The sequence below is a fragment of the Streptomyces sp. NPDC053048 genome (assembly GCF_044547045.1).
Classification (GTDB): Bacteria; Actinomycetota; Actinomycetes; order Streptomycetales; family Streptomycetaceae; genus Streptomyces.
Window position 1 is genome coordinate 278304 of record NZ_JBITZS010000001.1, and the last position, 57671, is coordinate 335974.

General features: G+C 71.6%; 43 protein-coding genes and 3 pseudogenes (2 of these 46 cut by a window edge). 29 read left to right on the forward strand and 17 right to left on the reverse strand.

The features are described 5' to 3' along the window. Both ACIG36_RS01465 and ACIG36_RS01470 read right to left on the reverse strand, forming a co-directional pair. Positions 1 to 609, reverse strand: the start of a protein-coding gene (locus tag ACIG36_RS01465) for an ABC transporter substrate-binding protein (RefSeq protein ID WP_399920062.1). The gene continues 774 nt to the left of window position 1, outside the view; the window shows 609 of its 1383 coding nt (coding positions 1–609); its start codon is at positions 607 to 609; its stop codon lies beyond the left edge, outside the window. A 91-nt stretch (positions 610 to 700) separates the two neighbouring features. Then, a complete protein-coding gene (locus ACIG36_RS01470; RefSeq protein ID WP_399920065.1) occupies positions 701 to 1903 on the reverse strand; it encodes an ROK family transcriptional regulator in 1203 nt (400 codons plus the stop codon). Positions 1904 to 2107: 204 nt separating this feature from the next. On the opposite strand from ACIG36_RS01470, the gene ACIG36_RS01475 reads away from it, so the two are divergent. Beyond that, positions 2108 to 2626 carry an FBP domain-containing protein gene (locus ACIG36_RS01475; RefSeq protein ID WP_399920068.1) on the forward strand — a complete coding sequence of 173 codons (519 nt, stop codon included), beginning with the start codon at positions 2108 to 2110 and terminating at the stop codon, positions 2624 to 2626. A 79-nt stretch (positions 2627 to 2705) separates the two neighbouring features. On the opposite strand, the gene ACIG36_RS01480 is transcribed toward ACIG36_RS01475, so the two are convergent. Beyond that, positions 2706 to 3779: a mechanosensitive ion channel family protein gene (locus tag ACIG36_RS01480; protein WP_399920071.1), complete on the reverse strand. Its 1074-nt coding sequence runs from the start codon at positions 3777 to 3779 to the stop codon at positions 2706 to 2708. Between the two features lie 281 nt (positions 3780 to 4060). Here ACIG36_RS01480 and ACIG36_RS01485 point away from each other — a divergent pair, with 281 nt between their 5' ends. Next, the gene (locus ACIG36_RS01485) at positions 4061 to 4597 is read left to right on the forward strand and encodes an HNH endonuclease (RefSeq protein ID WP_399920074.1); all 537 of its coding nucleotides are present in this window, start codon (positions 4061 to 4063) and stop codon (positions 4595 to 4597) included. Between the two features lie 78 nt (positions 4598 to 4675). Here the strand turns inward: ACIG36_RS01485 and ACIG36_RS01490 are convergent, their stop codons facing one another. Further along, on the reverse strand, positions 4676 to 7813 hold the full coding sequence (locus ACIG36_RS01490) for a beta-N-acetylglucosaminidase domain-containing protein (protein ID WP_399920077.1): 3138 nt from the start codon (positions 7811 to 7813) through the stop codon (positions 4676 to 4678). A gap of 249 nt (positions 7814 to 8062) precedes the next feature. Between ACIG36_RS01490 and malQ the strand changes: the two genes are divergently transcribed. The 3 genes from malQ to ACIG36_RS01505 all read left to right on the forward strand — a co-directional run bounded on the left by malQ (position 8063) and on the right by ACIG36_RS01505 (position 11616). Next, on the forward strand, positions 8063 to 10144 hold the full coding sequence (gene malQ / locus ACIG36_RS01495) for a 4-alpha-glucanotransferase (protein WP_399920080.1): 2082 nt from the start codon (positions 8063 to 8065) through the stop codon (positions 10142 to 10144). Between the two features lie 47 nt (positions 10145 to 10191). Beyond that, positions 10192 to 10470, forward strand: coding sequence for a hypothetical protein (locus ACIG36_RS01500; protein WP_399920083.1), 279 nt, complete (start codon positions 10192 to 10194; stop codon positions 10468 to 10470). Positions 10471 to 10653: 183 nt separating this feature from the next. Beyond that, complete coding sequence (locus tag ACIG36_RS01505; RefSeq protein WP_399920086.1) at positions 10654 to 11616, forward strand: acyl-ACP desaturase; 963 nt, start codon at positions 10654 to 10656, stop codon at positions 11614 to 11616. Positions 11617 to 11646: 30 nt separating this feature from the next. Here ACIG36_RS01505 and pepN (ACIG36_RS01510) read toward each other — a convergent pair whose 3' ends face one another. The 3 genes and pseudogenes from pepN (ACIG36_RS01510) to ACIG36_RS01520 form a co-directional block, all read right to left on the reverse strand. After that, positions 11647 to 14217, reverse strand: a complete 2571-nt coding sequence (pepN, locus tag ACIG36_RS01510) for an aminopeptidase N (RefSeq protein WP_399920089.1) — start codon at positions 14215 to 14217, stop codon at positions 11647 to 11649. A 146-nt stretch (positions 14218 to 14363) separates the two neighbouring features. Then, entirely contained in the window at positions 14364 to 15392 is a 1029-nt protein-coding gene (locus ACIG36_RS01515) for an aspartate-semialdehyde dehydrogenase (protein WP_399920093.1), read from the reverse strand. Between the two features lie 227 nt (positions 15393 to 15619). Beyond that, positions 15620 to 18289, reverse strand: a pseudogene (locus tag ACIG36_RS01520) (S8 family serine peptidase); the annotation flags it as partial. A gap of 514 nt (positions 18290 to 18803) precedes the next feature. Here ACIG36_RS01520 and ACIG36_RS01525 point away from each other — a divergent pair. Further along, positions 18804 to 20552 (forward strand): TIGR03767 family metallophosphoesterase, encoded by a 1749-nt coding sequence (locus ACIG36_RS01525; protein ID WP_399920096.1) that lies wholly within the window; start codon positions 18804 to 18806, stop codon positions 20550 to 20552. An 18-nt stretch (positions 20553 to 20570) separates the two neighbouring features. Here ACIG36_RS01525 and ACIG36_RS01530 read toward each other — a convergent pair whose 3' ends face one another. Further along, positions 20571 to 21620, reverse strand: coding sequence for a hypothetical protein (locus tag ACIG36_RS01530; protein WP_399920099.1), 1050 nt, complete (start codon positions 21618 to 21620; stop codon positions 20571 to 20573). A 132-nt stretch (positions 21621 to 21752) separates the two neighbouring features. Continuing rightward, complete coding sequence (pepN, locus tag ACIG36_RS01535) at positions 21753 to 24350, reverse strand: aminopeptidase N (RefSeq protein WP_399920102.1); 2598 nt, start codon at positions 24348 to 24350, stop codon at positions 21753 to 21755. A gap of 128 nt (positions 24351 to 24478) precedes the next feature. Here pepN (ACIG36_RS01535) and ACIG36_RS01540 point away from each other — a divergent pair, with 128 nt between their 5' ends. Both ACIG36_RS01540 and ACIG36_RS01545 read left to right on the forward strand, forming a co-directional pair. Further along, positions 24479 to 25114, forward strand: a complete 636-nt coding sequence (locus ACIG36_RS01540) for a DsbA family protein (protein ID WP_399920105.1) — start codon at positions 24479 to 24481, stop codon at positions 25112 to 25114. Positions 25115 to 25215: 101 nt separating this feature from the next. After that, a complete protein-coding gene (locus ACIG36_RS01545; RefSeq protein ID WP_399920108.1) occupies positions 25216 to 25842 on the forward strand; it encodes a hypothetical protein in 627 nt (208 codons plus the stop codon). Between the two features lie 169 nt (positions 25843 to 26011). Here ACIG36_RS01545 and ACIG36_RS01550 read toward each other — a convergent pair whose 3' ends face one another. The 3 genes from ACIG36_RS01550 to ACIG36_RS01560 all read right to left on the reverse strand — a co-directional run bounded on the left by ACIG36_RS01550 (position 26012) and on the right by ACIG36_RS01560 (position 30012). After that, positions 26012 to 26653: a superoxide dismutase gene (locus ACIG36_RS01550; RefSeq protein ID WP_225663787.1), complete on the reverse strand. Its 642-nt coding sequence runs from the start codon at positions 26651 to 26653 to the stop codon at positions 26012 to 26014. A 177-nt stretch (positions 26654 to 26830) separates the two neighbouring features. Further along, positions 26831 to 28246 (reverse strand): amino acid permease, encoded by a 1416-nt coding sequence (locus ACIG36_RS01555; protein ID WP_399920111.1) that lies wholly within the window; start codon positions 28244 to 28246, stop codon positions 26831 to 26833. Positions 28247 to 28575: 329 nt separating this feature from the next. Further along, positions 28576 to 30012, reverse strand: a complete 1437-nt coding sequence (locus ACIG36_RS01560) for an amino acid permease (protein WP_399920113.1) — start codon at positions 30010 to 30012, stop codon at positions 28576 to 28578. Positions 30013 to 30321: 309 nt separating this feature from the next. Between ACIG36_RS01560 and ACIG36_RS01565 the strand changes: the two genes are divergently transcribed. After that, the gene (locus tag ACIG36_RS01565; RefSeq protein WP_399920117.1) at positions 30322 to 30930 is read left to right on the forward strand and encodes a biotin transporter BioY; all 609 of its coding nucleotides are present in this window, start codon (positions 30322 to 30324) and stop codon (positions 30928 to 30930) included. Between the two features lie 96 nt (positions 30931 to 31026). On the opposite strand, the gene ACIG36_RS01570 is transcribed toward ACIG36_RS01565, so the two are convergent. Then, complete coding sequence (locus tag ACIG36_RS01570) at positions 31027 to 31956, reverse strand: hypothetical protein (protein WP_399920120.1); 930 nt, start codon at positions 31954 to 31956, stop codon at positions 31027 to 31029. Positions 31957 to 32063: 107 nt separating this feature from the next. Between ACIG36_RS01570 and ACIG36_RS01575 the strand changes: the two genes are divergently transcribed. Then, positions 32064 to 33653: a serine/threonine-protein kinase gene (locus ACIG36_RS01575; RefSeq protein WP_399920123.1), complete on the forward strand. Its 1590-nt coding sequence runs from the start codon at positions 32064 to 32066 to the stop codon at positions 33651 to 33653. A 50-nt stretch (positions 33654 to 33703) separates the two neighbouring features. Here the strand turns inward: ACIG36_RS01575 and ACIG36_RS01580 are convergent, their stop codons facing one another. Continuing rightward, on the reverse strand, positions 33704 to 35131 hold the full coding sequence (locus tag ACIG36_RS01580) for an amino acid permease (RefSeq protein WP_399922116.1): 1428 nt from the start codon (positions 35129 to 35131) through the stop codon (positions 33704 to 33706). Between the two features lie 201 nt (positions 35132 to 35332). Between ACIG36_RS01580 and ACIG36_RS01585 the strand changes: the two genes are divergently transcribed. The 4 genes from ACIG36_RS01585 (at position 35333) to ACIG36_RS01600 (ending at position 38848) form a co-directional block, all read left to right on the forward strand. Then, positions 35333 to 35821, forward strand: coding sequence for a ribose-5-phosphate isomerase (locus tag ACIG36_RS01585; protein ID WP_399920126.1), 489 nt, complete (start codon positions 35333 to 35335; stop codon positions 35819 to 35821). A 96-nt stretch (positions 35822 to 35917) separates the two neighbouring features. Continuing rightward, positions 35918 to 36727 carry an Fpg/Nei family DNA glycosylase gene (locus ACIG36_RS01590; protein ID WP_399920129.1) on the forward strand — a complete coding sequence of 270 codons (810 nt, stop codon included), beginning with the start codon at positions 35918 to 35920 and terminating at the stop codon, positions 36725 to 36727. A 350-nt stretch (positions 36728 to 37077) separates the two neighbouring features. Beyond that, the gene (locus tag ACIG36_RS01595; protein WP_399920132.1) at positions 37078 to 38214 is read left to right on the forward strand and encodes a PP2C family protein-serine/threonine phosphatase; all 1137 of its coding nucleotides are present in this window, start codon (positions 37078 to 37080) and stop codon (positions 38212 to 38214) included. A 67-nt stretch (positions 38215 to 38281) separates the two neighbouring features. Beyond that, a complete protein-coding gene (locus ACIG36_RS01600) occupies positions 38282 to 38848 on the forward strand; it encodes an NADPH-dependent FMN reductase (RefSeq protein WP_399920135.1) in 567 nt (188 codons plus the stop codon). Positions 38849 to 38868: 20 nt separating this feature from the next. Here ACIG36_RS01600 and ACIG36_RS01605 read toward each other — a convergent pair whose 3' ends face one another. Beyond that, positions 38869 to 39480 carry a hypothetical protein gene (locus ACIG36_RS01605; RefSeq protein WP_399920138.1) on the reverse strand — a complete coding sequence of 204 codons (612 nt, stop codon included), beginning with the start codon at positions 39478 to 39480 and terminating at the stop codon, positions 38869 to 38871. Positions 39481 to 39873: 393 nt separating this feature from the next. Between ACIG36_RS01605 and ACIG36_RS01610 the strand changes: the two genes are divergently transcribed. Then, complete coding sequence (locus ACIG36_RS01610; protein ID WP_399920141.1) at positions 39874 to 40818, forward strand: alpha/beta hydrolase; 945 nt, start codon at positions 39874 to 39876, stop codon at positions 40816 to 40818. On the opposite strand, the gene ACIG36_RS01615 is transcribed toward ACIG36_RS01610, so the two are convergent. Further along, positions 40819 to 41058: a GntR family transcriptional regulator gene (locus ACIG36_RS01615; RefSeq protein WP_399920144.1), complete on the reverse strand. Its 240-nt coding sequence runs from the start codon at positions 41056 to 41058 to the stop codon at positions 40819 to 40821. It abuts the gene before it with no gap. A gap of 333 nt (positions 41059 to 41391) precedes the next feature. Here ACIG36_RS01615 and ACIG36_RS01620 point away from each other — a divergent pair, with 333 nt between their 5' ends. The 11 genes and pseudogenes from ACIG36_RS01620 to ACIG36_RS01670 all read left to right on the forward strand — a co-directional run. Next, positions 41392 to 41808 carry an ATP-binding protein gene (locus ACIG36_RS01620; protein ID WP_399920146.1) on the forward strand — a complete coding sequence of 139 codons (417 nt, stop codon included), beginning with the start codon at positions 41392 to 41394 and terminating at the stop codon, positions 41806 to 41808. Positions 41809 to 42052: 244 nt separating this feature from the next. Continuing rightward, positions 42053 to 42385: a hypothetical protein gene (locus tag ACIG36_RS01625; protein ID WP_399920148.1), complete on the forward strand. Its 333-nt coding sequence runs from the start codon at positions 42053 to 42055 to the stop codon at positions 42383 to 42385. A gap of 18 nt (positions 42386 to 42403) precedes the next feature. Then, positions 42404 to 42724 carry a pore-forming ESAT-6 family protein gene (locus tag ACIG36_RS01630; protein ID WP_399920151.1) on the forward strand — a complete coding sequence of 107 codons (321 nt, stop codon included), beginning with the start codon at positions 42404 to 42406 and terminating at the stop codon, positions 42722 to 42724. 47 nt (positions 42725 to 42771) lie between these two features. Continuing rightward, complete coding sequence (locus ACIG36_RS01635; protein ID WP_399920154.1) at positions 42772 to 43206, forward strand: DUF6507 family protein; 435 nt, start codon at positions 42772 to 42774, stop codon at positions 43204 to 43206. After that, complete coding sequence (locus ACIG36_RS01640) at positions 43206 to 46646, forward strand: hypothetical protein (protein WP_399920157.1); 3441 nt, start codon at positions 43206 to 43208, stop codon at positions 46644 to 46646. Before ACIG36_RS01635 ends, ACIG36_RS01640 begins: the two co-directional genes overlap by 1 nt. Positions 46647 to 46659: 13 nt before the next feature. Further along, positions 46660 to 47517, forward strand: a complete 858-nt coding sequence (locus tag ACIG36_RS01645) for an immunity 49 family protein (protein ID WP_399920159.1) — start codon at positions 46660 to 46662, stop codon at positions 47515 to 47517. Between the two features lie 112 nt (positions 47518 to 47629). Next, positions 47630 to 48763 (forward strand): ADP-ribosylglycohydrolase family protein, encoded by a 1134-nt coding sequence (locus ACIG36_RS01650; protein ID WP_399920162.1) that lies wholly within the window; start codon positions 47630 to 47632, stop codon positions 48761 to 48763. A gap of 115 nt (positions 48764 to 48878) precedes the next feature. Continuing rightward, complete coding sequence (locus tag ACIG36_RS01655; protein ID WP_399920165.1) at positions 48879 to 49481, forward strand: hypothetical protein; 603 nt, start codon at positions 48879 to 48881, stop codon at positions 49479 to 49481. A 67-nt stretch (positions 49482 to 49548) separates the two neighbouring features. Beyond that, a complete protein-coding gene (locus ACIG36_RS01660) occupies positions 49549 to 50340 on the forward strand; it encodes a hypothetical protein (RefSeq protein ID WP_399920168.1) in 792 nt (263 codons plus the stop codon). After that, positions 50337 to 50780, forward strand: a pseudogene (locus ACIG36_RS01665) (HD domain-containing protein); the annotation flags it as partial. The gene ACIG36_RS01660 and the pseudogene ACIG36_RS01665, both read left to right, overlap by 4 nt. Positions 50781 to 50843: 63 nt before the next feature. Beyond that, positions 50844 to 51218, forward strand: a pseudogene (locus ACIG36_RS01670) (DUF6508 domain-containing protein); the annotation flags it as partial. A 232-nt stretch (positions 51219 to 51450) separates the two neighbouring features. Here ACIG36_RS01670 and ACIG36_RS01675 read toward each other — a convergent pair. Next, positions 51451 to 51645 carry a hypothetical protein gene (locus tag ACIG36_RS01675; RefSeq protein WP_399920171.1) on the reverse strand — a complete coding sequence of 65 codons (195 nt, stop codon included), beginning with the start codon at positions 51643 to 51645 and terminating at the stop codon, positions 51451 to 51453. A gap of 62 nt (positions 51646 to 51707) precedes the next feature. Between ACIG36_RS01675 and eccD the strand changes: the two genes are divergently transcribed. The 3 genes in view from eccD to eccCa are tightly spaced (at most 16 nt apart) and all read left to right on the forward strand, a layout consistent with a single transcriptional unit that may run on beyond the window. Further along, entirely contained in the window at positions 51708 to 53060 is a 1353-nt protein-coding gene (eccD, locus tag ACIG36_RS01680) for a type VII secretion integral membrane protein EccD (protein ID WP_399920174.1), read from the forward strand. Positions 53061 to 53076: 16 nt separating this feature from the next. Beyond that, a complete protein-coding gene (locus tag ACIG36_RS01685) occupies positions 53077 to 54189 on the forward strand; it encodes a type VII secretion protein (protein ID WP_399920177.1) in 1113 nt (370 codons plus the stop codon). After that, positions 54186 to 57671, forward strand: the 5' portion of a protein-coding gene (gene eccCa / locus ACIG36_RS01690; protein WP_399920180.1) for a type VII secretion protein EccCa. It continues 513 nt past the right edge of the window; the window shows 3486 of its 3999 coding nt (coding positions 1–3486); it begins with the start codon at positions 54186 to 54188; its stop codon lies beyond the right edge, outside the window. Before ACIG36_RS01685 ends, eccCa begins: the two co-directional genes overlap by 4 nt.

Consider the following 57671-nt stretch of genomic DNA (forward strand, 5'->3'; position numbering starts at 1 on the left):
GAGCCGGACGGCGGCGTCCTTGAATTCCGAGATCGTGCGGGGCGGCCGGGTGATGCCGGCCCTGTCGAAGGCGTCCCGGTTGTAGTACATCCCGTACGCGTCGGCGAGGAGCGGCAGGGCGCACTGGACGCCTCGGTAGGAGGTGTAGCCGAGGAGCGTCCGGGGGAAGATCCGCTCCTTGTCCAGGCCCGATTTCCTGAGGAAGGGGTCGAGGTCGGCCCACATGCCCGAGGAGCAGTACTGGCCGACGTTGTTGGTGGTGAAGGACGACACCACGTCGGGCGTATGGCCGCCGCCCGCCCGCAGGGCCTGGTTCACGGTGGCGTCGGTGACGTTCCCGGTCGCCTTCACCCGGATGCCGGGGTGCCCCCTCTCGAACCGGGCGATCGCCGCGTCGACCGCCTTCACCTCGTTCTTCTCCGACCAGCCGTGCCAGAACCGAAGGGTGACGGGCCCGGCGGGGTCGCCCCCGTCGCTGCCGGTGGAGGGGTTGGCGCAGCCGGCGAGGAGTAACGCGGCGGTCAGGAGCAGGGGGACGAGCGGTCGGCGCAGGCCGTGGTGTGACCCGGATCCCCGGGGTAACCGGGGGCGGATGCGAATGCGTGGCATGGCGGTACTTCCTTGGGCGGGGAGGGCGGGAAGCGACGCGATGTGCTCGTAGCGCTCGGAGTGTTACGGAAGGAACGGGCGGCCGGGCGTCTCAGGCGGTGTCGAAGACCGTGTTGCGGGCGGCAGCCAGCGCACTGTGCAGCGCGCCGATCAGGATCGGACAGCCCTCGACGGTGCTCAGCCGCAACCGCGGCCGGGGCAGGGCCAGTCCGGTCAGCTCGATCTCGACCAGTTCGCGCAGGCGCTCGCCGCCGGCCCCGCAGACCTCGCCGCAGAGCACCACGAGCCCCGGGTCGACGACGGCGATGATGGCGGCGAGTCCGGTCGCGATGCGGGCCCCGAGCTCCGTGAAGAGCGCGTCGCCCGCGCCCGGCACGGCCGCCGCCCGCGCCAGGGCCTCGGGGGCCGTGGCGCCGTCGATGCCGTGCTCACGGGCGAGACGGACCACCGTGGGCGAGCCCACCAGCATCTGGAAGCCGCCCCCGCCGTCCGGGCCGACGGTGGCCTCGGGCCCGCCGCGCGCGAGCGGGGCACCGGGCAGCGGCATGTAGCCGACCTCGCCCGCGCCGCCCGTCGCGCCGCGCAGCAGCCGTCCGCCGAGGACGATCGCGGCGCCCACGCCCTCGTCGATCCACAGCAGCACATAGTCGTCGGCCTCCCGCGCGGCGCCGACGTACCGTTCGGCGAGGGCGGCGAGGTTGACGTCGTTCTCGATCACGACCGGGGTGCCGATGAGCTCGGCGAGCTCGGCGCGCAGCGTGCGCGAGTGCCAGCCGGGCAGGTGCGGGGCGTACCGCAGTGTCCCGGTGCCGGGGTCCAGCGCGCCCGGCGTGCCGATGACCGTGTGGTGCAGGGCGTCGTGGGCGAGCCCGGCGGCGGCGAGCGCGCCCCCCACGGCCTCGACCACCAGCTCGGCGGTCCGTACCCGTACCGCCTCGGCCATGGCAGGGGCGTCGATCCGGTGTCGGCCGACGACGGTGCCGGTGATGTCCGCGACGGCGGCGGTGATGCCCTCCTCGTCGACGGAGAGCCCGGCCACGTGTGCGATGCCCGGATCGATCTCGTACAGCTGCGCGTTGGGCCCGGGACGGCCGGTGAGGCTGCCGGTGGTGCGGACCAGCCCGGCGGCCGCCAGTCGGCCGAGCAGCTGGGAGGCGGTCGGCTTGGACAGGCCGGTCAGCTCGCCGAGGCGGGTGCGGGTGAGGGGGCCGTGGGCCAGGAGCAGATCGAGCGCGGCGCGGTCGTTCATGGCCCGCAGCACCCGTGGCGTCCCGGGGACTCCGGTTCCGGCCATGCTGTGCTCCCGCCCGTCTGTAAGGAAACTTTCCTGTCGGTGCAGGGACGGTATGACGCGTTCCGCTACGGCGTCAATAGCCCGGTGACGGTCGTTCAACCGCTCGGCGCGCAGCGTTCAACGGCCCGCCGCCGGCCTGTGCTTGACCCCGCTCGCGAAAAATCATGCGACGCCGGCCGTGTTCCGCTGTTAGTTTCACGCCACATGGAACAACTCGGCGAAAATGCCATACGTGCCTCCTTCGTCAACTGCTCGAAGGGCGAGGCCCGCAGGATCAGCCTTCCCCGGGGGCTTGCCGAACTTCCCTGGGAGGACCTGGACTTCCTGGGCTGGCGCGACCCGGGCGCGCCCGACCGGGGCTACCTCGTCGCGGTGCGGGAGGGCAGGGCGATCGGCATCACCCTGCGTGTACCGCAGGGCGGCCCCCGCAGCAAGGCGAAGACCACCCTGTGCTCCCTGTGCCTGACCGGCCACCCCGGCTCGGGCGTCTCGCTGCTCGCGGCCCGCAGGGTCGGCGCCTCGGGCCGGGAGGGCAACACCGTCGGCGCCTACATCTGCGCCGACCTGGCGTGCCCCCTCTATGTGCGCGGCAGGAAGGTGCCGGAGATGTCGATGCGGTACAAGGAGTCGCTCTCGCTGGAGGAGCGCCTGGCCCGCATGAATGGCAACCTCGACGCGTTCCTGGACAAGGTCCTGGCGGAACACGCCGTCACCACCGGCTGAACCGTCACCACCGCCTGAACCCGTCACCACCGGCTGACGTGAAAGGCCCCCTCACCGTCCGGCGAGGGGGCCTTTCAGATCACTTGCCCAGCGTCACGCCCGGCGGCGCCGGCGGTATCGGCGCCGTCGCCTGGGCCTGCGGCGAGGCGGGGTTGGCCATGACGGACGGGGGCGCGACGCTCGCCGCCGGATCCACCGGGACGGTCTCCAGCTCCGGCTCGAGCGGACGGCCGACGATGCGGATGCCCTCCGCGTCCAGCGCCCGCTTGATCCGCCAGCGCAGCTCGCGCTCCACGCCGAGGGCCTTGCCCGGCATGGTCTTGGCCGACACCCGGATGATCACCGAGTCGAGGTAGATCGCGTTCAGGCCCAGCACCTCGACGGGCTCCCACAGCCGCTCGTTCCACGGCTCGGCCTTGTGCATCTCCTCGCCCGCCCGGGTGATGACCTCGCGCACCCGGTCCAGGTCCTCGTCGGAGCGCACCTGGACGTCCACGCCCGCCGTCGCCCAGCCCTGGCTGAGGTTGCCGATCCGCTTGACCTCGCCGTTGCGCACGTACCAGATCTCGCCGTCGACCCCGCGCAGCTTGGTCACCCGCAGGCCGACCTCGATCACCTCGCCGGAGGCCACCCCGGCGTCGATCGTGTCACCGACCCCGTACTGGTCCTCAAGGATCATGAAGACGCCCGAGAGGAAGTCGGTGACCAGGTTGCGGGCGCCGAAACCGATGGCGACGCCGGCGACACCGGCGCTGGCCAGCAGCGGAGCCAGGTTGATCTTGAGGACGGACAGGACCGTCAGCGCCGCCGTTCCCATGATCAGGAACGAGGCGACGCTGCGCAGCACCGACCCGATGGCCTCCGAGCGCTGCCGGCGGCGCTCGGCGTTGACCAGCAGGCTGCCCAGAGCCGTGCCGTCGACGGCCTGGGCGGTGCGGTTCATCCGCGCTATGAGCCTGGTGATCGCGCGGCGGATCAGCGAGCGCATGGCCACCGCGATCACGACGATCAGCACGATGCGCAGGCCGTTGCTGAGCCAGATGGACCAGTTCTCCTCGACCCATCCCGCGGCGTCGTTCGCCGTGCGTTGGGCCTCGTCCAGCGATGTGGGACGGGGCGTCGAGTCTGCGGCCAGGGCAGCGGACCAGAACACAGCAGGAACCCTCCGGTGTGGGACTGCGCCCGCGACGAGGAGCGATGCGGGCGGACCCACCACACTAACGGGGCAGACAGGGTGCTCCGTTGTTGTGTTCGAGATGGGACGGGTCTTGCGCGGGGATGACTGTGGTGGGTCGCGCCGAGCTCCCCGGTGTGCTCCAAAACACCTGAGACCCGTTACCCGGTGATGGTGGCGCTTGTGCCAGGGGCCAGGGGACACTTGCAGGAGATCGTCCCGGCGCGAGCCACGCGCCGCCGGCGTACAAGGAGGCACCCGTGCCGCATGTCCTGGTCCTCAACGCGTCGTACGAGCCGCTCGGCGTCGTACCGCTCCGCCGCGCGCTCATACTCGTCCTCAATGAGAAGGCCATCAGCCTCGAGGACTCCGGCGCCTATCTGCACAGCGCGACCTGCACCATCCCCGCACCCAGCGTCGTCAGGCTCAAGCGCTTCGTGCGGGTGCCCTTTCGGGGCCCCGTCCCGCTCACCCGCCGTGCCCTCTTCGCCAGGGACGGCGGGCGCTGCGCGTACTGCGGTGGCGTCGCAACCAGCGTCGACCACGTCGTGCCGCGCAGTCGCGGCGGGCAGCACGCCTGGGAGAACGTGGTGGCGGCCTGCCGCCGCTGCAACCACGTCAAGGCCGACCGGCACGTCTCCGAGCTCGGCTGGCGGCTGCGGCATCAGCCCGCGCCGCCGTCCGGCCTGGCCTGGCGGATCATCGGCACGGGCCATAGGGATCCGCGCTGGCTGCCGTACCTGGAGGCCTACGGCGCGGAGGACGCGATGGCCCGGATCGACGGCATTTCCGCCTGAGACGACCGGGCCATCGTCGTACGGGGAGCGGTGTGACGCGTTCCGCACGACGATGGCCCGGCCCGGGGCCGCCGGCCGCTAGCGGCCCGCGTCGCCCTTGCCCGGCTCCTGCACGGCGTACGCCTCCACCGACCACAGCGAGTAGCCGAACCGGGTGGCCCGCTTCTCGCCCTGGACGCGCACGAAGCGCGTGTCCGGCGCGTCCATGCGCACCGACTCCATGCCCCCCTTGCCGTCACCGACCGCCGCCGCGTCCCGCCAGGTGCGCCCGTCCGGGGACACCTGGATCCGGTAGCGGCGCGGGTGCGCCTCCTGCCAGTGCAGCACCAGGCGGCCCAGCCGGACCGGGCGGGCCAGCTCCAGCTGCCACCAGGCGTCGTCGGCGTGCGGCGAGGACCAGCGGGTGCGCGGGTCGCCGTCGAGCGCCGCGGAGGCCGGGAAACGGGCCGTCTCCTGGCCCGAGGCCGTCGCCCGCCCGCTCCGCGCCAGGTCCGGCCCGCCGGTGGGCGGGTACGCCCGGACGGTCACGGTCCGCTCCTGGCCGGCCAGGCTGACCGGCACCGTGAAGACCCGCGCGGGCCCGGCCGGCACCGTGAGCTCGATCCGGGCCGTGGTCACGCCGCCGCGCACGGCGGTGACCGTCTCCGGCGCCTTGACGGTGACGCCCTGGGGGGCCTTGACGGTGAGCTTCTCGTGGACCGTCTCCGGGCGCTGGTTGATCACGCGGGCCTCGACGACGGCCGGGCGGCCGCCGATCTCCGCGTCCGCCTCGCCCCGCGCGACCTCGAAGACGGCCGTACGGGTGTCGGCGAACCACGGGGTGAACTCGTGCACCGCCGGCGGGGCCGCCGCCGCGTCCCCGCTCCACACCACGCGCAGCGCGTCCGCCCGCAGCCCCTTGCCCGGCAGCTGCGTCCAGCCGTCGGCGGCCACGGCCCCCAGCGGCTGCCAGCCCTTGTCCGGGTCGTGCGCCTCGACGGTGCCCGCCGAGCCGCTGCCGGGCTCGGTCAGCAGGGTGACCACGGTCAGCGGATGCGGCTCGGGCAGTCGTACGGACAGCGGGACGCCCGGCTTCGGGCGCTCGGCGGTGGCCGGGTCGCCGTCGGTGGCCCGGCCCGCCGTGCGCAGCGGCCGGTCGACACCGGTCCAGCCGTTGGCCCTGGCCAGCGCCTGGTCGAGGAACGGGGTCAGGACGCCCTTGCCCACGGTCACCCGGCCGGCGCCGATCCGGCCGCGCAGCCGCTGCACGTCCAGCTGGGCCCGCCAGGCGGCGGCGCCGTCACCGCGCGCGTGGGCGGTGAGCATGTCCACCGCCCGCATGCCCGCCTCGCCGTGCCGGGCCAGCTGCTCCAGCCACGGCCGCACCTCGCCGCCGAGGGCCGGGGCGAGCGTGGCCTGGGCCCCGGCCATCGTCCGGAAGGCGGCCCGCAGCTTGCCGGCGGCCGCCTCCAGCCTGCCCCGGTCGGAGGCGGACAGCGCGGCCCAGAACTCGTCCAGCAGCGGCCGCAGGTACGCCGACTCCTCGCCGCCGAGCACCGACGAGGCGTCGTTGCCGGCCAGCGCCCGCAGCGCCTCGCGGGTCGCCGGCTGCGCCGAGGCACCGCCCGCCAGGTCGTCGACGGCGGCCCTCCACGACTCCTCCGGACGGTAGGCGCGCGGGTTCCAGGCGTAGTCGGCGGTGGTGAACAGCGGGATGCGGGAGGCCGTCGGCTGGGCGGAGGCGTTGGCCAGCAGCGCGGCCGAACCGGCGGCCACGGCGGGCTCCCGGCCGGTGTAGGGGCCCAGGAAGATACGGTCCTGCGCGAAGTCGTTGACCGGGTAGTTGTCCATGGTCACCAGCGGGTGGCCGAAGGCCGCGCGGGCGTCGGCCAATTCGCCGCCGGTGATGGTCTTGGGCACCACCCCCACGCCCGTCCAGGCCACCTCCACGCGCGGGTCCAGCGCCTTGGCCAGCGCCCGCCGGAACGCGGTGCGGCCGTCCTGGTAGTACTCGGTGGGCAGCAGCGACAGCGGCGCCGCCGCGTCGCCCTTGGCCGCCAGGTGCCGGGCCAGCTCGCCTGCCACCCTGGCCTGCGCCTCGGCCGCAGCCTTCGGGCCGGAACCGAACTTCTCGGCGTCCGCGTCGCAGTGCCACTCGCTGTAGCTGACGTCCTGGAACTGCAGCTGGAAGGCGCGCACCCCCAGCGCCCACATCGCGTCGACCTTGCGCTTGAGCGCCCGTACGTCCCCGGCGGAGGAGAAGCACATCGCCTGACCGGGGGAGACGGCCCACCCGAGCGTCACATGGTTGCGGCGGGCCCGCTCGGCCAGCTCCCGGAACTCCGCGCGCCGCGCGGCGGGGTAGGCGTCGCGCCAGCGGGCCTGGCGGAAGGGGTCGTCGCCGGGCGCGTAGAGGTAACGGTTGAGCTTGTTGCGGCCCATGAAGTCCAGCTGGGACAGCCGCTGCGGATGCGACCAGGGCTTGCCGTAGAAGCCCTCGGTCAGCCCGCGCACCGCCGTGCCCGGCCAGTCGCGGATCACCGCCCCGGCGAACGAACGCCCGCCCTCGCGCTCCACGGCCAGCTGCCGCAGCGTCTGCGCGGCGTGGAAGAGCCCGTCGGTGCCCATGCCCGCCAGCGCCACCGCCGGCCGGCCGCCGACCTGCCCGGTGGCCAGCCGGTAGCCGCCCCGCGGCAGGTCGGCGACGGGGGGCGCGCCCAGCGCCCGCAGCGCGTCGTCGGCGGCCTGCCCGTCCGCGTAGACGATCAGCCCTCCGGGCGGCGGGGTGCCGCCGGGCTGGGCGTCGACGACCGTACGGGCGCCCATCGAGCGCAGCACCTCGCGCAGCGCCTCGAGGGCGTACGGGTCGGTGCCCTGCTCGGCCATCAGGGTGACCTCGTCACCCACTCGGACGTACGAGCCCTGGGCGCGTGCCGTCTGCGGCCGCGGCCACACCGGCGGCAGGCCGTTCGCGCTCTCGCGCTCCGGGGCGTCGGCGCCGGCCGCGCCCGCGGCCGCACCGGGGCGGGGGTCGGCCAGGGCGTCACCGGCGTTGCCCAGCAGCCCGCCGAGGAGTGCGGCCGCCAGCACCGTGACCCCGGCCCGCCGGGAGCGTCCCCCGGCGGGGGCGGGCCGGCCGAGCCGGCCCGTGCCGACGGCACGGCCGGGCCGCGCGCACGACTCGTCCGCGTGCGAGGGGTCGTCCGCGTACGAGGGGTCGTCGCCCGGGAACCGCACGGCTTTCTCCTTGCCCCTGGTGTCACGCCCGATGAGCGACGAGCCCATCACCAGGTGCGGGACGTGTCAACGCAGCTGCCCGAACTGCCGGTAATGCCCCGCGCGTCGTGGAACCGAGCCGAAACGGAACCGAAACCGAAGCCACCCGAAGGGGCGTCAAACCGACATCGGGGAACGGAAGGTGTCGGCAGCGGCGGCACATGGGTAGGGCACAGGGAGCCGGCACGGGGGCCACCACGGAGGTGTTCGATGGGACGAGCGCGCCTTGCCGAACTGCACGGTGTCGCCACCACCTACGAGCCCGCGCCCGGCCACAGCGCCAAGGTCTCCGAGGACACCGTCGTCGCCGTCCTCGCCGCCCTGGGCGTCGACGCCTCCACCCCCAGGGCCGTCCGCGACGCCCTCGAGGCCCACGAGGCGGCCGCGCGCGGCCGCCTGCTGCCCCCTGCCGTCGTCCTCCGCCGGGGCGGAAAGCGGAATCTGCCGGAGCTGCCGGAGGGGACGGCGCTGCGGGTCGACACCGAGGACGGCCGCTCCCTCGACTGGGACGGCACCGCACCGCTGCCCCTGGGCGGCCACGTCCTGCGCGTCCGGGCCCCCGACGGCCGCACCGCCGGCGCGCCCCTGATCGTCGCCCCCGAGCGGCTGCCCACGCCGCCCGCGCGCGGCCACGGCTTCCTCGTCCAGCTCTACTCCCTGCTCTCGGCCCGCTCCTGGGGCATGGGCGACCTCGGCGACCTCGCCGAGCTCGCCGCCTGGGCCGGCCGCGCCTTCGGCTCCGACTTCGTCCAGGTCAACCCCCTGCACGCGGCCGTCCCCGGACCGCCCACCGACCCCTCGCCCTACCGGCCCTCCTCCCGCCGCTTCCCCGACCCGGTCCACCTGCGGATCGAGGAGATCCCCGAGTTCGCCCACCTCACCGGCCCCGCCCGCCAGGAGGCCGACGCACTCCTCGCCCGCGCCGCCGGGCTGCGCGAGGGCGTGCTGCGCCGCTCGGCACTGATCGACCGGGACGCCGTGTGGGCCCTCAAGCGCCGCGCCCTGGAACTGCTGCGGACCGTGCCGCTGGGCCCCGGCCGGCGCGCCGCCTACTGCGACTTCCTCGCCGAGCAGGGCCAGGCCCTCGACGACCACTCCACCTGGTGCGCGCTGGCCGAGACGCACGGCCCCGACTGGCACACCTGGCCCGCCGGCCTGCGCGACCCGCGCTCGGCCCGTACCGCCCGCGCCCGCGGCGAGCTGCTGGACCGCGTCGACTTCCACTGCTGGCTCGCCTGGCTCACCGACGGGCAGCTGGCCGCCGCCCAGCGGGCCGCCCGCGAGGCCGGCATGCGCGTCGGCCTCGTCCACGACCTGGCCGTCGGCGTCCACCCCGCGGGCGCCGACGCCTGGGCGCAGCAGGACGCCCTCGCCGCCGGCATGTCCATCGGCGCGCCTCCCGACGCCTTCAACTCCCGTGGCCAGGACTGGGGGCTGCCGCCCTGGCGCCCCGACGCCCTGGCCGCCACCGGCTACGCCCCCTACCGTGAGCTGCTGCGGGGCCTGCTGCGGCACGCGGGAGCGCTGCGGATCGACCATGTGATGGGGCTGTTCCGGCTGTGGTGGGTACCGCAGGGCTACGAGCCGCGGCGCGGCGCCTACGTCCGCTACGACGCCGAGGCCATGCTGGGCGTCCTCGCGCTGGAGGCGCACCGCGCGGGCACCGCTGTCATAGGCGAGGACCTGGGCACGGTCGAACCGGGGGTGCGCGAGACGCTCGCCGAGCACGGGGTGCTGGGCACCTCGGTGCTGTGGTTCGAGCGGGATTACGAAAACGGAGGAGCCGGGGGCGCGCGGCCCGCGCCGCTGGAGCCCGAGCGGTGGCGGTCCGGCTGCGTGGCCACGGCCACCACCCACGACCTGCCGAGCACCGCGGCCCGGCTCACCGGCGACCATGTGGAGCTGCGGCACCGGCTGGGGCTGCTGACCCGGCCGCTGGCCGTCGAGCAGCGGGAGGACGCCACGGGCCTGGCGGAGTGGCTGGCCCTGTTCGGCCGGCTGGGGCTGCTGCCGGAGGGGCCCGGCGACGAGGAGGCGGCCGTCAAGGCCGTCCACCGCTTCCTGCTGCGCACCCCCGCCCGGCTGGTCGGCGTGTGGCTGCCCGACGCCGTCGGGGACCGGCGGCCGCAGAACCTGCCGGGCACCTGGGACCAGTACCCGAACTGGCGGCTGCCGCTCGCCGACGCCGCCGGGCGACCGCTGTCGCTGGAGGAGCTGGCGGCCTCGCCCCGGCTGCACGCGCTGATGGAGGACCTCCGCAAGCACGGGGCCGGGGCCGCCGGACGCCGATAGGCCACCCCGGGCGCGCGGGCCCGGCGGCTGTCCGATACGTTGAGGCCGTGAGCAATAAGGTCAACAAGAACGCCGTGCGCGCCGGTGCCATCTCCGCGGGCACGCTGCTGATGCTGCTGATGTCGTCCCCCGCGTTCGCGCTCACCCGCGACGACGGTGACGACCCGGGTCCGGGCCTGAGCGTGATCAACACGCTCGGCCTCTACGTGGCCGCGCCGATCGTGCTGTTCGTGGTCATCGCCGCCCTGACGATGGTGCTGGCCCGGGGTTCGGACAACCCCCGTACGCACGCCGCCCAGACCCACCACCCGCGCCCCTCGCGCTGAGGCCTTTCAGCCCGACACACACTTCCAGCCGGTCCCGGCTCTGCACACAAGCGGAGCCGGGACCGGCTTTTTGCTGCTCAGGGGCGGGATGAACGATCAGACTTTACGTCGTCTTTAACTTACGGTGTCGTAACCTACGGGGCCGTAAGTGCCGTAAGAAATCCCCCTGCGCAGGAGCCGTCCGTGACCATAGCCCCCTCCCTCCGCCGTGGTCAGTGGAGCGACGCCAGGCTGCTGTACGCACTCGAGGAAGCCGTCGAGACCGAGCTCAACCGCCACCTGAAGGTGGCCAGGGAATGGATGCCCCACGAGTACGTGCCCTGGAGCGAGGGCCGTGACTTCGACGGCGTCATGGGCGGCGAGGCCTGGGCCCCCGAGCAGTCCAAGGTCTCCGAGATCGGGCGGATCGCCCTCGTGGTCAACCTGCTGACCGAGGACAACCTCCCCAGCTACCACCACGAGATCGCCACGCTCTTCGGCCGCGACGGCGCCTGGGGCACCTGGGTGCACCGGTGGACGGCCGAGGAGGGCCGGCACGGCATCGTGATGCGCGACTACCTGCTCACCTCACGGGCCGTCGACCCGGTCGAGCTGGAACGTTTCCGCATGCGGCACATGAGCGAGGGCTTCGAGTCCGACAACCGCCACAGCATGCTGCACTCGGTCGCCTACGTCGCCTTCCAGGAACTGGCCACCCGCATCTCGCACCGCAACACCGGCCACCACTCGGGCGACCCCGTCTGCGACCGCATGCTCGCGCGCATCGCCACCGACGAGAACCTGCACATGGTCTTCTACCGCAACCTGCTCGGCAGGGCCTTCGAGCTGGCGCCCGACCAGACCATGTGCGCGGTGCGGGACGTGGTCACCGGCTTCCGGATGCCGGGCCACGGCATCCCCGGCTTCGAGCGCGCCGCCGCGCAGATCGCCATCGGCGGCATCTACAACCTGCGCATCCACCACGACGACGTGCTCCAGCCGGTGCTGCGCTTCCTGAAGGTCCTCGAGATCACGGGCCTGGGCCCGGAGGGCCTGCGCGCCCAGGAGGAGCTGGGCCTGTTCATGGGCGGCCTGGACGATCAGGCGAAACGATTCGACGAGCGCCGGGCCGCCCTCCTGGCACGGAAGGCGGCCCGGCAGGCCTGAGGCCGGACGTCAGGCCTGCCGGGCCGGACGTCAGACGGCGGCGGCCGCGTCGGCGGCCTGCGCCTTCAGCGCACGCTCGACCCCGGCGCGGGACTCGGTCACCAGCCGCCGCAGCGCCGCGTTCGGCTCGGCCGAGGCCAGCCAGGCGTCCGTGGCGTCCAGGGTGGCCTGGGAGACCTGCAGCGCCGGGTAGAGGCCGATCGCGATCTGCTGGGCGATCTCGTGGCTGCGGTTCTCCCAGACGTGCTTGACCACCTCGAAGTACTTCTCCGCGTAGGGAGCGAGCAGCTCGCGCTGGTCGGCCTGCTGGAAGCCGCCGATGACCGACTCCTGCACCGCGTTGGGCAGCTTGTCCGAGTCGATGACCGAGGCCCAGGCCTCGGCCTTCGCCTCGGCGGTGGGGCGGGCGGCCCGTGCCCAGGCGGCGTGCTCCTCGCCCGCCGAGGTCCTGTCGCGCTCGAGCTCGGCGGCGATGGCGCTCCCGTCCGCCCGGCCCGTCGCGGCCAGCCGGCCGAGCAGGTCCCAGCGCAGCTCGGTGTCGACGGCCAGGCCCTCGATCGTCTCGCTGCCGTCCAGCAGCCCGGCGAGCAGGCCCAGCTGTTCGTCGGTGCGGGCGGTGGCGGCGAAGGCCCGCGCCCACGCCAGCTGGTGGTCGCTGCCCGGCTGGGCGGCGCGCAGGTGCTCCAGGGTGGCCTCGGTCCACTTCGCCAGGCCCGTCTCGCGCCAGGTCGGCGCCGCGTACAGCTCGAGGGCGGTCTTCACCTGGCGCTGCAGCGACTGCACCACGCCGATGTCGGACTCCTTGGCGACGCCGGACAGGACCAGGTCGAGGTAGTCGCGGGTGGCCAGCTCGCCGTCGCGGGTCATGTCCCAGGCGGAGGCCCAGGACAGGGCGCGGGGCAGGGACTGCTCGAAGTCGCCCAGGTGCTGGGTGACCGTGGCCAGGGACTCGGAGTCCAGGCGGACCTTGGCGTACGACAGGTCGTCGTCGTTGAGCAGCACGACGGCCGGACGGGCCCTGCCGACCAGCTGCGGGACCTCGGTCCGCGCGCCGTCGACGTCCAGCTCGATGCGGTCCTCGCGGACGAGCCTGCCGTCCTTCAGCTCGTACAGGCCGATCGCGATGCGGTGCGGGCGCAGGGTCGGCTCGCCCTTGGCTCCGGCGGGCAGCGCGGGGGCCTCCTGGCGGACCGCGAAGGCGGTGACGACGCCGTCGGCGTCCGTGGTGATCTCGGGACGCAGGATGTTGATGCCGGCCGTCTCCAGCCACGCCTTCGACCAGGCCTTCAGGTCGCGGCCGGAGGTCTTCTCCAGCGCGCCCAGCAGGTCGGACAGGCGGGTGTTGCCGAAGGCGTGCGTCTTGAAGTAGGCCTGCACGCCCGTGAAGAAGGCGTCCATGCCGACGTAGGCGACGAGCTGCTTGAGGACGGACGCGCCCTTGGCGTAGGTGATGCCGTCGAAGTTGACGAGCACATCGTCCAGGTCGCGGATCTCGGCCATGATCGGGTGGGTGGACGGCAGCTGGTCCTGCCGGTACGCCCAGGTCTTCATGGAGTTGGCGAACGTCGTCCACGAGTGCGGCCACTTGCTGCCCGGCGCGTAGGCCTGGCAGGCGATGGAGGTGTAGGTGGCGAACGACTCGTTCAGCCACAGGTCGTTCCACCACTCCATCGTGACCAGGTCGCCGAACCACATGTGCGCCAGCTCGTGCAGGATGGTCTCCGCGCGCACCTCGTACGCGGCGTCCGTCACCTTCGAGCGGAAGACGTACTGGTCGCGGATGGTGACCGCGCCCGCGTTCTCCATGGCGCCCGCGTTGAACTCCGGCACGAAGAGCTGGTCGTACTTGGCGAAGGGGTAGGCGTAGTCGAACTTCTCCTGGAACCAGTCGAAGCCCTGCCGGGTGACCTCGAAGATCGCGTCGGCGTCGAGGAACTCGGCGAGCGAGGGCCGGCAGTAGATGCCCAGCGGGACGACCTGCCCGTCCTTCTCGTACGAGCTGTGCACCGAGTGGTAGGGGCCGGCGATCAGCGCGGTGATGTACGTGGAGATGCGGGGCGTGGGCTCGAAGCGCCATACGTTGTCGGCCGGGCGCTCGGGCGTGGGCGAGTTGGAGATCACCGTCCAGCCCTCGGGGGCCTTCACGGTGAACTGGAACGTTGCCTTCAGGTCCGGCTGCTCGAAGGAGGCGAACACCCGGCGGGCGTCGGGCACCTCGAACTGCGTGTAGAGATAGGCCTGCTGGTCGACAGGGTCGACGAAGCGGTGCAGACCCTCACCGGTGTTGGTGTACGCGCAGTCCGCGACGACCTTCAGCTCGTTGCGCCCGGCCACCAGGCCGGACAGCGCGATGCGGCTGTCGTGGAAGACCTCGGCCGGCTCGAGCGCGGTCCCGTTCAGGACGACCTCGTGCACCGTCGGGGCCACCAGGTCGATGAAGGAGTCGCCCGCCTCGGCCGCCTCGAAGCGCACGGTGGTCACGGACCGGTAGGTGCCCCCCTCCTGCGCGCCGGAGAGGTCGAGGTCGATCTCGTACGCGTCCACGGTCAGCAGCCGGGCGCGCTGCTGGGCCTCCGCGCGGGTCAGGTTCGTTCCGGGCACCTGGGCGTCTCCTTAACATCACGCAATCACGACGTTCCCGGCCATCCTTCCACGGCGTCGCCGCGCGTGGCGGTGCGTACGCCGACAGCGGATGCGGAAGGGGGCGGACCCCATGGGCCCGCCCCCTTCAACGAGGTGCGAGAGCGTCAGCCGCGCAGCTCGGCGGCGACCAGCTCGGCGATCTGGACGGCGTTCAGCGCGGCGCCCTTGCGGAGGTTGTCGCCGGAGAGGAAGAGCGCCAGGCCGTGCTCGACGGTCTCGTCGACACGGATGCGGCCCACGTAGGAGACGTCCTTGCCCGCCGCCTGCAGCGGGGTCGGGATCTCGGACAGCTCGACGCCGGGCGCGTCCTTCAGCAGCTCGTAGGCGCGCTCGACGCCGATCGGACGCTCGAAGCGGGCGTTCACCTGCAGCGAGTGGCCGGAGAAGACGGGCACGCGGACGCAGGTGCCGGAGACCTTGAGGTCCGGGATCTCCAGGATCTTGCGGGACTCGTTGCGGAGCTTCTGCTCCTCGTCGGTCTCGAAGCTGCCGTCCTCGACGATCGCGCCGGCCAGCGGCAGCACGTTGAAGGCGATGGGGCGCTTGTAGACGCCGGGCTCGGGGAACTCGACGGCGTCGCCGTCGTGGGTGAGCTCGGTGGCCCGGTCGGCGACCTTGCGCAGCTGGCCGTCCAGCTCGGCGACGCCGGCCAGCCCGGAGCCGGAGACGGCCTGGTAGGTGGTGGCGACCAGGGCGGTCAGCCCGGCCTCGGCGTGCAGCGGCTTGAGGACCGGCATCGCGGCCATGGTGGTGCAGTTCGGGTTGGCGATGATGCCCTTGGGGCGGTTCGCGATCGCGTGCGGGTTGACCTCGGAGACGACCAGCGGGACCTCGGGGTCACGGCGCCAGGCGGAGGAGTTGTCGATCACGACGGCGCCCTGCGCGGCGACCTTCTCGGCCAGGGCCCGGGAGGTGGCCCCGCCGGCGGAGAAGAGCACGATGTCCAGGCCCGACCAGTCGGCCGTGGCCGCGTCCTCGACGGTGATCTCCGCGTCCTTCCAGGACAGCGTGGACCCGGCGGAACGCGCCGACGCGAACAGGCGCAGCTCGCTGACGGGGAAGTCCCGCTCGGCGAGGATCTTGCGCATGACCCCGCCGACCTGACCGGTGGCTCCGACGATTCCGACCCTCACGAGGACTCCCTACTCACGTACTGCGCGGCTGAACAGCTCCCATCATGGGGTCCTGCGGTGCCCAAAAGTCCAATCGATTGTCCGAAGGACGGACGAGGGGCGGACGGGGGACGGATGGGAGGCGGGCGAGTGACGACGGGGGACGGACGGGGACGGGACGCGGGGCGGTGCGGGCGCTTCCGCCCGCACCGCCCCGCCCGTCCCACCGGCGATTACGGCTTCGCCGTGACCGTCAGCGTGTAGGGGTTCTCCAGCAGCGGGGACGTGCGGCGCGACTCGACCTCGATCTCCCAGACGCCGGGGACCGGGTTCTTGTAGGTGCGCAGGTCCGGGCGGCAGGTGTTGTCCGGGTTGGGGTAGTTCGGGTAGCAGTTGACCGTGGAGGTCTTGTCCGCCGGAACGCCGTAGGGGCTGATGGCGATGAACCGGGTCTGGCTGCCCTCGGCCAGGCCGCCCATCGCGACGTCCAGCGACGTGGTGCCCTTGGGCACGGTCACGAAGTACGACGTGTGGGCGTTGCGCGTGGCCTTGCCCGACGTCTTGAACACGTTCGCGGTCAGCGGCTCGGCGGCGATCACGGTCGTCATGATCTGCTTGTCGGTGCCCTCGGTGCGCTCGTCGTCGACGGCCAGGATCGCGCTGTGGATGCCGGCGGTCTTCGCCTTGGCCTTGACCTTGACGGTCACGGGCTGGTTCAGCGGCAGCTTCACCTCGTCGTCACCGGCGAGCTTGAAGGTGCCGTCGTTGTTGACCCACTCCAGCTCGTGCCGCACCGGCTTGTCCGGGCCGGAGGTGCGGGTGATCACGACGTCGTACGTCCGGGTCTCGCCGGCCTTCAGGCCGCCCTCGCGGTCGTAGAGGCCGGTGCCGAAGCCGGGCGTCTTGAGCCGGCCGGACAGGGCGGTCGCCACGGGGGCCTTGACCGCGTACTCGTGGGCGGTGGCGCCGTCGCGCAGGGACTCCCACGCCTCGACGATGTCGATCAGGCCGGAGCCCTGCTCGTACGCCTGGAAGCCCTTGATCTTCTTGGCGGTGCTGGTGAGCGCCGTGCGCAGGTCGGCCGGGGCGAGCTTCATGTTCTTCTGCTTGGCGGCCGAGATCAGCAGCGCCATCGCGCCCGTGGCCTGCGGGGAGGCCATCGAGGTGCCCTGGAGCATGCCGTAGCCGGGCGGGAGGTCGTAGCCGGCCTCCTTGACGGGCGCGCCGGGCTCCCAGGTCGGGGTGGTGTTGACGGACGCGCCCGGGGCGGTGATCGTCGGGGTGAAGCCGCCGTCCTCGCGCGGGCCGCGGGAGGAGAAGGGCATCATCGCGTACTTGGTCTTCACCTCGGAGCCGTAGTTGGCGGCCCAGGTCTCCTTGGAGACGGACGCGCCGACGCTGATGACCTTGTCGGACAGGGCCGGGTCGCCGATGGTGTTCAGGCCGGGGCCGCTGTTGCCGGCGGAGATCACCAGCTGGACGCCGTAGGTGTCGATGAGGCGGGTGTAGAGCTCGGAGCGGGCGTTGTTGCCGTCGTTGAGCGCGGGCAGGCCGCCGATCGACATGTTGACGATGTCGACGCCGCGGTTGACCACGAGGTCGATCATGCCCTCGGTGAGCGCCACGTTGGTGCAGCCGCCGGTCCAGGTGCAGGCCCGGGAGGAGACCAGCTTGGCGCCGGGCGCCGCGCCGTTCATCTTCCCGCCGAACAGGCCGTTGGCCGCGGTGATGCCCGCGACGTGGGTGCCGTGCTCGGACTCGATGACGCCGATGTTGACGAAGTCGGCCTTCTTGCCGGCCCAGTCGCCGCCCTTGGGGTCCATCGGCACGTCCTTGCGGATCTGCACGACGAAGGGGATGCGCTCGGCGATCGGGGTGCCGGGGTCGTCCTTGCCGAAGTAGCCGACCTGGAAGCCGTCCTTGTACGGCTTCATGTCGGTGTCGTTGCCGAAGTTCCCGTCGTCGTCGAGGTCGACGCGGACGGTGCCCTTGGCCCGGTCGTAGAGGACGGCCCAGGAGTCGGTGGTGTCGCCGTCCCGGTTGAGGTCGCCCTTCATGTCGCCGCCGGTGGTCTCGCTCTCGCGGAAGAGGGCGACCTGGTAGGAGCCGGAGGCCGGGGCGGTGTAGGTGCGGCCGTTGAACGAGAAGCCGGGCCCGGAGACGTCGGAGGTCATCGGCAGCCAGGTGCCGTCCTCGTCCACCAGCGGGTCGGTCGCGGTCACCCAGTCGACGATCTTGCGCTCGCCCGTGGTGGTCTTCTGCAGCGCGGGGTGCTCGAGGTCGATGCCGGAGTCCAGGATGCCGATGGTCACGCCGCGGCCGTCGGCCTTGGGGTGGTCCTCGGTGAACTCGACGGCGCCGGTCTCGAAGGCCGGCTGGTAGGGGTTCTTCGCCGGGGTGTTCTTGCCGGGGGCCGGGTACGTCCGGTCCTTGGCGAGCTTCGGCGCGCCCTGCGCCGTGTCGGCGCGCGGGGTGGGGTCCGGGAGCCGGATCTCCTGCTTGAGGTCGATGCCGTGCACGGCGTCGAGCTTCTTCGCCTCGTCGATGGCGGCGTCGGCCCGGTCGGTCGGGACGGTGACGCGGACGTAGCCGAGCTTGTCGTAGGCCTGGCCCACCGAGGCGCCCTTGATCGCGTCCAGCGTGCCGGCGACCTGTCCGGCCTTGCCGGGCTGCGTGGCGATCATCATGGTGACGGTCTTCTCACCGTCGGCCTTGGCCTTGGCCAGCAGGTCCGCGTCCTGCGAACCGAGCTTGTCCGAGGCCGACTTGGCCGGTCCGGGCCGCGGTGCCGGGTCGTCGGCGAGCGCGGGGGCGGCGCCCGTCGCGGTGAGGGCGGCCACGAGCGAGGCGGCGACGGCTATTCGGGCGGCGCGTCTCGCGCCCGGCGGCGCGTTCCGGGGGTCGGGGGTGGTGGTCATGGGTATCCCTGACTGAAGTGATGAAGAAGAAACAAAAGGGGAAACAGAAAGTGCACAGCGCTGGGCACCACGGCATGGGCGTCCGGAAAGCGGAGGCCGATGACGGATCACTTTGATGGAAGTGGCGGCGGTTTGGGGAGAGTTGTCAGGGCAGGAACATAAGGATGGCGTAAACCCGCCACACGCCACGCGGGATGAAGCGGGACGGAGGCCGTGAAGCGGTCAGAGGCGTTCCCGCAGCTCAGCTGCTGTACGACAAACGGACTAAAGCACTGCCTGGTGAGCGGCGCGAGGGTTCCCCTCGAGGGTGAACGCTGAGTGAGCGTCAGCACTCCAGGGGACGAGTGGTGTATGTCAGTTCGCAGTAGCCAAGATCCATGTGAGGTGATCGGCGGCGACCGTTGCGGTCATGTTCACGCCCAGGTCATTCGCGCTGCCAACGATCCTCACTGACCGGGCCGGAAGCCCGCCCGCACGTCCGCCAGCCTTCGCGTTCGCACTCGGGGAGACCGCCATGCACCGCAGATCCCGCAGAACCGCAGACTCGCAGCTCGACCGCCGTTCCTTCCTGGCCGCGGCGGGAGCCGTCACCACGGCCACCGGTCTGGGCCTGGCCGTGGGCATGGACGCAGGACCGGCCGCCGCCACGCCCGGCGACCCCACCCCCGCTCCCACGCCGGGAGCGCAGGCCCAGGCCACGGCCACCACGGGCACCGCCGCCCCCACCGGCGCCGGCACCACCCTGGTCACCGTCGCCGCCCCCCGCGGCACCAGCGGCTACCGGCGCCTGGGCGAGGGCCCCGGCTGGCCCAGGGTCGTCCGGGCCGACCTGGCCGAGGGTCAGTCCGGCCGCGAGGACCGGCGCACCACGCTCGCCAGCTTCGTCCAGTTCACCGACCTGCACCTGACGGACGTACAGCATCCGCTGCGCTACGAGTTCTTCCGCTCGGCCGGCTCGGGCGGCTGGCGGCCGCACGAGGCGCTGACCCTGCCCGGCGTGGTCTCGCTGGTCGAGCGGGTGAACAAGCTGCGCCGCGGACCGGTCACCGGCCACCCCTTCGCCTTCATGGTCACCACCGGCGACAACGGCGACGAGAACGCCAAGATCGAGGTCGAGTGGTTCCTCACCGCCCTCAGCGGCGGCCGGCTCAACCCCAACACCGGCGACGCCCGCCACTACGAGGGCGTCCAGAACAGCGGCCTCAAGCTCTACTGGCACCCCGACAGCGCCCTGCGCGACCAGGACAAGGCCGCCGGCTACCCGCGGATCGACGGCTACCTCGCCGCCGCGACCCGCCGCGTCACCAGCCCCGGCCTGAACATCCCCTGGTACTCCACCTTCGGCAACCACGACGGGCTCTCCGGCGGCTGCTACCCGGCGGCCGGCACCTTCATCTCCGAGGTCGCCGTCGGCAACAAGAAGCTGCAGTACATCCCGCCCGCCGAGGCGAAATGGCTGATCGAGGGCGAGGTCAACGGCGTCGACCCCAAGGGCGAGCGCATAAGGGAGATGCTCAGGAAGCACAAGAAGGACATGCGCACGGTCACCGCCGACCCCCGCCGGGTGCCGCTGACCGCCCGCCAGTACGTGGCCGCCCACCTCGACCCCCGGTACACCGGCCGCGGGCCCGTCGGGCACGGCTACACCCGCGCCAACCTCGACTCGGGCAACCTCTACTACACCTTCCGGGTCTCCGACCGCGTCATCGGCATCAGCATCGACTCCACCGACCCCGGCGGCCACTACCAGGGCTCGCTCGGCACCTCACAACTCGACTGGCTCGACAGGACTCTGAAGGAGCATCGGGACCAGTACGCGCTCGTCTTCAGCCACCACCCCAGCTGGAGCATGAACAACATGACGCCGGACCCCGCCCGTCCGGCCGAGAAGCGGCACAACGGCGACGAGGTGCTCGCCCTGCTGCGCAAGCACAACAACGTGCTGGCCTGGATCAACGGCCACAGCCACCGCAACCGCATCCGCCCGCGCGGCACCTTCTGGGAGATCGCCACCGCCTCGCACGTCGACTACCCGCAGCTTGCCCGGATCATCGAGATCACGGACAACAAGGACGGGACGATCTCCCTGTTCACCACCCTCATCGAGTCGGCCGCGCCCTACCGCACCGACTTCCACGACCTGTCCCAGACCGGGCTCGCCGCCCTCTACCGCGAGCTGGCCTTCAACTCCCCCGGCTCGGACACCTCCCTCGCCGGCGCGCCCACCGACCGCAACACCGAGCTGCTGCTCCCCAGTCGCTGACGGTCTCCGCCGGCGCCCCTACCGGGGCAGCACCACGAGGTACGCGGCAGGGCCGCGATCGGCGGACGCCACCAGGGCGGTGCGCACGATCGCGGCCTGCTCCTCGAGCGCCTCGTGGTCGCGCAGCCCGCGCGGCGTCACCTGGACGACCGTGATGCCCAGCCGCTCCAGGTACTCCCGCTTGCGGGACTGCTCCGACCAGACCGGATCGTCGCCCTCCTGCCGCGGCCCCCGGGTGTCGATCTCCAGCGCCACCCCGTGGTCGGGCCAGAACGCGTCCACGCCGCCCAGGCACGGACCGCCCGGCAGCCGCAGCTCCACGTTCCACAGCGGGGCCGGCAGCGCCTGCTCGCGCACCATGTCGTACAGCCGGCCCTCGGCGACCGAGCGGCTCTCGGCGAGCAGCGCGTCGACCGCCTCCACCACCTGCGGCCGGTTCAGCAGCCGGGCCCGGCCGAGCTCCCGCACCAGCGCCGAGGCCTCGCAGTGCCCGCCGCGCACGGCCTCGGTCAGCAGCCGGCGCACCTCTGCCGCGTCGGTCAGGTGGGTCACGGCGTCGGCCACCGCGCGGGCGGCCGGGGCGACCGGCAGGCCGGTGAGCGTCACCGGGCGGGGCAGCGAGTGTGCCCGGACCACGCGCACGAACCCCGTCGAGCGCAGCCGCCGGGTGCGCGGCACCAGGACGTCGATGTGCTCGAGGGAGAGCAGCGAGGGCACCGAGGTGAAGCGGTGCAGGGCCAGCGCCGCCGCACCGGTGATCATCGCCTGGCCGTAGGGGGCCGGCTCGGGGGTGCGCGGGCCGCCGGGCCCCGGCTGGCGGGGCACCTGGGCGCGCGGAAGGGTGTACATCAGGGCCGCGTGCAGCCGCTCCTCGCTGGTGGCGGGACCGGTGTGCAGCAGGTAGACGCCCGGCAGCAGCTGCCGCCACGGCCCGCCCTGGCGGCAGCGCTCACCGGCCTCGGAACCCGTGACGCCGTGCTCCCGCAACTGACGGGACGTCATGACGCGGTGCCGGACGTCGGACAGGTGGTACAGGGGGCGGGGGGAGAGGGGGGTGTTGGGGTTCATGCCCCGGCCATTCCCGCTCCCGCCCCACTCCCTAACCGCTGTTACGTACCCGTCGGGATTTCCGGACAACCCCGTGTTCTTGCAATGGATTTGAAGGTTTCGTGAAGACCCGTGACGACGGTGGTGAGACGCCTACCGGGCGGCCGCCACGTCGCACTCCTGCGCGCGCAGGGCGCGCGCCAGGTCGTCCCGCGCCTCCAGCACCAGCCGCCGCAGGGCAGGCGGGGCATCCGCGTGCGTGGCCAGCCAGAAGTCCGTGGCCGCCAGCGTTTCCGGGCTGTCCTGCAGGGACGGGAACAGGCCGCGGACGACGGCCATGGCGATCTCGATGGACCGCTCCCGCCACACGCGCTCGATCACCTCGAAGTAGCGCGGGGCGAAGGGCGCCAGCAGGTCGCGCTGGTCCGGCTGCCCCCAGCCTGCGATGGTGGCCTCGGCCAGCGCGTTGGACAGCGCGTCGGAGTCCACGACCGCCGCCCACGCCTCGGCCTTGACCTCGGCGGACGGACGGGCGGCCAGGCAGCGCACCTGGTGCCTGCGGCCGGAGGCGGTGTTGTCGCGGGCCAGCTCGGCTGCCACCGCCGGCTCGTCGGCCACGCCCCGCGCGGTGAGGGTGCCCAGGAACGCCCAGCGCAGCTCCTGGTCGACCTCGAGCCCGTCGATGCGCGCGGTGCCCTCGAGCAGGCCGCGCAGCAGCTGCAGGTCCGCCTCCGTGCCCGCGAGCTGCGCGAAGAACCGCGCCCACGCCAGCTGGTGGCCGCTGCCGGGCTCGGCCAGCCGCAGCTCGCTCAGCGCGCTGCCGGCCAGCTCCCGGCAGGCCGCCTCGCGCGAGTCGGGGGCCGCGTAGTGGGTGAGCGCGCCGGTGGCCCAGGACTGGACCATCTGCAGCACGCCGATGTCGGTCTCGGCGCCCGCGAAGCGCCGCACCAGCTCGAGGTAGTCGCGGCTGGGCAGCAGCCCGTCGCGGGTGAGGTTCCACAGCGCGGACCAGCACAGGGCGCGGGCCAGCGGGTCGGTGAGGTCGCCCAGGCGCTCGCGCAGGGTGGCCAGCGAGCCCTCGTCGAAGCGGATCTTGCAGTACGTCAGGTCCTCGTCGTTGACCAGGATCAGCTCGGGCCGCTCGGCGCCCGCCAGTTCCTCGACCACCGTGCGCGGCCCGGCGACGTCGACCTCGGCACGGGCGTAGCGCTCGAGCGCGCCGCTCGCCTCCCGCCTGCGGTACAGCCCGACGGCCACCCGGTGCGGGCGCAGCTCGGGGTGCGATTCCGGGGCCTCCTGAAGGATCGCCAGCTCCGTGATGCGGTCGGCGGAGTCGTAGGTGGCCAGCGGGGTGAGCGAGTTGACGCCGGCCGTCTGCAGCCAGGACCGCGACCAGGCGGCCATGTCCCGGCCGGAGGTCTCCTCGAGCACCTCCAGCAGGTGCTCCAGGCGGGTGTTGCCGTAGGCGTGGCGCTTGAAGTAGCGGCGGGCGCCCTCGAGGAAGGCGTCGCGGCCCACGTAGGCCACCAGCTGTTTGAGGACCGAGGCCCCCTTGGCGTAGGTGATGCCGTCGAAGTTGAGCTTGGCGTCCTCCAGGTCGTGGATGTCGGCCGTGACGGGGTGGGTGGAGGGCAGCTGGTCGGCGCGGTAGGCCCAGGACTTGCGGTTGTTGGCGAAGGTGATCCAGGCGCTGTCGAAGCGTGTTGCCTCCACCTGCGAGAAGGAGCCCATGAAGTCGGCGAACGACTCCTTGAGCCACAGGTCGTCCCACCACTCCATGGTGACCAGGTCGCCGAACCACATGTGCGCCATCTCGTGCAGGATGACGTTGGCCCGGCGCTCGTAGGCCGTGCGCGTCACCTTGCCGCGGAAGACGAACTCCTCGCGGAAGGTCACGCAGCCCGGGTTCTCCATGGCCCCGATGTTGTACTCCGGCACGAACGCCTGGTCGTACTTGCCGAAGGGGTAGGGGAAGTCGAAGTGGTCGTGGAAGAAGTCCAGCCCCTGCTTGGTGACGGTGAAGATGTCGTCCGCGTCGAAGTGGCGGGCCAGGCCCTTGCGGCACAGCGCGCCCAGCGGGATCTCCTGCACGGTCCCGTCGGCGAACGTGCGGCTGTAGTGGTCGCGCACGACGTGGTAGGGGCCGGCCACGACGGCCGTGATGTAGGTGGAGATCGGCGCGGTCGGCACGAAGCGCCAGGTGGCGGAGGAGACGTCGGTCTTCTCCGGCTCCCCGTCCTGCTCGCCGTTGCTCAGCACGGTCCAGTCGGCGGGCGCGGTCACCGAGAAGGTGAAGGGGGCCTTGAGGTCCGGCTGCTCGAAGTTCGCGAAGACGCGGCGGGCGTCGGCGGGCTCGTACTGGGTGTAGAGGTAGACCTCGCCGTCCTCGGGGTCGACGAAGCGGTGCAGGCCTTCGCCGGTGCGGCTGTAGGCGCACTGGGCGTCGACGACGAGGACGTTCTCGGCGGCGAGGCCGTCCAGGGCGATCCGCGTGCCGTCGAAGACCGCCTTGGTGTCCAGCTCGCGGCCGTTGAGGGTGACGGAGGTGACCGAGGGCGCCACCAGGTCGGCGAAGGTGCCGGCGCCGGGCTCGGCGCAGCGGAAGCGGACCGTGGTCACCGACCGGAACGTCCGCGGCTCGGGGCCCGGCCCCACAGCGGACCGCAGATCGAGCGCCACGTCGTAGGCGTCCACGGTCAGCAGCCGGGCCCGCTCGCGGGCCTCCTCGCGGGTCAGGTTCTCACCGGGCACGTCGCGGCTCCCTCGTCTTCGACACGTCGTCTTCGTCACGTATTTCGAACATCAGGAATCATGGCACGGTGCGTGCTGGTTGAATCGCTGACCGTCCACCCAGTTCAGAGACGTCAGAGGAGATTCGCGTGACCGCGGAGAGAGTGACCGCCGACTTCTGGTTCGACCCCGCCTGCCCCTGGGCCTGGATGACCTCGCGCTGGATGGTGGAGGTCGAGAAGGTGCGCCCGGTGGACGTGCGCTGGCATGTGATGAGCCTGGCGGTGCTCAACGAGCACAGGATCGACGAGGTGCCCGAGCAGTTCCGCGAGTTCCTGCGGGTCGACGCCTGGAAGTCGGTGCGGGTGTGCATCGCGGCGGGCAAGGAGTTCGGCGACGAGGCGGTCGGCCGCCTCTACGCCGCGCTCGGCACCCGCTTCCACAACCAGGGCCTGCCGCAGAACCGCGACACGATGCTCGCCGCCCTGGAGGAGGCCGGCCTGCCGGCGCGCCTCGCGGACGCCGCGGACACCGACGCGTACGACGCGGACCTGCGGGTGTCCCACAAGGAGGGCATCGACAAGGTCGGCGAGGACGTCGGCACCCCGGTGATCGCCGTCCCCGGCCCCGAGGGCACGGAGGTGGCCTTCTTCGGCCCCGTCGTCACTCCCGCCCCGAAGGGCGAGGCTGCGGCCCGGCTGTGGGACGGCACCTTGCTGGTCGCCTCGACGCCGGGCTTCTACGAGATCAAGCGGACGCGGACGCAGGGGCCGGTCTTCGACTGACGCGTCCGGTGACCCGTCCGGTGACCCGTCCGGTGACCCGTCCGGTGTCTTGAGGGACCGTAGAACGGGCGACCCCGCGAAAGGTCCCTTAATGTCCCGGTATGGACCAGGTCGACCTCTCCCGGCCGCTCGGCCGTGACGGCGGCTGGGCCGAGGCCGAGCCGCCCTGTGGCAACGCCGGCCACGCGGAGCTGCCCGTACGCCCGTACGACCTGCTGACGCTGGCCGGCGGCCACGCGCTGCGCGTCCTGTGGTCGCTGCTGGGGCTGCGGAACGCGGCGGGGGTGCTGCGGCACTACCTGCGCGGCACCGGTTCCCCCTACCGGGTGGACGCCGAGGCGCTGCTCGCCCTGCCCGTCGTGCGGGAGGCGGCCGAGGCGCAGCTGGCGCAGTGGCGGGTGGAGGCCCTGGCGCGGTGGCGCGCCGGGGCCCGCGCGGCCGCCGCGTACCCCGCCGACAGCGGCTGGCGCGACGTACTGATCACCCGGCGCGTGAGCGCCGACTGGTGGCTGGCCCTGCGCTGCGTGGAGTTCCGGCTGACGGGCACGGTGCGGGTGACCGCCGAGGGCGCGACGGCCGTCGACTACCGTTTCGCTGCGCAGAAGGCGTGGAACTTCGACCGGGGCAAGTCCGAGCTGGGCGTGCCCTTCACTCCGTTCGCCCGGTTGCACGAGACGGGGCTGGCGAGGGAGTTCACGGTGACGGGAGAGGCGTTCGGGAGGGCCTGACGGCCTTCCGGCGGTCTCCTGGTGGAATGGGGGCAGGCCCCCGCGCGATCCGAACGCGCGGGGGCCTGCCCGGTGCCTGCCACGTGAAGGGTGAGAAGACGATCACGAGCAGGCGGTCTCGGGGGCTCTTGAACAGCCCTCAAGGAGCACTCGAGGAGTGTTCAAGTGATCAGGGCGCCAGGATGATGGAGCTGCCCTTCTCCTTCGCGGCGAGGTAGCGCGCGTTGACGTCCTGCCAGTTGACGACGGCCCACATGGCGTCGATGAAGTCGACCTTCTGGTTCTTGTACTGCAGGTAGAAGGCGTGCTCCCAGGCGTCGAAGACCAGGATCGGGACCGAGCCCTGGCCCACGTTGCCCTGGTGGTCGTAGACCTGCTCGACGATCAGGCGGCCACTGATCGGCTCGTAGGCGAGCACGCCCCAGCCGGAGCCCTGCGTGGTGGCGGAGGCCTTGGTCAGCTGCGCCTTGAACTTGGCGAAGGAACCGAAGGACTCGGCGATGGCGTCCGCGAGCTCGCCCACGCCGTCCTTGTCCAGGGGCTCGCCGCCGCCGTCGCCGGTCATGTTCTGCCAGTAGATGCTGTGCAGGATGTGGCCGGAGAGGTGAAAGGCGAGGTTCTTCTCGAGGCCGTTGATCGCGCCCCACTGGTCCTTGTCGCGGGCCTCGGCGAGCTGCTCGAGGGTGTCGTTCGCGCCCTTGACGTACGCCGCGTGGTGCTTGTCGTGGTGCAGCTCGATGATCTTCGCGTCGATGACGGGCTGCAGCGCCGCGTAATCGTAGGGAAGTTCGGGAAGTGTGTAGATGGCCATGCCGAGCCCTCCGACTGCTTATTGCAATTAACTTGCAGGTAGACGCTACCAGTAAGTACTCGTCAGAAGCGGTAGAGGGGGCGGGCTTCGGTCCAAAGACGGAGGCGGGGTAGGTCCTGAAGATCAGGACCTACCCCGCCTCGGGGAGTGGGTGGTCGACGGTGCCGCTGCCGGGCGTCAGGTGCGTGCGGCCGCCATGCGCTGGCGCACGTATCCGGTCACGGCGAGGACGAGCGTGAGGCCGCCGGTGAAGTACAGCTGGAGGCGGGTCTCCTCCTCGCGCAGCATCAGGGCGAGCACCCCGATGATCCCGGCCAGGGCCAGCCAGGTCAGGTACGGGAAGAGCCACATCCTGACGATCAGCTGGTCCTTGGGGATGCGGCGCCGGCCCACCAGCTGGGAGACGGCGATGAAGCCCCAGACCACCAGGGTGGCCGCGCCCACCATGTTGAGCAGCCACTTGAAGATGGTGGTCGGCCACCAGTAGCTGAGCAGCACCGCGAGGTAGCCGAAGGCGGCCGAGGCGATCACCGCGTTGCGCGGGACGCCGCGCTTGACCTTGCCGAGGGCCTTCGGCCCCTGGCCGCGGGTGACCAGCGAGAAGGCGATGCGCGAGGAGCCGTAGATGTTGGCGTTCATCGCGGACAGCAGGGCGATCAGCACGACCACGTTCATGATCTGGCCGGCGGCGGGGATCTCGAGGTGGTTGAGGACGGCGACATAGGGGCCCTTGACGACCGACGGGTGGTCCCACGGGATCAGGGTGACGACGATCAGCAGCGAGCCGACGTAGAAGAGCGCGATGCGCCACATCGCGGTGCGCACAGCCTTGGCGACGCCCTTGCGGGGGTGCTCGGACTCGGCCGCGGCGATGGTCACCGTCTCCAGGCCGCCGTAGGCGAAGACGGACGCGAGCAGGCCCACGACCAGGCCGTTGACGCCCATCGGGAAGAAGCCGCCGTTACCGGTGAGGTTGTCGGCGCCGGGGGCGTCGGTGCCGGGCAGCAGGCCGAGGACGGCCAGGACGCCCAGGACCAGGAAGACCGCGATCGCCGTGACCTTGAGGGTGGCGAACCAGAACTCGAACTCGCCGAAGTTGCTCACCGCCGCCAGGTTGGACACGGTGAACATGACCATGAACAGGGCCACCCACATCCATGACTCGGTGCCGGGGAACCAGCCGGTCATGATGGACGCCGCGCCGATGCCCTCGGCGGCGACGGCCACGCACAGCAGGGTCCAGAACACCCAGCCCGAGGTGAAGCCCGCCCAGGGCCCGATCGTCCGGTCGGCGTGCACGGAGAAGGAGCCGGAGGCCGGGTTGGCCGCCGACATCTCGCCGAGCATGCGCATCACGAGCATCACCAGCAGCCCGGAGGCCGCATAGGCCAGCACGATCGACGGTCCGGCGGCGGCGATGCCCGCGCCGGACCCGACGAAGAGCCCGGCGCCGATGACGCCGCCCAGCGCGATCATCGACAGATGGCGCTGCTTGAGCCCGTGCGACAGGGGGGATTCCGCCTGCGGGTCCACCGGGACCGCATCGGGCGCGGGGGTGCCGCACGCCGCCGGCGGGGAGGGTATACCAGTCATGATCGTGAGTGCCCCGTTGAGTGAGAGCGGAAAAGTTGCCTCAGTGTCGGGGCGATGTTGGCTGAGGACAATACCCCTTACACAGGTATCCGATATTCGGACAGATGTATGACCGTCCGTGTCTGACATATCGGCAAAACCGGAACCTGGCTCTTGGGAGCCGGGTTACCGGGGGGTGGGCCGGTGGGGCCCGGTGGGCCCGATCGGGCCCGGTGCGGGTCCGGCCGGGCCCGGTGCACGTCGGCCGGCTCGGCCGGTTCGTCCCTGGGCCCGGTGACCGTCCGCTGGGCGGACGGCCGCCGTCCCCTACGACGACGACGCGTCTACGACTACGACGCGTCGTCGTCGGCCCGGCCGGCCGAGGCCGTGGCCCCGGTCCGCCGAAGGCGGAGCTCCCGCAGGAACGCCACCACGAGCACCGCCCCCGTCGCCGCCGCCGACCACGCCAGCTGCGGCCGGGCGCCGTCGTCGGTCAGCATCAGGACCAGCACGCCGCCCATGCCGGCCAGCGCCGCCCACGTGAGATAGGGGAAGCACCACATCCGCAGCGTCAGCCGCTCCGGCATCTCGCGCTCGATGCGCCGCCGCAGCCGCAGCTGGGAGACGGCGATCAGGCCCCAGACGAACAGCAGGACGGCACCCACCGCGTTCAGCAGATAGTGGAAGATCGAGTCCGGCCACTTCAGGTTGAGGACGACCGACGCGAAACCGAACGCCACCGACGCCAGCACCGCCCGGCGCGGCACGCCGCCCCCGGACACCTTCAGCAGCGAGCGCGGTGCCTCGCCCCGCTCGGCGAGCGAGAAGACCATCCGCGACGAGCCGTAGAGGTTGGCGTTCAGCGCGGACAGCAGCGCCACGAACACCACGATGTTCATGATCTGCCCGGCCGACGGCACCCCGATGTGGTCCAGCACGGCCACGTACGGGCTCTGCCCCGGCTTCATGGCCGACCACGGCAGCAGGGTGACGATGACCAGCATCGAGCCCACGTAGAAGAAGAGGATGCGCCACACGGCGCTGCGCACCGCCCGGCCCACGGCCCGCGCGGGGTCGTCGGACTCGGCGGCGGCGATCGTGACGACCTCCAGGCCGCCGAAGGCGAAGACGACGGCGAGGACGCCCGAGACCACACCGGCCCAGCCGTTGGGCAGGAAGCCGCCCTGGCCGGTGAGGTTGGACATCCCGACCGCGTCGGTGTCCGGCAGCAGCCCGAAGATGGCCAGCAGGCTCAGCCCGAGGAAGAGGACGATCGCCCCGACCTTCAGCGCGGCGAACCAGAACTCGAACTCGCCGAAGTTCTTCACGGCCGCGAGGTTCGCGGTCGTGAAGACCAGCATGAAGATCAACACCCAGCCCCACTGCGGCACCGACGGCACCCAGCCGTGCGCGATCTGCGCGGCACCGGTCGCCTCCACGGCGAGCACGACCACCAGCAGGAACCAGTACAGCCAGCCCACCGTGAACCCGGCCCACCGGCCCAGCGCGCGCTCGGCGTGCACCGAGAAGGCGCCGGAGGCGGGCATCGCCGAGGAGAGCTCGCCCAGCATCCGCATCACCAGCATCGCGAGCGCGCCCGCGATCAGGTACGAGACGATGATCCCGGGCCCGGCCACGGCGATCCCGGCACCCGAGCCGACGAACAGGCCGGCGCCGATGACACCGCCCAGCCCCAGCATCGTCAGGTGCCGCTGCTTGAGCCCGGCGGCCAGCGGCTCTTTCCCGCCGTCGGCCAGTGGCTCGGCGACAAGCTGTGCGTCGTGCATGGGTGGTACTTCCGGATCTGTGCGTGGTGCGGCGCGAGGCGCGCGGAAAAACGCAGAGCGCGCACAAACGCAAGGAGCGGTTCCAGATTCCCCCGGCCGGGTGGCCCCAGCCAAGCCGCACAGGGCCTCTCGTGACAAGCATCACGTTTACGCAAGCAACTTCTTCCCGTTACGGACCCGACCCACGCACGGCGCGCGGAACCCGCCAAAGCTCGGCGGTCCGCCTTGTCACTGCTGTCCGGTGCTCACGGGATCACGCTCGGCTAACGTCGGGCTGTCCTTTACTTGTCCCCACCACGCGGAGTACCGATGGCCACCGCTACCGCCCACGTCACCCGTACCCGTACCGGTACGGTCCTCGCCGATCTGCTGCCCGCCTCCACCGCCGGCCGCGCCCGCGTCCGCGACGCGGCCCTGATCCTCGGCGGCGCCGCGCTGACCGGCATCACCGCGCAGATAGCCGTGCCCGTCCCCGGCTCCCCGGTCCCGGTCAGCGGCCAGACCTTCGCCGCGCTGCTCGTCGGCACCGCCCTCGGCGCGCGCCGAGGCTTCCTCTCCCTCGCCCTGTACGCCGTGGCCGGCATCGCGGGCATGCCCTGGTTCGCCGAGGCCAAGTCCGGCGCCGCGTTCCCGTCCTTCGGCTACGTCCTGGGCATGCTGCTGGCCGCCACCGTCGTCGGCGCCCTGGCCCGTCGCGGCGCCGACCGCTCCGTGCTGCGCACCGCGGGCACGATGGCGCTGGGTTCCGCGATCATCTACGCGGTCGGCGTCCCCTACCTCGCGCTGGCCGCCCACATGCCGCTCACCGAGGCCGTGGCGGTGGGCATGACCCCGTTCCTGATCGGTGACGTCCTCAAGGCCGCGCTGGCCATGGGCGCGCTGCCGGCCGCCTGGAAGCTGCTGGGCAAGCGGGGCTGAGCACCTCCTTTTCCTACGTACTACCTACGGGCCGGGCCCGCATCCCCAAGTCGGGGGTGCGGGCCCGGTTCGTATGCGGCGGACGGCGAGGAGGTCTCAGTGGCGGCCGCCGCTCCGCCGGCGCGTCAGCCAGAGGCCGGTCGCGCCGGCGGCCAGCAGGAGGGCGGCGACGAGAGCCGCGAGGATCAGCAGCGTGGGCGAGGCGCCGGTACGGGCCAGCTCGTCCTCGTCGTAGTCGTCGGTCGCGGTGGCCGCGGGCTTGCCCGCGCTCTTGGTCGGGGACGGGGCGGTGGTGGCCGGACCGCCGGTGCGGCCGGGACCGGTGGTCGGCGCGGCGCCGCCCGTGGTCCTGCTCGGCGCGGCGGTCGGGGCGGTGCTCGGTGAACCGCTCGGTGAAGCGGTGCCGCCGCCGCTGCTCGGTGTCGCGCCGCCGGGGGTCGCGGCGGATCCGGAGGGGACGTTCTTGGTGCCCAGCAGCAGGGGGGTGTCGGGCGCGTCGGAACTGGTGTCGGTGGTCCCGAAGTGCACGGGGCCCTGCTGCCACAGCAGCGTCTTCGTGTCGCCCAGGGTGACCGGCAGACAGACCTGGCCGGCCTTCCGCAGGTCGAACGCCGCCGAGACGCGATACGTGCGGCTCTGGCCGGCCGCGAGTTTATCGACGGCGCAGGTGTATCCGCTGTTGGAACCCGGCGGGAGCTGTCCGGTGGGAATGGCCGTGCAGCCCTCCACGGCAGTGATGCGCAATCCCTCGAATCCCACGACCTTCAGCTTGATCGCGCCGATTTCCTTGGCCTCGCCATTACGGACCGTCGCGGTCAGACTGGTGTTCCCCGTCTTTTTGTCCACAGATATCTTCTTCGGCAGCTGTGTGCTGACCTTGTAGCCGGCGGGCGCACTGGCAGCCGGGCTGCCGCCCTGGCTGCTGCCCGGGGCGGGTTCGTCCGCCAAGGCGCTGAACGGCAGCAACGCCACCGCCGTCACGGCCACCGGCGCCAGGCGGCGCATTCGCGGATAACTTCGGAACATTTTCGCTCCCCCCTATCTCCGCTCCCTGCGGAAGTATTTGAATAGGTACCACAAGATTCCAATGTCCGAAGGTGCGGAAAGGTAATTCCGCAATGGGGGCGGGCCTGGTGGGGAATTCGAGTGGTGAGATGCAGGGGCGGCTCGTGGTGGGCCGTTACCGGCTGCTGGAATTGATCGGGCGCGGCGGAATGGGGCGGGTGTGGCGCGCCACCGACGAGACGCTGGGCCGGCGGGTGGCGGCGAAGGAGATCCGCATCGACGGGCTCATGGGGGAGGAGAGCGCGGTCCAGCGGGAGCGCAGTCTGCGGGAGGCGCGGGCCACGGCCCGTATCGACCACCCCAACGTGGTGCGCGTCTACGACGTCGCCGAGGAGGACCAGCGGCTGTGGATCGTGATGGAGCTCGTCGACGGCCGCTCGCTGGAGCAGGTGCTGGTGCGCGAGGGTCCGGTCGCCCCGCTCGAGGCCGCGCGGATCGGGCTGGGGCTGGCGCGCGCCCTGCGCGCGGTGCACGCGGTCGGCGTGCTGCACCGTGACATCAAGCCCGGCAACGTCCTGCTCACCGCGCGCGGCCGGATCGTCCTCACCGACTTCGGCATCGCGGCGATGCAGGACGCCGCGGCCCTGACGATGGCCGGAACCCTGGTCGGCTCCCCGGACTACATGGCGCCGGAACGGATCGAGGGGCGGCTGCAGGGCCCGCCGTCCGACCTGTGGTCGCTGGGCGCGACGCTGTGCGCGGCGGTGGCCGGTCACTCGCCCTTCAGCCGCGCGACCACCATGGCCACTCTGCACGCCGTCCTCTACGAGCAGCCCGAGATCCCGACGGCCGGGGGCCCGCTGCGGGAACTGCTGGCCGGCCTGCTGCTGAAGGAACCCGCCCGGCGGCCGAACCTCGACACCACGGAGGAGACCCTGGCCGCCCTGCTGGAACCCCCGCCCCCGGAGCCGGTCCCGCACCCGCCGACGGCGGTCGCCGTCACCGAACTGCCGCCGCTGCCGTCGCCCGTGGCCCCGCCGGCGCCCGCGCCCGTACCGCCTGCGCGGGGCGCCCGGCGCGGGCACCGGACGGCCGTGTTCACCGCCGGCGCGGTGGTGGCGGTCTCGGTCGTCATCGCCGTGATCGTCCTGGCGATGCAGGGGACGGACAAAGGAGAGGGGGGCACGGCGGCGGGGGTGACAGGCGGCACGAGCCGTCCCTCGGTGAGCTCCCCGGCGCCCGCGAAGCCCACCGCGTCCGCTCCGGCGTCCGCTCCGGCGTCCGCTCAGCCATCCGCTCCCGCCACCGCCCGCCGTACCGAGGACGGTTTCAGCTGGGTACCGCCCGCCGGCTGGAACCGCACCCAGCAGAGCCCGAGCGACGTGACCTACACCTCGAAGGACGGCGGCATCGAGCTCTCGGCCAAGCAGGGCCGAAAGACCGAGGATTTGCTGACGCACTGGCAGCGGTTCGAGGAGGGCTTCCACGACACCCCGGGCTACCGCAAGATCAGGCTGGAACGGACGACGTTCTCCGGCAACCCCGCGGTCGTCTGGGAGTACGCCTTCCTGCAGAGCGGGCAGCAGCGGCAGGGCCGTCAGCTGGGGTTCGAGGAGGGAGGACGGACGTACCAGGTGAGCGTCTGGTACGCCGACGCCGCCGAGAGCACGGCGCTGGCGGTCTACGAAAGGACGAAGGGGTCGTTCCGCGTCGGCTGACGACGCGGTACGACCCCTTCGGGGTACGACCCCGTTACTGCGTTACTTCGTTACTTCCCGGCGCCGGCGGCCGCGCGGTGGCGGCGGTCGACGACCAGGCCGATGACGAGGACGAGCACGCCCACGAGGGTGGAGAGCAGGACCTGCTGACGGTTGTCGCCGCCGTCGTAGACCATGTAGCCGAGCACGAAGGTGATCATGCCGATGGTGGCCCAGGTCAGGTACGGGAAGAGCCACATCTTCACGAAGTGGCGCTCGGGCATCTCGCGCTTGATGATGCCGCGGAACTTCAGCTGCGTGACGCAGATGACCAGCCACACGAAGAGGGCGATGGCACCGGAGGAGTTCAGCAGGAACTTGAAGACGGTGTCGGGCCACACGTAGTTGAAGATCACCGACAGGAAGCCGAAGACGACCGAGCCGAGGATCGCGGCCATCGGCACACCGCGCTTGTTGACGACGGCGAACGCCTTGGGGGCGTCACCGCGCTGGCCGAGGGAGAAGGCCATGCGGGAGGCGGTGTAGAGGCCGGAGTTCAGGCAGGACAGCACGGCGGTCAGCACGATGACGTTCATGACCTGGCCGGCGTGCGGGATGCCGATCGAGTCCAGGGAGGCGACGTAGCTGCCCTTCTCGATGATCTCCTTGGAGTCCCACGGGAGGAGGGAGACCACGACGAGGATCGAGCCCAGGTAGAAGACGGCGATACGCCAGATGACGCTGTTGGTGGCCTGGCGGACGGCGCGCTGCGGGTCCTCCGACTCGCCGGCGGCGAGGGTGACGATCTCGCTGCCCATGAAGGAGAAGACGACCATCAGCACACCGGTGAGGATCGCGCCGGGGCCGTTGGGCAGGAAGCCGCCGTGCGCGGTGAGGTTGTCCAGACCCGCGCCCGGGTTGTCCGAGCCGGGGAGCAGGCCGAACATCGCGAGCCCGCCGATGACGATGAACGCGGCGATCGCCACGACCTTGATGCCCGCGAACCAGAACTCGAACTCGCCGTACGAGCTGACCGACGCCAGGTTGGTCGCGGTGAGCACGACCATGACGATCAGGGCCCAGGCCCACTGCGGGACGGACGGTATCCAGCCGTTGAGGATGGCGGCACCCGCGGTCGCCTCGACCGCCAGCACCACGACCCAGAAGAACCAGTACAGCCAGCCGATGGTGAAACCGGCCCAGCGGCCGAGCGCCCGGTCCGCGTAGGCGGAGAACGAGCCGGAGGTCGGGTTGGCCGCGGCCATCTCGCCCAGCATGCGCATCACGAAGACGACCATGGCGCCGACGAGTGCGTAGGAGAGGAGGATGCCGGGGCCGGCGGCGGCGATGCCGGAACCGGAACCCACGAAGAGGCCGGCGCCGATCACACCACCAATGGCGATCATGGACAGGTGACGGTTCTTGAGACCGGCCTTGAGACCGTCCCCGCCCGCCTCCGGGGCGTGGCCGGGATCGCCGGTCGTCGACCCCTTCGTCATGGTCGGCGGTGTCGCGCTCATATGCACGTTCCTTCGGGTTGTTCCTTTGGTTCTCGGGTTACGAGCCACCGCATTAGAACTTTTCGAAGGTGACTTTAGGAAGACCTGAATCCATTTCGTTGTGTTCACTCAGCGTTACCGGTCGCGTCACCGGTGCCCCTGCTGACCGGCCGGGGCCCGCGTTCATGCCACACTCGGGGCATGCGCGTGTACCTCGGCTCCGACCATGCCGGCTACGAACTGAAGAACCACCTCGTCGAGTGGCTCAAGGCCCATGGCCACGAGCCCGTCGACTGCGGTCCCCACATCTACGACGCCCAGGACGACTACCCGCCGTTCTGCCTCCGCGCCGCGGAGCGGACCGCCGCCGACGCCGACAGCCTCGGCATCGTCATCGGCGGCTCGGGCAACGGCGAGCAGATCGCCGCGAACAAGGTCAAGGGCGTCCGGGCCGCGCTGGCCTGGAGCGAGCAGACGGCCGCGCTCGGCCGCGAGCACAACAACGCCAACGTGATCAGCATCGGCGGCCGGATGCACACCCAGGAGGAGGCGACGAAGTTCGTCGAGATCTTCCTGGCCACCCCGTACTCGGGTGACGAACGGCACACCCGCCGCATCGAGATGCTGAGCCACTACGAGACGACGGGCGAACTCCCCCCGATCCCGGCCCACCACCCGCAGCAGGACTGAGGGTTTCAGGACGTGCCCGCCGCCACGCGGCGGCGGGCACGCCGGCCACCGGCTCGAGGCCAGAACCGACCCGAACACGTCGGAGGAAAGACCCCCATGCCCGAAGGGCATACGATCCACCGCCTGGCGGCGGACCACACCGAGGCCTTCGCGGGCCGAACGGTGCGGGCGTCCAGCCCGCAGGGCAAGTTCGCCGACAGCGCGGCCCTGGTGGACGGCCAGGTCCTGGAGACGGCCGAGGCCCACGGCAAGCACCTCTTCCTCGGCTTCGCCGGGCTCGGCTGGGTCCACATCCACCTCGGCCTCTTCGGCAAGTACACCTGGGGCGCGGGGCAGGCCCCGCCGCCCACCGCGACGGTGCGCCTGCGCCTGGCGAACGCGGACTCGTACGCGGACCTGCGCGGGCCGACCACCTGCACCCTGATCACGGACACCGAGAAGCAGGCGATACACGACCGCCTGGGCCCGGACCCATTGCGCCCGGAGCACGACGGCGAGCCCGCGTACGCGCGCATCGCGCGCAGCCGCACCACGGTCGCGGCCCTCCTCATGGACCAGAAGATCGTGGCGGGCGTCGGCAACGTCTACCGCGCCGAGGTCCTCTTCCGGCACGGCATCGACCCGTACCGCCAGGGCCGTGAGCTGGCCCGGTCCGAGTGGGACGGAATCTGGTCGGACCTGGTGGCGCTGATGCGCGAGGGCGTCCGCAACAACCGCATCGACACCGTGCGCCCCGAGCACACGCCGGAGGCGATGGGACGTCCGCCCCGGGTGGACGACCACGGTGGTGAGGTGTACGTCTACCGCCGTACCGGGCAGCCCTGCCACATCTGCGGCGGAGAGATCCGCACGGCGGACCTGGCGGCCCGCAACCTCTTCTGGTGCCCCGACTGCCAGAAGAACTGACGAGACCGACAAGAACCGACAACCAGAAGAACTGATAAACGGCCACATGCCCCGGCGTGCGCGGCACTCCGCGCGCGCCCGTGAACACCGACAAGCGCAACCGCACACCATCTGTTGCGTATGAGCCGTAGGTGAACTCTGTTGCGGGCGGCCGACAATGCAACGCCCGCGCCACGCCGCGTCCACGCAGGTCCACGGCCAAAATCGGGCCACGGCAGCCTATTGCCGTTCAAACGAACGAATTTCGCATATGGTTGCTCTCCGGGTGGCCGCCCGGCGCCCTCACGGCAGCCGTGTCGGCGCGGCGTGAATCGACGCACCGCCGAATGGGTGGATAAGGTCCCGATGCAATGACTGGCGGTGCGGAGACCCCGACGGCCCGGATGCGCAAAGCACTGCACCGGGCCCGAACGAGCGTGCGCAAGGCCGGTGTCGACTACTTCCGGGGCGACGGCTCCGACTGGCTCGCCCTGACCGCACTGCTGGCGTCGATCCCGGCCCTCGCCTGGGGCACGATCGCCCAGCCCGAGTGGTGCGCGCCGGCGGCGCTCGTCCTGCCCATCGTCGCCGGCGGACTGCTGCTGCGCCCCGCCAGCCTGCTCGGGCTGTACGCGGCGGCGGCAGCGGCCCTCATCACGGAGTCGGCGGTCCTGGACGGCCACCACCGCGGCACCGACAGGGTCAGCCCCGGCACCATCCTCGTCGTCGCGGCGGTCGGCCTCCTCGGGCTGCTCATCGCACAGTTCCGCAGCCGGGTCGGGGTGCCCTGGCGGCGTGGCGGAACGATGCTCTTCGACCTGCGCGAGCGGATCCGCGTCCAGAGCAAACTGCCCAAACTGCCGCGCGGCTGGCACCGCGAGATGGCCCTGCGCCCGGCCGGCGGCCAGTCCTTCTCGGGCGACTTCGTCGTCGGCGCCCGCACCAACGGCGGCCGCACCCTGGAGGTCGTCCTCACCGACGTCTCCGGCAAGGGCATGGACGCGGCCTCCCGGGCCCTCCTGCTCTCCGGCGCCTTCGGCGGCCTCCTCGGCTCCCTCCCGCCCCACGACTTCCTGCCCGCCGCCAACGGCTACCTCCTGCGCCAGGACTGGGACGAGGGCTTCGCCACCTCCGTCCACCTCGTCCTCGACCTGGACACCGGCGACTACGAACTCCTCTCCGCCGGCCACGTCCCCGGCCTCCACCTCAGCGCGGGCTCCGGCCGCTGGGAGGAGAAATGCGCCGAGGGCCCACTGCTGGGCGTCTACGACGGCGCCGAGTTCGACCCGGTCAAGGGCACGCTGCGCCCCGGCGACGTCCTGATGCTCTTCACGGACGGCCTGGTCGAGACGAACGAACGCGACCTGACGGAAGGCATGGACCGCCTCACCGGCGAGGCCGACCGCTACGTCACATCCGGCTTCCACGGCGCGGCCTGGCACCTGATCGAGGCGGTGGCGAAGGACGTCAACGACGACAGGGCGCTGCTGCTGATCAGCAGGGACTGAGGTCTGAGGGACTGAGACCGAGGGACTGACCGGCAGGGCCGACGCACCGCCGGGATAGGTTGGGCGGATGCCCACCTCACCGCCTGTGATCCTCCTGCTGTCCGGAAGCCTGCGTGCGGGATCGTCCAACGAGGCCGCGCTGCGCACGGCACAGGCCGTGGCCCCGGCAGGGGTACGCACCGTCCTCTACGACGGGCTGCCAAGCCTCCCGCACTTCAACCCCGACGACGACCACGACCCGCTGCCCCGCCCCGTGACGGAGCTCCGAGCGGCCATGGCCGAGGCCACGGCCGTGCTGATCTGCGCCCCTGAGTATGCGGGCACGCTGCCGGGGTCGTTCAAGAACCTGCTCGACTGGACGGTCGGCGGCACCGAGATCTGCGACAAGCCCGTCGCCTGGGTGAACGTCGCGCCCGCCGGCCGCGGCCAGGGCGCGGACGCCACGCTGCGGACGGTGCTCGGCTACACCGGGGCCGGCATCGTCGAGGAGGCGTGCGTGCGGATTCCGCTGGGCCCGGGGGCGGCCGGCGCGGACGGAACCGTCACGGACCCGGGCGCGCGCGAACAACTCGGCAGGGCGATCGGCGACCTGCTGGCCGGGGCGGCCCCTGCGACTGCGACGGGCGGGCTTTAGGGCCGTCCGGGGCCGATGGGTCAAGGTCGTGCACTGCCGGCTTCGCCGGACGACTCCAGGACCTCCTTGAGAGCGGCCAGGCGCTCCTTCCAGAACGCCTTGTACGTCGCCACGGCTTCCGCGTCGGAGAGCTTGGTGTGGGAGAGCGAGATCTGCGTCTTCGCCTCCGACTTGATGACGAGGTACACGGAGACGCGGCTGCTGCCACCGTCCCAGTCGGCGGTCACGGACATCGCGGGCCGGTGGGTACGGACGGCGAAGTCCGCGTCGGGGAGCCATGCCCGTCGCTGTGCGTCGTCCACGAACGCATCGATGACCCGGCCGGCCGCGGCGTTGACGGTCTTGTTGCCACCGGCCTGGTAGTCGCCCGCACACGTCTGGCCCACCTCGCGCAGGCCGCGCTCCTGCTCGTAGCCGACCGTGATCGAATGGGCGTACCACCCGGGGACGTCGTGCGTCTGCGTGAGAAGGCGCGCGATGGCGGAATGTCCGAGTCCGACGGCTTCCGCTTCGTCGAGGACCGTGAACCATTCGGCCCAGCCCCGGCCGGTGTTCTTGCGCAGGGAGTCGTCCGACAGACGCTCGACGATGCGCTGCCCGGCTCGCGAGCCGGAGCTCTTCCCGCTGGTCACACGACGACGGTACCGCCGGAGCGGGAGCGGTGGCGGGTCGGCGACCACCTGCTTAGCGTGTGGTGGGAGACAGCGACACGCGACCACGGCCGGCCAGGCCACCGTCGGGCAGGCCACCGACCATGGAGGAGACGGGATGGCGAAGCCCAGGCGGGGGGAGGAGCGTGGGGAACGGTCGCCGACGGCGCATCAGCCCATGGAGCCGGTGGAGCCCACGGAACCGCTGGAACCGTTTCATCCGCTCGAGCCCGTGGTCCCTGCCGGCCCGCACGAGCCCATGGAGCCCGTCCAGCCCGTCGAACCGGCGGAACCCGTCGAGCCGTCCAAGCCGGTGGAGCCGTACGAGCCGGTGGAGCGGAGGAACGCTCGGATGGGTGCGGGGAAGCACCGGCCATGCCCGTAGACCCGTCTATCGCGGCGCTGCTGAAACAGTTCGGCCTCGACGGGCCGCAGCCCGTCACCCAGCCCTCCGTCGCCGAGATGCGCGCGGCCGACCGGGCGCTCGCGCTCGCCGTCGCGCCCGATCCGCCGATCGAGGTCGGTTCGGTCACCGACGACACGGTCGCCGGGGTGCACGTACGCGTCTACCGCCCCGAGGCCGCCGCCGACAACGGCAGCGGCACGGTACCGATGCCGACGGTCGTGTACTTCCACGGCGGCGGCTTCGTCGTCGGCGACCTCGACACCCACGACGGCGTCTGCCGCAGGCTGTGCCGGGACGTGGGCGCGGTGGTGGTCGGCGTCGGCTACCGGCTGGCCCCGGAGTTCCCCTTCCCGTCCGGGTTCGACGACTGCGTGGCGGTGACGAGCACCGTCGGCGACCACCTCACCGACTACGGCGGTGGCCCGCTCGCCGTGGCGGGAGACAGCGCGGGCGCCAACCTGGCCGCCGTGGTGGCCCTGGCCTTCCGCGACGAAGGACGCCCCCTGGCGGCCCAACTGCTCGCCTACCCGGTCACCGACCTCAGCGGCAAGGGCGGCCACCCGTCGCGCACACGGAACGCCACGGGATACGCGCTGACCACGGCCAGGATCGAACGTGTCACCGAGCTCTACCTTGCCGGCGCACCCGCCGCCGACTTCCCCCCGGCCTCACCCCTCCGCGCCGGCAGCCACACGGGCCTCGCACCGGCCGTCATCGGCTGCGCGGAGTACGACCCGCTGCGCGACGAGGGCCTGGCCTACGCCGACGCCCTCATCGCCGCCGGGGTGCCGGTCAGGAAGCACATGTACCCCGGGCTCATCCACGGGTTCGTCAGCTTCGCCGCCAGGTCGAAGGCGGCGGACGCGGCGGTGGCCGAGATGTTCACGGAGTTCGGCGAACTGCTGGGCGCGTGATCAGCGGGGGAGGTCCTTGGAGACGAACGAGCCCATGCCGGGCTCGGTGTAGATGAGACCTTCGGCGCGCAGGGCGCGGTGCACCTTGTGGGCGGTGACGCTGGCGATGCCGAACTCCTCCGTCAGTTGGAGCACTGACGGCACGCGGGTGCGGGGCTGGTAGGTGCCGTCCTTGATGCGCTGACGGATCACCTCGGCGACCTGGCGCCAGCGCGGAATATCCGGAGCGAATTCGATCACATACGTAAGGTATGCAAGCCATGGCGCACTAGTCGAGACACATAATGGTCATCGCGATGCAGCCTGCTATATCACGCTCTACGCTCACGTGACGTACCGGACCCCGGCGACCGCTGACTCGGCCCCGGGGCATGGCCAACGCTGCTCAAGGAGCGTCGACATGCGAGACCTTATCCGCCGTCTGACCGCATGGGCGAGGGGGCCTCACCAACCCCCCACCCCACAGCCGCAATCCCCGGCATGCCACCACATCGTGCTGACCGCGCACGGCATCAACGTCGTGCCCCGGCACCGCCACGCGCACCCGCACCCGCACAGGCCGGAGGCCGGCCGGTGAAGGGGGAGTGCTACAGCCTGACGGCCCCGGCGGCGCCGACGACGGCTCGCCTGGCCCGCGAGTTCGTGACGGCCGCACTGGTGGCGGCCGACCGCCGGCTGCTGATTGAGCCCGCGAGGATCTGCGTCTCCGACACAGTCGCGAACGTCGTGCGGCACGCGCGCGTGCCGGAGCTCACGGTCGAGCTGACGGCCGGGGCGAACGGTGTGGTCGTAGCAGTCCGCGATGACGATCCGGGGAGACTGCCCTGGCCGCGCAGGCCCGGCGAATTCGGTGAGGGCGGCAGAGGGCTGACGCTCGTACGGCACCTGGCGCACGCGTCGGGTGTGACGTGGGTGTGGGACGGCCTGGAGCTGGTCGGCAAGCAGGTGTGGTTCGAGCTGCGCGGAGGCGGGGCGGCGCTGAGCGCGTAGGGAAGCAGAAGCAGGACGGGCCGCGCCCGGGACGGCATCGTGCCGTCCCGGGCGCGGCCCGTTGTCAGTGGTGCCTGACAGAGTGTCGGTGTCGGTGTCGGCGTGACTTTCACAGGCACGTAATGACTGGCGTGATCCTGTAACAGAGTCCCCGTCAGCGGCGTAAGCGCTTTGTGATCATGTTGATGATGTTGATAGACATGTTCGAAGCTAAGTGACGTATGTGGCGCATGGGGGTGAGCTCGTGAAGTTCGACATGGGAAACACGGCCCTGTCCGGACTGGTTTCGAAGACGCGTGGGTCGAATGAGGACCTGGGCGGTCTGGTTCGGCTGCTGGTTCAGGCCGCACAGCCGCTCGAGGGGAAGTTCAACGGCGCGGGCAAGCAGGCCTTCGACCTCTTCAAGACGCATGCGGACGGGATTGCCAAGGACCTGAACGGTTCGCTGAGCGCGATTCTGGGCGGCCAGTCGGGCATGGACGCGGCGTTCGGTACGGGTGACCAGGAGTCGGCCGACAACGCGCGCCAGCAGATGGCGGCGGCGAACTTCGACGCGGCCCGTTTCTCGGGTCGCTAGGCAAGGGGGAATCTGATCATGGCGGGTACGGGCGCGGGCGCGGACCGGCGGAGCTACGACGGCAGTGCCTCGAGCGAGGTGCAGGGGTCGCTGGCGGGCATCATCGGGCGGATCGAGACGCTGCTGACCGAGCGCGACGCGGCCGTGAAGGCCGCGATGGCCGACTTCAAGGCCGACGGCGTCTCCGACGAGTACCACGGCAAGGAAGTGCGCTGGAACAAGGCCGCCACCGAAGTGCGTCAGATCATCACGCTGCTGCGCTCGACGATGGAGAAGAACGACGGTACGGCGCAGTCCACGCTGGCCAAGGCCAAGTCCGCGGTCGACAACATCGGCTGACGCGCCGCGAGTCCTGCAGTTCTGCGTAGAGGGGGGAGTAGGTCGTCATGTCGGGCAAATGGAACATTGATATCGCCGGTGTGAGCTCGGTCCTGGGTACCGTCGGTGAGGTGGCGGGCAAGCTGCAGGGCGAGTTCACGTCCTACTCCAACGCCATGAAGAACGCGGGGACGCACGCGGGGACCATCGCCAAGGGCGGTAAGGCGCCCGAGGGCGGGGGCGGCCTGGTGGCGGCGGCGCTGGCGGAGTTCGCGAAGAAGACGCAGGACGACCTCAAGTACGTCGCGGTGCGGACGACCAAGTCGCTGACCGGTGCGGCGGAAGCCACGAAGGCGTACGCGACCGGCGACATGGAGATGGCCGCCAATACGCAGAAGTCCTTCTCCCAGGCGCCGACGCCGGAGGAACTGGCCGGCAAGGCCAAGTGGCAGCAACAGCAGGGCCAAGGGCACGGCCAGGGCCAGGGGGAGGCTAAGGCGTAATGCTCGACCCGAGCGAGGTTCCGCAGTTCACGGGAAACCTGGAGGAACTGGACAAGGACGCCGGAACGCTGAAGAAGGGCGCGGGGCACATCCGCGACACCGGCGCGAATATCCACACCAAGTTCCAGGCGCTTTCGGCTCACTACCACGCGCCGGAAGCGGCCACGCTCTTCGCGACGACCCTGCCGGTGCGGGACAAGGCGAAGGATTTCGGGGACGACCTGGAGAAGGTCTCCTCGGCGCTGACCTCCTACGCGAGTGAGGTCAAGCCGCTGGCCGAGAAGCTCAAGAGGCTCAAGACCGAGGCGGAGAACTTCGTCAAGTCCGTCAAGGACGACAAGGACTGGGAGTACGACGAGAAGAAGATCGCCCACCAGAAGCGGATCCGCAGCGACATCGACGAGACGGTCGCGGCGTTCTACGCGGCCGAACGCAACGCCGCGAACAAGATCACCGGACTGGTGAAGGGCGGCACCAAGTGGATAGCCGACGACGGCACCCACAAGAAGGGCATGTACGGCTTCACCGCCGATGACCTCAAGCACGCCAAGGTGCCGTGGGGTCAGCCGGAGGAGGAGAAGCACCACTGGTACGAGGTCGGCCACTGGGTGAAGTCGTTCGTCTGGGACGGCCTGATCATCGACGGCGTCGTCGGCACGGTCAAGGGCCTGGGCACCCTGGTCGGTTTCGACGGCTGGGACGCGATGAAGAACGCGTGGAAGGGCCTGGGCATGCTGGCCGTCGGTGTGACGGTCTACGCCATCCCTGCGACCCGGATGATCCCGGACTCGATGCTGCCCAAGTTCGTGCAGGACTCGAAGAAGGTCGCCCGCGAGGCCGGCAAGGCGATGGTCGCCTGGGACGAGTGGGGCAAGAACCCCGCGCGTGCGGCGGGTGCGGTCACCTTCAACGTCCTGACGACCATCACGGGCGCGGGCAACGTCGCGAAGGCGGGCACGGTCGGCAAGATCGCGAACGTGGCGGGCAAGGCCGGCAAGATCATCGACCCGATGACCTACATAGGCAAGGGCCTGGGCAAGGGCATCGAGGGCGTCAAGGTCACGATCCCGAAGGTCGGCGACCTGATGTCGGGCCTCAAGACCAACCTCGGCGGCCCCCAGGCCGTCCCGGCCGGCCTGAACGTGCCGCACGACGTGCCGTCGGTCAGGGTCGGGGACTCGCACGGCGCGACTCCGGCCACGTTCTCCGACAACTCGGTCCGCTTCCCTGACGGAACGATTCTTCACGAGAACGGCACGATGGTCGCGCCGTCGGGCACCCCGCACACGAACCCCATCCCGGTCGAACTCTCGGCTGCGGACCGCGTGGCCCACCAGCAGATCCCGACGCCGTCGACGGCCACCTCCACTCCGTCGCACGTGGCCGCCCACGCCGACCAGCCGGTCCTCGTCCACGCGGGCGGCGGCAGCAGCGTCGACAACGCCGCCCATGCCGGCGGAAACGGCGGCCTCGCCGACAACGCGGGCGCGCCGCGGACGGGCGGCCACTCCGGAGAAACGTCACTTCCGTCGGCGGGCCGTGGCGGCGACGCCACAGCCGGATCGCACGCCCCGTCCTCCATGCACACGGGCGGCGGTGCGGACAACATGGCGTCGCACGGCGGTGGCCGAGGCGCGGACGGCGCCCACATGGGCGGCGGAAGCGCGGACAACGCGGCAGCGCACACCGGTGGCCGTGGTGTCGACAACGCTGCCCACGCGGGCGGCGGGCACGGGAACAACCCGGCGCCCCACACCGGCGGTGGCGGCCGAGGTGGGGAGTCGTCCCTGCCTCCGGGCGGCCGAGGCGCGGGCAACGTCGCGGCGCACTCCGACAGTGGCCTGCCGGGCCCGACTCCGCACGGGCACGAACCTCAGGTGGCAGCAGCCGGCGCGGGCAAGCCGGACCCGCACGACCCGTCGACCCCGCACTCGTCCGAGCCCCAGGCGGCCGCCGCCGGAGCGGGCAAGCCGGACCCGAGCACGCCCGGCGGCCGCAAGCCCGGCGCGGACGACGTGCCGGCCCCGCGCGATCGCGAGCTGGCGAGCGTCGGCGCGGGCCGGGCCGCCACGGAGACGGCGGCCCGCGTGGGCGAGAACGCGCCGGTCAAGGTCGGCAGCGACGTCCACGCGCCTCAGGGGCAGCCTGCTCACGCCAACAGCGGCGCCGGCGCGGCAGAGACGGCGGGTCGCGCCGGGGACAACACGCCCCGAGCGAGCCACGAGTCCTCGAGTGGGGCGGGTGGCGGCGCAGGCCGCACCCCGTCGGGCCCTGCCCATGACCTGCCGACGAACCCGGCCACCCACGCGGCCGGCCGAGGCGCCGAGGCCGCCACCCACACGGGCGGCCACAGCACCGAGACCGCCGCGCGCGCCGACAGCGGCTCGCACACGCCGACCGGTTCCGGCGGGCATGGCCCGGAGGGACAGCCCGGCTCCCAGGGTGACGAGGCGGCACACCAGGCGGACACCGCGTCGCATCAGACTGACGATGCGACCACCACTCCGCGCACCAGCGGACGTGGTGATGACGCGACCGCGGACGGGCAGCGTCCTGCTGCGGATGGCTCCGACGCCAAGCCGACCCCCAAGCCGTCCACGCCGGAGGCCGTCGCCGACCAGGTGTGGAAGGCCAACAACAACCAGGAGTGGTTCGACAGGTACTACCGGCCGACCGACGGTCACCGCTGGAGCACCACTGCCCGGGACGAAAACGGATACAAGCTCCCCATCCTGCGGAAGGATCCGAATACCGGCCTTTGGTCGAACAAGTTCCCGCCGTCGGAGGACCCGACGTTCAAGTGGGAGCAGGACCGTCCGGGCGATCTGAAGAAGATTCCTCCCGGCCGGCTCGACGACCTCGAGGCGGCGGCCAAGAAGCGTCAGACATCGCTCGACGATCTGAAAAAGGCGGAGGACGACTTCAAGGCTGCCGAAAAGGCCTACGACGCCACTGGCAAGACGGACGACGCTCTGAAGGCAAAGCTTGACGAGGCGGACGCGAAACTGTCCGCCGCGCACAGAGTGAAGACGGATGCCACCGAGATGTTCGGTGAGAATGCGGCCGAATATCACGCCGTACCGGAGCACTATGGCGATGTGAAGCGCATCGACGACAGGGCGCGCGGAAACGACCGCTTCGACCAGATATACGAGACCAAGGACGGCCGTTATGTCGTGGTCGAGGCCAAGTCCGCGCCGGGGACTGAACTCAAGGACCGCTGGGGCGCGGGACCGCACAAGAAGCGTCGCGTCGCGCAGGGAACCCGCGAATATTTCGAAACAATCCTCATCAAAATGGTGGACCGGGGGGAGATCGAGCTCGCCGACAAGCTGAGCGATGCCCTGGACGCAGGCAAGCTAGACTATGTGCTCGTCAAGGGGAATCCCAACGGCGAAAAGTATGCAGGCTACATCATGAACCATTTCGACATCGATTAAGGAAGGGCCTCGAATGGCAGTCACGGTACCGCGCCACAAGTTTCCCGCTGATGATGCGGCGCAACGTGCCGAGCGGCTCGACGCCAGCGTCATGCGCAAGGTCGAGGCCCTGGAGGGGTCGCCGCGCGGATTCAATATGGCGTTCCATTCGTCGCTGCTCGCCGCGAATACGCACCTGGCCGTGAACGCCGACGCCTCCCTGCTCCCGACATGGGAAGCGGTCACCGCCGCGATGCAGATCGGTTCTGCCCTTTTCGCTTCGGCAACCACCACCGAAGAGACGGTGGAATGCCGGATCGCGCACAAGGTGCGCACGATTCCAGCGACCGGCACCACCTACTCCACAGATGCCGGGAACTGGGTCACGGCATTCTTTCTCGCTGTCATCTGCCGTGAGAGGGACCGGGTCACCGAGCTGGCCAAGGTCCCGGTTTCCCTGCTGCGGGATTCCGGCGCGGAGTACGACGAGTACATCTACCCCTGGGTGGAAACGCTCCAGACGTGGCGGCTCGGGGGCGACATCGGCGAGAAGCTCGTCGCCGCGATGGACGGAACGGACCCCGACGTCCTCCAGGTCACCGATCGCGAGACGATGCTGAGGATCATCTACCCTCCGATCAACCTCTTCTACCGCTACATCGCCGGCGACCAAGAGGCCTTCAACGCCGAACTGGCCAAGGCTGTGCAGTGGCACAAGGACTACTGGACCAGCGACGATGAGCGGGCGAGCGAGTCCACCGGGCAGGTCGCCTGGGAGCTGCTGGCCATCACGTGCCTTGCCTACGACGCCGGCTTCCCGATCGAGGTCGAGTCCGACTACCTGCCCAAGCACCTGATCGAGCGCAGCTGGCTCGGCGAGTTCGACACATGACAGCCGGCCGTGAGCCGGAGCCGCCGGCCATCGTGGACCCCTCGGTGGCCGGGCGGCGGCTGACGGCGGAGTGGTACGGCACCTGACCAGGGGCGGCAGGAATGAGGAATCAGTGGTGACAGACGCCCTCCGCGCGCGTATTCGTGGGTGTCTGCTCGGCGGTGCCGTCGGGGACGCCCTCGGGAACCCCGTCGAGTTTCTCTCGCTCTCCGCCATTCGCTCCGCGTACGGGCCCGCCGGCGTCACCGGCATGGTGGCCGATGGTGAGGGTGTGGTCGGGCGGGTCACCGATGACACGCAGATGACGCTCTTCACGGCGGAAGGGCTCGTCCGCGCCGAGGCTCGTGCGCAGGGCAAGGGCATCGGCGGGGCGGAGGTCTCGTGTGTGCGGCACGCCTACCTGCGGTGGCTCGACACTCAGGACCATCCGGCCCCGCCGTCCGCGCGTGACCGGCTCGACGTCGTCCGGTCGGGGTGGCTGCGGCTGCAGCCCTGGCTTTACGCGCGACGCGCGCCCGGCAATGCCTGTCTGTCCGGGCTGAGGCTCGGGCTGGGGCAGGAGCACCGGCCCGACCCCCGCTGGCCCCTCGACGGCACGCCGGGCCCGGTCAACTCGCAGTCCAAGGGCTGCGGGACCGTCATGCGCTCTGCTCCCTTCGGGCTCACCGGCGCGTCCGCGCGCGACGCCTTCGAGCTCGCCGCCTGCTGTGCGCAGATCACGCACGGGCACCCCACCGGCTACTACGCGGCGGGCGCCTTCGCCGCGATCGTTCGTCATCTCCTCAACGGCGACTCGCTCGAGGGCTCCGTCCTGCGGGCCCTGGAACTCCTCGCCCGTTACCCGGGCCATGGCGAGACGACCGCCGCCCTTCGCGCGGCCCTTGCTCTTGCCGCCGATGGCAGCGCGCCCACCCCGGAGAAGCTCGAGACCCTCGGCGGCGGCTGGATCGCCGAGGAGGCCCTCGGCATCGCCGTCTACGCCGCCCTCGTTCACCAGGACTCCGTCGCCGCCGCACTCCTCCTCTCCGTCAACCACTCCGGCGACAGCGACTCCACCGGCTCCCTCTGCGGCAACCTCCTCGGCGCCCTGCACGGCGACTCCGCGCTGCCGTCGTACTGGCTGGCGCAGACCGAAGGACGTGCCGTCGTCGCGGAGATCGCCGACGATCTCGCGTCCATGTTTCACGGACCGGTCCCGGACCACGGTGAATCGCTCTTTCCGCGTGAACGCTATCCGCACAACTGACGCCGACGACTCGGTGCGCGTTGCACGCGTAATTCAACGTTGATAGACATGGCGCGTCGGTGCGGGCCCAAAGCCGCACCGATTCCGGTTTATTTGATTGATTCGGGGGACATTCGTGGCGACTCCGCCGCAACCGCAGCCTCAGCCGTTCCCGGCACAGGTACCGCCTCAGCACTTTCCGCCGCAGCAGCCCGGCTTCCAGCAGCAGCCCGGCAATGCGGCCCAGCCCGGCTTCCCCCAGCAGCCCGGCTTTCCGGCTCAGCAGGGCTTCCAGCCGCAGCCCGGATTCCCGGCCGCCCAGCCCGGATTCCCGGCGCCTCACCCCGCGCATGCGTACTGCCGAATCTGCGGCGGATTCCCCGCCGCCCAGGTGACCGTCCGCGGCCATCAGGGCATTTTGATCATGATGCGGTTCCTCACCCTGAATGGTCCGTTCTGCCGCACCTGCGGCACCGCCGTGCGGCGTGAAATGACCGGCAAAACGCTGGTGCAGGGCTGGTGGAGCCCCATCTCGCTCGTCATCCTGACGCCGTTCACCCTGCTCTGGAACGTATTCGTCAGGTTCAAGCTGAACCAGCTCCAGCCCCCGGTCCCCGGCCAGCCCGGCACGCAGCTCGATCCCGGGCTGCCGCTGTTCAAGCGTCCCGTCGCGCTGGGGCTGTTGATACCCGTGCTCTGGGTCGCGTTCATGGCCTTCCAGGCCGCACGCGGATCGTAGGAACGCAGGGTCACAGGCGGGGGGGCATAGCGACGAGCGACGAGGACAAGAGAGGTGCCGGTACTCCATGGGCGGCCTTGACGCATTGCTGTACGTCGACTTCGACGGCAACCCCGCCGACGACATCGACGACGTCATCTACGGCGCCGTCGAGGACCCCCGCCACCTCCAACGCGTCCCTGGATTCACGGCGTTGATGAACGACGTCACTGCCCCCGAGCTGGAGCGATTCGTCGCCTGCATGGTGCTGACCGCGTGGGGAGAACGGGCCGGCTACGAAGCCGTGCTGCGGGCCGCCGCCGACCCCAGGAACGAGCGGAACACGCCCTGGTACGACTTCAGTGTCGACCGCAAGTTCTCCGTGGACAGCACCTTCGCGCAACTGGCCTGGGCCGTCGGCCTCGGCGGCGACCTGGCCGAGGAGAAGGGGACCACCGGCCTGCGCATCGAGGCGCTGCGCGCCCTGGTGCGCATCGCGGACAGCGAGTACTTCGACGAGAAACTTGAACCGGAGCTGGACGAGGCCGCGCTCGCCGTCATGCTCGACGACGTCGAGGAGACCATTCGGCGCGGGGTGCGGTCCCTGGTGGCCGGTGATCAGGTCCGGTTCGACCGGCCTACACAGCTCGTCGACCTCGCCTGCGCCGTGGCCCTCGTCGACGCGCCCCTGGCGGTCGACCTCGCCATGGAGGTGATCGCGGTCGCCTCCTACCATCGGGTGCTGAACCACGCCATGGCCATCGTCGACCGCGCGGACGGACCGGACAAGCGCCGGTTCGCCGAGTATGTGCTGACGGTCGGCGACGCGGACATCCGCGCGCGGGTAGCCGAGGCACTGGAACAAGGGGACCGCCCATGACCACACCCATGACCCTCGCCGAGGTCGAGGCCCTCGCCCGCCGTGCGCACGCCGCGCAGACCGACAAGGCCGGCCGCCCTTACGCCGAGCACCTGGCCGCCGTCGCCGATGGCGTGCGCGAGCGCGGCGGGAGCCAGGCGCAGATCGCCGCCGCCTGGCTGCACGATGCCGTCGAGGACGGTGCCGTGACCGCCGAGTGGCTGGCCGCGGCCCCGCTGCCCCAGGCCGCCAAGGACATCGTCCTGGCCGTCACCAAGCGGCCCGGCGAAGCCCTCGAGGACTACGCCGCCCGCATCCTCGTCACCCCCGGCGCACTCCTGGTCAAGGCCGCTGACCTCGCCCACAACGCCGACCCCGACCGCCTTGGCGCCCTCGACGACGCGGCCACCCGCGAGCGGCTGCGCGAGAAGTACGCGCGCGTGCGCGCTCTGCTCGGGCTGAACGACCCCGACGACTGGCTGCTCCTGGCCCAGCTCCACCGCGACGACGCGCGCGCCTGGCGGACCCTGCGCGAGGCGGCGGCCGCGCTCACCGACGAGGACCGCGACGTGCGCTGGAGCGAGGGCGGGCAGCGGCCCGACGGCGCCTACCAGCTGCGGTACCCGCTCTACAGCGAGCGTCTGCTGCGCGTGGTCGGCGCGCTCTCCGGCGTCGGTGCCGTGACGCCGAAGTACCGGTGGATGGACCACCCGATGCCGAAACTCGCGCCGGACGGAACGTTCGCCGGGGGCGCCGCCGAGGCCGTCCGCGCGGCCACCGCGATCGTGCGCGGTGAGCGGTTCTGCGACGGCAGGATCGGGACCGCCGTGCGGGACGGGCTGCTGGACGCCGTGCCGGCCACCCTGCTGGCCTGGTACGACGAAAACGGGGAAAGATGACGAAGGATTACGACAGCCAGCTACTGGAGTCGGTGACGGTACGGCGCCGGCGAATGCGGGACGCACTGCTCCACGGCGCCCAGCGGGCCCGCCGCAGTGCGGACGAAAAGCTCGGCAAGGTATTCGCCGGAATTGCCGTCGCGGCAGTGCTGTGTGCCGGTTGTGTGGGGTGGTCGTTCATTCAGCACACTCTGGCCAAGCAGAAAGAGCAGCAGAAACAGCAACAGCAGCGCTATGCGCCGGTTGCTACGCCGTCGCTCTCCTCACCGTCGGTTTCCTCGTCTCCGCCGGCCCCTTCACCCCCGGCGGTGTCCTCGTCGCCGCCGGCGCCGGCTTCCGAGCCGGAGCCCTCGACTTCGCCGCGGCCGCGCACCCGGCCGTCCCACAGCGCATCGGCAAAACCGAAGCAGACGCGCAAACCGACCACCGGATCAACCCCCAAACCGACCCACAAAGTGACGGAGTCGCCCCGATGATAGGTTCTGGCGCGTGGTGAACGTGGGGGCAAAGCAGCGCACGGAATTGAGCAGGATCACTCTCGTCGGAGAACGACGAAGAGTCGATCTTGTTTTGCCCGCCGACGAGCAAATCGGCCGGCTTCTCCCGGACGTTCTGCGGCTGCTGGACGACGACCACAGTGGCGGCCGTCCCATGGCCCGTCATCTGATGACCGCTGAAGGAACGGTTCTTCCGCAGGACGGCACCCTCGCGGACGCCGCCGTGCCCGACGGCGCGGTGCTGCGGCTCGTCCGCGTCGACGACGCTCCCTCCGCTCCCGTCGTGCACGACGTCACCGACGAGGTCGCCGAGGACCTGGACGTACGCGCCTGGCGCTGGCGCCCCGAGGCGCGGCGCTGGACCGCGGGCGCGACCACGGTGGCGCTGGCCGTCACCGCCGCCCTGCTCGCCCGCGCCAGCCTCGGCCCGGCGGCCGTGGCTGTGGGCACGGCCGTCGCGGCCGTCCTCGTGGCAGCCGCCGGGGCCGTCACCGCCAAGGCCGGCGGCCGCGCACTCGGGATCACCCTGATGCTGACCGGCGGCGCGCTGGGCCTGGCCGCCGCCTGGGCCGCGGCCGACGCGCACGCCTGGTCCGGGCCCGCCCGGCTCGCGGGCGTGGCCGCCGCGCTGACCGTCACCCTGGCGCTGCTCGGGCTGTTCTCGCCCGTCGGGCGCGGCGGCCTGACCGGCGCCGGCGCGATCGCGGCGACCGCCGCCGTCTGGGAGGTCGTCTGCCTGTTCCAGGACGATCCGGCCCGGGTCGGTGCCGTGCTCGCCGTCGTCTCCGTCATCGTGCTCGGCCTGCTGCCGCGCCTGGCGCTGATGGCCGCCGGGCTGACCGCGCTCGACGACCGCCGCTCCGGCGGTGCCTCCGTCAGCCGCCACCAGGTCGAGACCGCCCTGGCCGCCACCCACCGGGGCCTGGCGCTGGCCACCGTCGTCGTTGCCGCGTCCGCCGCGGCGGGCGGCCTGCTGGCCCTGACCGCGCCCACCGGCTGGACCGTCGGGCTCGCCTGCGGCCTCGCCGTCGTCCTGCTCTCCCGCTCCCGGGCGTTCCCGCTGGTGGCCGAGGTCGTGGCGCTCCTCGTGAGCGCCCTCGTGCTGCTGGTGCGCCTGGCGATGCTGTGGATCGACCACACCGCCGGCACCCCGTACGGGCCGCTGGCGGCGCTGTGCACGGCGGCCCTCGTACCGCTGGGCGTGCTGGCCGTGCGGCCGCCCGAGCACGTACGCGTCCGGCTGCGCCGGGCCGTGGACCTCGTCGAGACCCTTGGAGTGATCGCGCTCTTCCCGCTCGCCGTCGGGGTCTTCGGCGTGTACGTACGCCTCCTCCACCAGTTCTGAGTTGCGGGAGAGACGCATGTCCCAGGACGACTGGCAGGGCGACGTCCTGCGCAATCTGCGCAATCTGACGGACGACATCAAGGAGCTGGACAAGCTCGGGGAGGTGGCCGCGAGGCGCGAGGCCGAGGCCTCCGCCCCCGTGCCCCCGGCGCCCGCACCGGCACCGGCACCCGAGCCCGCCGCCCCACGGCCGCTGCCCAGCCCCCTCACCACCGAGATCCCGCTCCCCGAGGAGCTGATCAAGGGCAAGCCGCTCAGCGGCGACTCCGCCGTCAAGCGGACCTCCCGCTCGCTGCGCCGGCTCGTCGGCTCCTCGGCCACCCGCGATGTGGACGAGGCGACGCGCGTCGCCCAGGCGCTGCAGCAGCCGCTCACCACGGGCCGTCAGATCGCCGTGACCAGCATCCGCGGCGGCGCGGGCAAGACCACCGTCGCCGCCCTCCTCGGCCGCACCTACGCGCACTACCGTCAGGATCCGGTGCTCACCCTCGAGGCCGACGCCGCCCTGGGCACCCTCCCGGCCCGGCTCGGCGCCACCAGGGTGAAGTGGACGGCCGCCGACCTGGCCCGGATCATCGACCCGTCGATGCGGATCACCGACGTCATCGGCTACCTCGTCCAGCTCCCGGACCGCGGCTGGCTGCTGCCCGGCAGCCAGGGCCGCGTCGGCAGCCGGCTGGAACTGTCCGAGTACCGCTCGGTGATGGTCGCCCTGCGTCGCTACTTCGGCATCACCGTCGTCGACTGCGAGACGCTGCCCAGCGAGCTGTCCCGCACCGCCCTGTGGGCCGCCCAGGCCCGGGTGCTCGTCGCCCCCGCCACCGTCGAGGGCGTCATCAGCACCCGCGCGGTGCTGGACTGGATGGCCTCGCTCGGCAGACCCACGATGCTCGAGGGAACCGTGGTGATCGTCGCCGCGTCGTCCCCCCATATGACGCTCGACGTGAACGCGGCGAGCGAGCACCTCGGGCTCGACGGCGTGAAGGTGCTGATGCTTCCCTACGACCGGCACCTGGCCGCCGGCGGTCCCATCCGCGACGAACTCCTGGGCCAGGGCACCCGCGAGGCCGTCACCGAACTCGCAGCCGAGGTCCTGACCCGAGCCATGAGCAGGCGACGCACCCGATGACCACCCGCATAGTCCACCGCCCCGCGCGCACCACCCGGCCCCTGGCGACCCCGGAGGCCCGCACCATCGAGCCGCCGCCGAACCTGCCCGAGGGCAAGACGGGCGGCGCCCTGCACTCCCTGATGCCCATCGCGGGCGTCATGAGCTCCGTCGTGATGATGACGGTCATCCGCAACAGCCAGTTCGCCGCCCTCGGCGCGATCGTGCTGGTGGTCACCGTCATCGGATCCGTCGCCATGCTCCTGTCGCAGCGCGGCAAGGCCCAGCGCACCCGTCGCCAGCAGCGCGAGCGCTACCTGGACTACCTCGAGGAGCTGCGCGACGAACTGGCCGCCGAGGAGCGCGAACGCCGCGCCGCGGCCCGCGTGCTCGACCCGCCGCCCGAGGCGCTGTACGACATCGTGCGCGACCCCGCCCGGCTGTGGGAGCGCCGTCGCCTGGACGCCGACTTCCTGCGGGTGCGGGTGGGCACCGGCGAGATGCCCGTACGGCCCGTCACCGTCGGCAGGCCCGGCGGCAGCAGCGTCCTCACGCCGCCCGACCAGTTCATGCTCAATGAGGCCGGGGCGCTGAAGAATCGATTCTCCACCGCTGTCGACCTCCCCCTGACCGTGCCCCTGGACCGCGTCGGCAACGTCAGCGTCGTCGGCGACCGCGAAGGCGTCCTGCGCGTCGCCCGCGCCCTGCTCACCCAGGCCGCCGTCGCCCACGCCCCCGACGACCTCGGCCTCGCTCTCGCCTGCCCCGGCGAGCGGATGGCCGACTGGGCCTGGCTCAAGTGGCTCCCCCACACCCTCGACCCCGAGGAGCACGACGGGCCCGTCAGCGCCCGCCGCATCGCCCCCTCCACACCCCAGCTCGCCCGGCTCATCCACCGCGACCTGCGCGCCCGCGCCTCCTACGCCGCCGAGGTCCGGCGCGGCCTGGCCGGCCGGGACGCCCTCGACATGGCCGGCCGACTGCTCGTCGTCAGCGACGAGTACGGCACCGACGCCCGCGACCTGCCGCGCCCCGACGACGCCGTCACGCTGCCGGACATGGGCGTCACCGTGCTGCACCTGGTGGCCGAGCGCGTACAGGAACCCGGCCAGGTCTCCCTGCGCATCACCGTCGACGGCGACCGCGTCCACATGGAGGACCTGCGCCCCGCCCAGCCGCTGACCGCCCACGGCACCGCCGACGCGGCCACCGCCGCCGGCGCCGAGGGCATCGCCCGGCTGCTGGCACCCCTGCGGCTGTCCGCCGAATCCCTCGTCGACGCGCCCCTGTCGGGCCCCGTCGACTTCATGGAACTCCTCGGCATCGACGACCCGGCCGCCCTCGACACCGGCCGGCTCTGGCAGCCCCGCGGCGAACGCGCCTTCCTGCGCGTCCCCATCGGCGTCAGCGACAGCCGCGAACCCGTCCTGCTCGACCTGAAAGAGTCCTCCGAACTCGGCATGGGCCCCCACGGCCTGTGCGTCGGCGCCACCGGCTCCGGCAAGAGCGAACTCCTGCGCACCCTCGTCCTCGCCCTGGTGGCCACCCACCCACCCGAGGATCTGGCCATGGTCCTCGTCGACTACAAGGGCGGCGCCACCTTCGCGCCCTTCGCCGACCTGCCGCACGTCGCCGGCGTCATCACCAACCTCGAGAACCAGGCCGGCCTCGTCGAGCGCGTGCACTCCTCCCTCGCCGGCGAGGTCCAGCGCCGCCAGCAGGTCCTCAAGGACGCCGGCAACGTCGCCGACATCGGCCACTACGCCGCGCTGCGCGAGACCCGCCCCGACCTCGACCCGCTGCCCCACCTCTTCGTCGTCATCGACGAGTTCGGTGAACTGCTCACCGCCAAACCCGACTTCATCGACCTGTTCCTGTCCATCGGCCGCATCGGCCGCTCCATCGGCGTCCACCTGCTGCTCTCCAGCCAGCGCATCGAGGGCGGCAAGCTCAGGGGCCTGGACACCTACCTGTCCTACCGGCTCGGCCTGCGCACCTTCTCCGCCGACGAGTCCCGCACCGTCCTCGACACCGCCGACGCCTTCAACCTGCCGCCCATCCCCGGCTTCGGCTACCTCAAGGTCGACGTCAGCGCCTACGAGCGGTTCAAGGCCGGCTTCGTCTCCGGCCCCTACCGCGGACCCACCCGGCGCGACACCGAGGACGCGGGCCTCACCGTCCTGTCCTACCCCGACTTCAACACCCTCGGCGAACCCGAGGACGGGCCGGCTTCCGGCGCCGAGGAACCGGCCATGCGCCACCGCAACCCCGGCCCCACCGTCATGTCCGTCGTCGTCGACCAGCTCCGTGAGGCGGCCGCCCCCACCCGCGCCATCTGGCTGCCGCCCCTGCCCCGGGCCATCGCACTGGACACCGCCGCCGGCCCCCTGCAGGCCGGCGCCCGCGGCATGCAGCTCTCGGCGCGTCCCGGCCCGCTCAAGGTGCCACTCGGCATCCTCGACGACCCCGCCAAGCAGTGGCAGGGCCAGTGGATCCTCGACCTCACCACCGCCGGCGGCCACGCAGCCCTCATCGGCGGCCCCCAGTCCGGCAAGACCACCCTGCTGCGTACCCTGGCGCTGTCCCTCGCGCTCACCCACACCCCGCGCGAGGTCGGCATCTACGGCCTCGACCTGGTCGGCGGCGGCCTCGCCGCCCTGAGCGGACTGCCGCACGTCGGCGGCATCGCCGGCCGCGCCGACCGCGAGCGTGCCGCCCGTACCGTCGAGGAAGTGCGCGGCATGCTCGCCGAACGCGAGGAACTCTTCCGCGAGCACGGCATCGACTCCGTCGAGCGGCTGCGCGAACTGCGCGCCGACGGACGGCTGCCGGAACTCGCCTCCACCGAGATCGTCCTGGTCATCGACGGCTTCGGCGCCCTGCGCGACGACTTCGCCGAGATCGAGGACGCCGTCACCGATCTCCTCAAGCGCGGCGGCGGCTACGGCATCCATGTCGTGGCGTCCATGCTCCGCTGGAACGACGTCCGCATCGCCACCCAGGCCACCTTCGGCACCCGCGTCGAACTGCGCCTGAACGACGCCGGCGACAGCAGCATCGACCGCAAGCTCGCCGAGACCCTCGGCGCGGACGAGCCCGGCCGCGTCCTGACCGACGGCAAGCTCTTCGCGCAGACCGCGCTGCCCCGCATCGACTCCCTCGCCGCCACCTCCGAGCTGGGCCCCGCCGTCGAACAGGCCGTCACCGTCATCGCCTCGGCCTGGTCCGGCGAGGGCGCCCAGCGGGTGCGCGTCCTGCCCGCCCGCATCCCGGCCGCCTCGCTGCCCTCGACGACCACCGAGCCCAACCGGGTGCCGATCGCACTGGACCAGACGGCCCTCGCCCCCGTCCTGCTGGACCTGTTCCAGCGCGACCAGCACCTGATGATCCTCGGCGACAGCGAGTGCGGGAAGACCAACCTGCTGCGCCTGGTCGCCCAGGGCCTGATGGAGCGCTACTCCGACGACGAGCTCGTCTTCGCCGTCATGGACCCGCGCCGCGGC

Bases quoted from the DNA above. Each gene is read 5' to 3' on its own strand.
- ACIG36_RS01545 (WP_399920108.1), top strand. From the start codon at position 25,216: ATGGACCAGGTCGACCTCTCCCGGCCGCTCGGCCGTGACGGCGGCTGG.
- ACIG36_RS01660 (WP_399920168.1), top strand. From the start codon at position 49,549: ATGGGCGGCCTTGACGCATTGCTGTACGTCGACTTCGACGGCAACCCC.
- ACIG36_RS01630 (WP_399920151.1), top strand. From the start codon at position 42,404: ATGGCGGGTACGGGCGCGGGCGCGGACCGGCGGAGCTACGACGGCAGT.
- ACIG36_RS01580 (WP_399922116.1), bottom strand. From the start codon at position 35,131: ATGACGAAGGGGTCGACGACCGGCGATCCCGGCCACGCCCCGGAGGCG.
- ACIG36_RS01525 (WP_399920096.1), top strand. From the start codon at position 18,804: ATGCACCGCAGATCCCGCAGAACCGCAGACTCGCAGCTCGACCGCCGT.
- ACIG36_RS01565 (WP_399920117.1), top strand. From the start codon at position 30,322: ATGGCCACCGCTACCGCCCACGTCACCCGTACCCGTACCGGTACGGTC.
- ACIG36_RS01555 (WP_399920111.1), bottom strand. From the start codon at position 28,246: ATGACTGGTATACCCTCCCCGCCGGCGGCGTGCGGCACCCCCGCGCCC.
- ACIG36_RS01600 (WP_399920135.1), top strand. From the start codon at position 38,282: ATGCCCACCTCACCGCCTGTGATCCTCCTGCTGTCCGGAAGCCTGCGT.
- ACIG36_RS01475 (WP_399920068.1), top strand. From the start codon at position 2,108: ATGGAACAACTCGGCGAAAATGCCATACGTGCCTCCTTCGTCAACTGC.
- ACIG36_RS01595 (WP_399920132.1), top strand. From the start codon at position 37,078: ATGACTGGCGGTGCGGAGACCCCGACGGCCCGGATGCGCAAAGCACTG.
- ACIG36_RS01585 (WP_399920126.1), top strand. From the start codon at position 35,333: ATGCGCGTGTACCTCGGCTCCGACCATGCCGGCTACGAACTGAAGAAC.
- ACIG36_RS01590 (WP_399920129.1), top strand. From the start codon at position 35,918: ATGCCCGAAGGGCATACGATCCACCGCCTGGCGGCGGACCACACCGAG.
- ACIG36_RS01560 (WP_399920113.1), bottom strand. From the start codon at position 30,012: ATGCACGACGCACAGCTTGTCGCCGAGCCACTGGCCGACGGCGGGAAA.
- ACIG36_RS01685 (WP_399920177.1), top strand. From the start codon at position 53,077: ATGTCCCAGGACGACTGGCAGGGCGACGTCCTGCGCAATCTGCGCAAT.
- ACIG36_RS01610 (WP_399920141.1), top strand. From the start codon at position 39,874: ATGCCCGTAGACCCGTCTATCGCGGCGCTGCTGAAACAGTTCGGCCTC.
- ACIG36_RS01640 (WP_399920157.1), top strand. From the start codon at position 43,206: ATGCTCGACCCGAGCGAGGTTCCGCAGTTCACGGGAAACCTGGAGGAA.
- malQ (WP_399920080.1), top strand. From the start codon at position 8,063: ATGGGACGAGCGCGCCTTGCCGAACTGCACGGTGTCGCCACCACCTAC.
- ACIG36_RS01645 (WP_399920159.1), top strand. From the start codon at position 46,660: ATGGCAGTCACGGTACCGCGCCACAAGTTTCCCGCTGATGATGCGGCG.
- ACIG36_RS01470 (WP_399920065.1), bottom strand. From the start codon at position 1,903: ATGGCCGGAACCGGAGTCCCCGGGACGCCACGGGTGCTGCGGGCCATG.
- ACIG36_RS01570 (WP_399920120.1), bottom strand. From the start codon at position 31,956: ATGTTCCGAAGTTATCCGCGAATGCGCCGCCTGGCGCCGGTGGCCGTG.
- ACIG36_RS01550 (WP_225663787.1), bottom strand. From the start codon at position 26,653: ATGGCCATCTACACACTTCCCGAACTTCCCTACGATTACGCGGCGCTG.
- ACIG36_RS01530 (WP_399920099.1), bottom strand. From the start codon at position 21,620: ATGAACCCCAACACCCCCCTCTCCCCCCGCCCCCTGTACCACCTGTCC.
- ACIG36_RS01635 (WP_399920154.1), top strand. From the start codon at position 42,772: ATGTCGGGCAAATGGAACATTGATATCGCCGGTGTGAGCTCGGTCCTG.